The following is a 55,846-nucleotide window of genomic DNA, read 5'->3' as shown; positions in this document are numbered from 1 at the left end:
ACAGACCAGCGTCATCCGCTTCGCGCATCATCTCGGCTTTGATGGTTTTGCCGAGATGAAGCAGGTTTTCCAGCAGGCACTCAGAGCTGCAGCGCGCAAGGCATAGGCTTACGGGTACTGCGCGCCGTTCGTCGTCGTGTAGATCGAATAGAGCGATTGCGTTGCAGTGATGAAGAGGCGATTCTTCTTCGGGCCGCCGAACGTGACGTTGGAGACGGTCTGCGGCACCTTGATCTTGCCGAGCAGCGTCCCGTCAGGGGCAAAGCAGTGCACACCGTCGGCGGCACTGGTCCAGAGATTTCCCGAGACATCGAAACGGAAACCATCCGGTATGCCGCTGTCGATCGAGCAGAAGTAGCGGCTGTTTATCAGCTTGCGGCCATCCACGACATCGAAGACGCGGATATGGCGCGGGACGTCATGATTGGCGGAACCGGAATCGGCGATGAAGAGCTGGCGCTCGTCCGGCGAAAAGGCCAGCCCGTTCGGCTGGATGAAGTCGGTGACGACAGCTTCGATATCGCCGGTTGCGGCATCGATGCGATAGACGTTGCGGCTTTCCTGCTCTTCCGGAGATTTGTGGCCTTCGTAATCCGACATGATGCCGTAGCTCGGGTCGGTGAACCAGATCGAGCCGTCGGACTTCACAACGACATCGTTCGGGGAGTTCAGCCGTTTGCCATTGAAGCTGTCGGCCAGCACGGTAATGCGTCCATCAGGCTCGGTGCGGGTCACACGGCGACCGCCATGTTCGCAGGAGACCAAGCGGCCCTGCCGGTCGCGGGTATTGCCGTTGACATAGTTGGACGGTGAGCGGAAGACGGAGACCGAGCCATCCGGCACCCAGCGCATCAGGCGTTCGTTCGGAATGTCGCTCCAGATCAGGCAGTTCATATCGGAAAACCAGACAGGTCCTTCAGCCCAGCGGCAGCCCCTGTACAATTCTTCCAGCACCGCGCTGCCGGCGATCAGCGCTCTGAAGCGCTCGTCCCTGACATCATAAAGCTCGCTTCCGGCCATGCCCGATTCCTCCAGATCGATATTGTTTCTTCGTAGCGGGAAACGAAGCAATCTGCCAGAGCCCGGAGGCGGAAAGGCGCCGGGCTCTGGAGCGTTACAATGGTACGTTATAGCGCCGCGACCGGATGCGGCGAGCCGTCATAAGCGCCCCAGATCGACTGATCGAAGCAGATGACCGAGCCGGTCATCAGGCCGGATTCGGCTGACGAGAGATAGGCGCAGGCGCGGGCCACTTCTTCCGGGTCGACCAGCCGGCCGAAGGGTTGGCTTGCGGCAGCCTTGGCGAGCCAGTCGTCGTCGGCCTTGTGAAATTCCCTCTGGATGCGATCTTCGCCTTCAGAGGCCATCCAGCCGATATTCAGGCCATTGACGCGGATGCGGTTGCGCAGCAGCGCATAGGCGGTGTTCTTGGTCAGCGTTTCCAGCGCACCCTTGGAAGCGCAATAGGCGGCGATGAAGGGCTGGCCGGCCTTGGCTGACATGGAGCCGATATTGACGATCGTGCCCTCGATCTTCTCGCGGCGCATGACCTTGACCGCTTCCTGCATCAGGAAGAAGGGTGCGCGGACATTGACGGCGAACATACTGTCGAAGAGTTCGGGGCTGGTATCGAGGATCGTGCCGCGGTCGGTGATGGCGGCGGCATTGACCAGCGCATCGACGCGGCCGAAGGTCTGGTCGCAGACCTGGACGACATTCCTGGTATCCTCGACCTTGGCGAGATCGGCCTTGACGTAGACGACCTTCGCGCCGGTCTTTGACGCAATCTCCTCGGCCTTCGCTTTGCCCTTGGCCTCGTTGCGGCCGCAGATGACGATGCCCTTGGCGCCGCGTTCGGCAAAGAGGCGGGCAATCGTGGCGCCGAGGCCCTGCGTGCCGCCGGTGACGATGGCGATCTTGCCGTCGAGGCGGGCGTAATCCGTGCTCATATGTCTTTTCCTCCTGATAACATGCGAATGGCCCCTTACCGGCGGCAAGGGGCTCTTGGATGATGGTATTGTGATGGCCTGTCAGCTCAGCTTCCTAGCCGCCTGTTCGGCAAGGGCTTTGGTGAAGGCGTCGTCGCTCCAGTTTTCGGCGAGCGCCTCATGCATCAGCTGGGCCTGGGTCTTCGGCGCGAGGCCGCCGAGCGGCGGGTCGCGGTCGAGATTGGTCGGGAAGGAGTAGCCCTCCGCGCAGGAAGCGACGGCATTGGCGATCTCGCCGGCTGAAAGCATGCCCGTCAGTGCCTTGAGGGCGGGGAAGAGCTTTGCGCTCATGCGCTCGCGGTTGACCGTTTCCATCGCCCGGCCGAATGCCGAGGAGACCTGCAGCAGGTTTGCGACGCGCTTGATGTCTTTCGAGCGGTTTGTGCCGGCGGCATGGAAGAGGGCGGGGTTGAAGAAGACGACATCGCCCTTTTCCAGCGGCAGCTGGATATGGTTCTGCTCGAAATAATCCTTGAATTCGTGGCGCTTGAGCGCGAGGTAGCCCGGCTCGTAGGTCTGGCTGTGCGGCAGGAAAAGCGTCGGGCCGCTTTCGAGCGGCATGTCGCAATGGGCGACCGCACCCTGCAAGGTCAGCACCGGCGACAGGCGATGCACGTGGGCGGGGAACTGCTCGATTACCTTGGATGACTGGAAGCCGAGGTGATAGTCGCGGTGGGCCGATTGCGCGGCACCGCCCGGGTTCACCCGATTGACCTGCGCCGTCATCTGGTAATGCGGGCCGAGCCATGCCTCGCTTGCGAGCGCCACGATGGCATTGCCGTAGTAGCGGGCGAAATTCTCGGGGTCGGCAAGGCAGTGCTTTTCGAGCGAGTTCCAGATGCGGTCATTGGCACCCGGCTTGGCGAAATGATCGCCGCCGCCGGTCGAGCTGCGGTGCTGCTCTTCGATGATGTCGTCGAAGATCGTGCTTGCCCGGTCGATGATGCCGGTGTCTTCGTAGGCATGTTTGAAGACGACGACGCCGGGGCCGATGCCGAAGGCTTCGCAGATTTCCGCGAGAACGGAGCGACGGCCTTCCAGTGTCGACGCCGCCTCGATCACCTTGCGGCTGTCATAGATCAGAACGTTCTTCTCGACGGCTGAGGCTGTCGGATAGTCGGCAAGGGCGGTAGTCTTTTCGGCGAGTGTGCGGAAATCGCTGAGATCGCAGGCGCCTTCGGTGAGCCAGACGCGGTCGGCGCGCAATTTTTGCTGGTTGTCTGATTTCATCGGGTGCTCCTCCATGTCCGATGAAGGGACTATACGCCGCCTGCGATCCTGATATAGATCAGGAATCCATCAAAAATCCATCAAAACAGCAAGCATGGCTCATCCCTTTCTCGTCAAGGATATCGCTTTTCAGGCAGGTCTCAGCACTGCCACAGTCGATCGCGTGCTGAACGGCAGGCCCGGCGTGCGGCGGCAGACCGAGATGCGGGTCAAGGCGGCAATCGCCGAGCTCGAGAAACAGGCGGGTGCCGATGTGGCTGGCCGCAAGCTCACGATCGATATCGTCATGGAAACGCCTGACAGGTTCAGCACGGCGGTGCGGGCCGCGTTCGAAGCGGAGGTTGCGACCTTCCTGCCGACCGTCTTCCGCTGCCGCTTTCATTTTGCCGAGGTGATGCGGGCCGCGGAGCTGGTACAGCTTCTCGACCGGATCCGGTTGCGTGGCACACATGGCGTTGTGCTGAAGGCGCCTGATGTGCCTGATATCGTCGCTGCCGTCGCAAGGCTCGATACCGCCAATATCCCGGTCGTCACCCTCGTAACCGACCTGCCGAATTCCGCCCGGTCGGCCTATGCCGGCGCCGATAACCGGGCAGCAGGGGAGACGGCGGCCTATCTCATCGGTCGGTTGCTTGGTGCCGCCGGCGGTAAGGCGCTGGTGACGCTGTCAAGCGGCCGGTTTCGTGGCGAGGAGGAGCGGGAGATCGGCTTTCGCCGGGTGATCCGTGCGCATTATCCTCTAATTGGCATTATCGAAGTGAGCGAAGGGCATGGCACGGATGCCGCGACGGGCACGCTCGTTGCCAAGGCCCTTGCCGATGATCCCTCGATCAATGCGGTCTATTCGGTCGGCGGCGGCAATCGCGCGGTGCTTGCGGCTTTCAAGGCTGCCGGCAGGCCGGTCTCGGTCTTCGTGGCGCATGATCTCGATGCCGACAACCGCGCTTTGCTAGCCGAACGGCGGATCGATTTCGTGCTGCATCACGATCTCAGAACCGATGCGCGCGCCGCTTTCCGTGCAATCATGGCCCATACTATCTCCGTCAGCCGGACGGCGCCGGTGTCCTTTTCGGCCGTCGAAATCGTTACGCCCTATAATATGCCGACAAGCCAATAGTCTGTTCGGGTTGATTGTCTTTTCATCTGCGGCAGATTCACGTTACAGCTTGCGGATCGTGAGGAGAGCGCATGGATCACAGCGACGTCGGCACAATCGCAGCATGGGTGACAGAACAGGGCTTGAACGGTGCGACCGAAGCGGAGCTGCTTGCCGGCTTCTGCGAAGCTTGCCGCAATGCCGGCATGCGGCTCGATCGCGCCATGGCGCTGATGGACACGCTTCATCCCGTGCATGAAGGCCGCGCATTTCGCTGGGATAGCGTTGAGGATTTTGAGGGCGAGTTCGAATATGGCCCTTCGGGTGAGGGCCAGGGGCTGGATACCTGGCGTCGTTCGGCCTTCTACCATCTCTGGACCAGCGGCGATCGAGAGGTGCGGCGCCGGATCGGCTTCGGCGATCCGACCGATTTCATCATGCTGGACCAGATCTACAAGCTCGGTCACACCGATTACGTCGCCATGGCGCATCGCTTTGCCGAGGCCGGCACGATCGGCGAGATGGATTGCTTCTTCTCGCATTTCTCGACGAAACATCCGGGAGGCTTTTCCGACCAGGATCTTGCGATCCTGCGCAAACTGGTGCCGGTGCTGGGGCTGGCGATCAAATGCGTGGCTCTTGCTCGTATCGCCCGCACGATCGCCGAGGTCTATCTCGGTGAGGATGCGGCCCGCCAGGTGATGGACGGCAAGATCTCGCGCGGCAAGACCGAGCGTATTTCGGCAGCCCTCTGGTTCTCCGACCTTTTGAACTACACGAAGATCTCCGACAATTCTCCGCCGGAAGAGATCATTCCGCTGCTCAATGAATATAGCGAGGCGGTGATAACAGCGATCCATGAAGCCGGTGGGAATGTTCTGAAGCTGATCGGCGACGGGGTACTTGCGATCTTCAAGGGCGAGGAGCCGGCGGGAAGCTGTTCTGCCGCGTTGAAGGCAGAGCGCCTGCTCCGGCAGAAGCTTGCAGTACTCAACGCAGCACGCGAGGTGGACCGGCGGCCGACAACTGATGTCTATATCGGCCTGCATATCGGCGATGTCTTCTACGGCAATATCGGCAGCCAGGACCGTCTGGACTTCACGGTCATCGGGCCGGCGGTCAACGAGGTGAGCCGCATCGCCTCGATCTGCCGTTCGGTCGATCTCAATGTGCTGATGTCGTCGGATTTCGAAGCGGCGATCCCCGAGGCGGAGCGCAACGTCCTCGCCTGCATCGGCCGCTATGCGCTGCGCGGCGTCAAGCGCCCGCAATTGCTTTACACGCTGGAAAGCGCGCGGTTAAACGGGTGACCGGCAGGGCCGTTGCTGCAACTGCATATATGCGCTGATGATCTGGTCGAGCAAAGGCAATCGTCGCACGACGCAGAAGCGGCCTAACGCAGCAATCCCTGTCCGCCGTCGATCCAGACAGGCGTGCCAGTAATATGCCGGGCGCGCTCGGAGGCAAGGAAGAGGATCGTTTCGGCGACATCGTCACTAGACCCTGCCTTGCCGCCGGTGATCGGGATTTCGCCCTTCGGCCAGATGACTGGCACTTCGGTTTCCTCGCGATGGCGCGATGTTGTGTTGGCGGAAATGCTGGTGTCGATCGCGCCGGGGCAGACAGCATTGACGCGAATGCCATGTTTGCCGAGTTCGAGTGCGAGCTGCTGAACCATGGCGACCTGGCCGGCTTTGGTTGCGGTATAGGCGGTGGCGCCCGGGGTGGTGAAGGTGCGCGTGCCATTGATTGACGAGACCACGACGATCGAGCCGCCGTTCATCTTCAGATAGGGCACGGTGAGATGCAGGGTCATGTATGTGCCGCGCAGGTTGACGGCCATGGTCCGATCCCATTCGTCGGGCTTGAGGTCATCGATCGGCGCCCAGACGCCATTGATGCCTGCATTGGCCACCACGATGTCGATGCCGCCGAAATTCTCTGTCATCTTGTCGACGGCCGCGCGCATTTGGGCCTCGTCGCTCGTATCGGCGGTCAGTTCGATCGACTGACCGCCAGCGGCGATGATCTCCTGGCAGGTTTGTAGCACCTCGCTCTCGGTGCGGCTCAGCACCGCGACCCTGGCGCCTTCAGCGGCGAGCTTCAGCGCAGTCGCCTTGCCGATCCCGGAGCCTGCGCCGGTCACCAGTGCGATCTTTCCCTGCAACTCCATGAGCCGCTCCTCTTTGCGGTTGCCGGTAAAGGCAATGATCGGGGCGGCTCTTGGTTCCGGAGCGTGTGGCGTTGAGGATTATTTCAGGAGGCTGTGGCGAAGCGCCCACCGTTCCGGTCCGTGAACGGCGGCAAAGAGCAGACCGGCCAAGAAGGTGAAGTGATCGACGAAGAAGCCGAATTCAGCCTGGTTCTGCTGCCATTGCGACGGGCCATGGAAGGCAAAGGCCAGGAAGATCACGTAGATGCCGGCAAGCAGGCTCGCTTCTGTGAAAAAGGCGCCGGATATGAAGGCAAGCGCCAGTGCGATTTCGAAAAAGGCGGCGATCCAGGCAAGGAATGTGGCCGCCGGAAAGCCTGCCGCGGTGATGTAGGCGGCCGTCGCGCCGATATCGGCGAACTTGAAGCCGGCGGCCATGAAAAAGATGAAGCTGAAGATGATGCGGGCAATAATGATTGCGATTGCTCTGGCCATGTGAAATCTCCTCCTTGAGCTTTCACAATGACGAATGAAGTGCCCGATATCCTACACGGAGAGTGAAAAAGGGCCGCTTTCGCGGCCCTTTCGCTTACCATTCGGCAAAGCTGCCATCCTCATGGCGCCAGATGGGATTGCGCCAGCGGTGGCCTTCCTTGGCACGCTCGATGACATAGGCCTCGTCCACTTCGACGCCGAGGCCGGGCCCCTGCGGAATGGAGACGAATCCGTCGGCATACTGGAAGACTTCCTTGTTTGAGATGTAGTCGAGGATGTCGTTGCCCTTGTTGTAGTGGATGCCGAGGCTCTGCTCCTGAATGAAGGCATTGTAGGAGATGGCGTCGACCTGCAGGCAAGCGGCAAGCGCGATGGGGCCGAGCGGGCAATGAGGTGCCAGTGCCACGTCATAGGCTTCAGCCATGGCGGCGATCTTGCGGCATTCGGTAATGCCGCCTGCGTGGGACAGATCCGGCTGGATAATATCAACATAGCCGTCCGACAGGACCGACTTGAAGTCCCAGCGGGAATAGAGGCGTTCGCCGAGCGCGATTGGCGTCGAGCAATGGTTGGCGATTTCCTTCAGGGTTTCGCGGTGTTCGGAGAGAACCGGCTCCTCGATGAACATCAGCTTGTAGGGTTCGAGTTCCTTGGCAAGAACCTTTGCCATGGGTTTGTGGACACGGCCGTGGAAATCGACACCGATACCGACATGCGGGCCGATCGCCTCGCGGATCGTCGCGATGGTCTCGACCGCCTTGTCGATCTTCTCGTTGGTATCGACGATCTGCATTTCCTCGCAGCCGTTGAGCTTGATCGCCTTGAAGCCGCGGGAAACGACGTCCTTGGCGTTGCGGGCGACGTCGGAGGGGCGGTCGCCGCCGATCCAGGAATAGACCTTGATGCGGTCACGCACCTGGCCGCCGAGCAGCGAATGGATCGGCTGGCCGAGCGCCTTGCCCTTGATGTCCCAGAGTGCCTGGTCGATGCCGGATATCGCCGACATATGGATGGCGCCGCCGCGATAGAAGCCACCGCGATACATCACGGTCCAATGATCTTCGATGAGGAAGGGATCCTTGCCGATGAGGTAGTCTGCGAGTTCGTGGACGGCCGCCTCGACGGTCAGCGCGCGACCCTCGACAACGGGTTCGCCCCAGCCGACGACGCCTTCATCGGTTTCGATCTTCAGAAACAGCCAGCGCGGCGGGACGATATAGGTGGTCAGTTTGGTGATCTTCATGACAGTCGCACTTTCGTTTCGCTTCGTGTTCCCATCGACGGCCGTGGCCGCTGATATCTTATCATTTCGTCCGGCCGGCGGCGGTCAGGTCGCGTTTGGCGAGGTCGAGAATCCGGTTGACGCAATCGCGCGCGCCAGCGGCATCGCGCAGGCGCAGGGCTTCGACCACCTTGCCATGCAGGGCCAGGGCCTCGCGGTGATCGGGCATGGCGACGTTGGAGGCGTGCAGCGCGTATTTGAGCGCAGCGTGGATGGCGCTGGAGAGACGGCGAAAGACCTGGTTGTGGCTGGCCTTGAGCAGCACGGTATGGAAGAGCAGATCGGCCTCGGTGAAGGCCTCGGCATCATCGCTCGCCGCTTGCATGCGCTGCCAGGCCCCTTCGAGATCGGCGATTTCCTGCGTGCTGGCGCGACTTGCGGCATATTCGGCCGCTGCCGGCTCGATCGTGCGGCGGGCTTCGAGGATGCTGGCAAGCAGGTCGAAATCGCCGAGATGCGGCCCCATCCATTCCAGTAGGTCCTGATCGAGAATGTTCCAGTCGTCCTTGTCGCAGACAGTGGTGCCGATGCGCGGTTTGCCGCGTACGAGCCCCTTGGATTCCAGAACCTTCAGGGATTCGCGGATCACGGTGCGGCTGACGCCATAGAGCTCGCAGAGGTCATTTTCGCGTGGCAACAGCGTGCCTGCGGGGTAGCGGTTGGCGCAGATATCCTCGGCAATCGCCGCCGTAACGCTACGGCGGACGCGCGGCCGGCGCTCGGGCGCTGCGGTTTTCTCATCGCGTCTTGTTGCGGGCTGCATCGGAAAGTTCCTCTTGGTCAAGTCTCTTACCTTAATCATCATACACAGGCAATCTTCTTGTATGATGATTTGCCTTCAATCTGGTGTCGTCTTCCGCGGATAGAGGACTATATTGCCGGTCGGAAGGGCAGAACGCTCTTCGCGGCGGAGCGGCGCAACGCTTCAAAATTCAATCGAGCAGGAGGACGGCATGCAGATCAATCGTACAGCTTCGGCCCATTGGTCAGGTGGTCTCAAGGACGGAAAAGGTCAGATCACGACCCAGAGCGGCGCGCTGAGCAATTATCCCTACGGCTTTGCAAGCCGCTTCGAAGGCGTTGCCGGTACCAACCCGGAAGAGCTCATCGGCGCTGCCCATGCGGGCTGCTTCACCATGGCGCTGTCGCTGATCCTCGGCGAAGCCGGACTGAAGGCTGACCATATGGAAACCTCCGCCAAGGTGACGCTGGAAAGCGTGGAAGGCGGCTTTGCCATCACCGCCATCCACCTGTCGCTGTCGGGCAGCATTCCCGGCGCCGACCAGGCAAAATTCGAAGAGCTGGCCGGCATGGCAAAAGCCGGGTGCCCGGTTTCCAAGGCTCTTTCTGCCGTTCCGATCACGCTCGACGTCAAGCTCGTCTGATCCTTCAAGCCTATTTTCTTCCTGATGCCGCAGCCTCACCGGGCTGCGGCATTTTTGTTTGCATCGCAAAATCATTGACAAGTGAAGTATGATATTTTACGACTGACGAAATTCAAAATTCGTCAGTCGTAAAATATCAGGCCTGAAACCATGAATGACCTCGCGGAAACCACGCTGGACGTCACACGGCAGGAAAATATCACCCGCATCCTGGATGCGGCCGAGCGGCTTTTCCGCCACTACGGCTATTCCAAGACGACCGTCGCGGATGTGGCCCGCGACCTTGGCATGTCGCCTGCCAATATCTACCGTTTCTTCGCCTCCAAGGTTGAGATCCACCAGGCGATCTGCGGACGCATGCTGGCGATGAGCTATGAGCTTGCAGCCAATGTCTGCCGTCAGAAGATCAGCGCTTCCGACCGGTTGCGCCAGTACGTGCGCAGCCAGTACCAGCTGACGCTCGACACGATGCTCGATCAGCAGAAAGTGCATGAGATGGTGATCGTCGCGATCGAACGCGACTGGCATGTCATCGAGAAGCACATCGACTCCATTCACGCATTGATTGCCGACGTTATCCGCGAAGGCATCGCCTCCGGTGAATTCGCCGACCAAGACCCCGAGGTCGCCTCCCGCTGCTTCGGAGCGGCGACCATCAATCTCTGCCACCCGCAAATGGTTGCCCAATGTCTTGCCAAGACAAACCGTGCGGCCGTGGACGAACTGATCGAATTTGCGATCAGGGCACTTAGAAAATAAGCGCGGCCAAGGTCGCCCAAGAAAACCCTAGATAATCAGGAGTGCGAAAGATGTTTTCGCTCAAGACCTTCAGCAACCGCGTGCCGTCCGTCATGAGCCTCGCGCTCCTTGGGGCGGTCGGGCTCGGCGTCGCCGGCTGCACGGAAGAAAAGGCAGAGGTCAAGGAAGTCATCCGCCCGGTCAAGGTGGTCGAGATCGCCAAGGCCGGTGATACCCGTACGCTCGATTATTCCGGCTCGGTGAGGGCACGTACGGAAATGAACCTCGGGTTTCGTGTCAACGGCAAGATTACCGAACGTCTCGTCGATATCGGCGAACGGGTAAAGCCCGGCGATATCCTCGCCCGCATGGACTCGACCGATTACGAACTCGCCGTGAATACCGCCGAAGCCAATCTCACTGCTGCCGAAAAGGCGGTTGAAACCGCCGATCTCGTCAATCGTCGCGCCGAACAGCTCTTCGACAAGAATGTCGCGCCGAAATCGCAGGTCGAGCAGGCGTCTCTCAGCCATGATCAGGCAATTTCGACTCGCGATGCTGCTGTCTCTGCGCTCGATCAGGCGAAGAATCAGGTGAGCTATACCGAGCTCAAGGCCGACCATAATGGCATCGTGACCACCATCAATGCCGATGTGGGTCAGGTCGTCGGCTCGGGAACACCTGTCGTCACCGTCGCTGTCGACGGCGAGAAGGAAGTGCAGATCGCGGTGCCTGAAAACGATATCGCCCAGTTCAAGCCGGGCAAGACCGTGAAGGCGGGTTTCTGGGCCGACAGCAAGCTGGTGCTCGACGGCACCGTTCGCGAAGTCTCCGGCAGCGCCGACCAGCAGTCCCGCACCTTTGCAGTGCGTGTCAGCCTGCCGAATGATCCTCGTGTACTACTCGGCATGACGGCGTCCATCGAGGCCAATGTCAGCAATAGCGACAGCTATGTTTCCATTCCGCTGAGCGCATTGGCGCAGAAGGACGGCAAGCAGGTCGTCTGGACTGTCGACCGTGGTACGGAAACAGTTCACGTCAGGGACATCGAGGTCGCGGATTTCACCGGCGATGGCGTGCGCGTGGCCAAAGGGCTCGATAGCGGCGATCTCGTCGTCGCCGCCGGCACGCAATTCATGAGCGAAAACCTGCAGGTCAAGCTTCCCGACCAGCAATCGRCTTCGGCTGAAACGGACGCGGCCGTCCGCTGAACGGCCAGGGAGAGGGGACAGGATCATGGACAACGCCACTACGGAAAAGCGACCGTTCAACCTTTCGCGCTGGGCAATCGGTCATCCGAGCATTGCGCGCTTCCTTTTCGGGCTGATCCTCATCACGGGTGTGCTCGGCCTGACCCGCATGGGCCAGAAGGAAGACCCGGATTTTACCTTCCGCGTCATGGTGGTGCAGGCGCTCTGGCCTGGAGCATYGCTGCAGGACATGGAAGATCAGGTCACCAACAAGATCGAGCGCAAGCTGCAGGAAACCCCGCATCTCGACTGGGTGAAGTCCTATACGCGCGCGGGCAGCACGATCATCACCGTGCAGGTGAAGGGTGATACAAATTCGGCTGATGTTGCCGACGCCTTCTATCAGGTGCGCAAGAAGGTCGGCGACATCAACAGCGATTTGCCGCAAGGTCTGCTCGGCCCTTATTTCAACGATGAATTCGGCGACACGTTCATCACGCTGCATTCGATCAGCGGCGATGGCTATTCCTATCCCGAACTGAAGAAGTTCGCGATCCAGGCGCGCGACATGCTGCTGACGACGCCCGGTGTAGAGAAGGCCGTCATCATCGGCGACCAGCCAGAAAAAATCTATATTGACGTCTCCTCCAAGGCGCTTGCCGAACGCGGCCTGACGATCCCCGATCTGCAGAACGCCATCAAGGGCCAGAATGCCGTCGATCCGGCCGGCAATGTCGATACCGGCCTGCGCTCGGTGCGCATCTCGGTCGAAGGCAATGTCCACAAGGTCGAAGACATCAGGGAACTGCGCCTGCGCTCCGGCAATCAGGTGACACGGCTCGGCGATATCGCCACCGTCACGTCCGGGCTCGAAGACCCCTATCAGCGCAAATATCGCTTTAACGGCCACGATAGTGTGCAGGTCGGCGTCGTCATGGCCAAGGGTTTCAAGGTCACCGATGTCGGCAAGGATGTTGAAGCGACCTACAAGCGCTTCGAGGACTCGCTGCCCTACGGTGTCGCCGTCGATCAGATCTCCAACCAGCCTGATGTCGTGACGGATGCGGTCAGCGAGTTCATGCATGCGCTGGGCGAAGCCCTTGCCATCGTGCTCGTCGTCTCGTTTCTGTCGATCGGCTGGCGCTCGGGTCTCGTGATCGCCATCGCCATTCCGCTGGTTCTGGCTGCGACGTTTGCCATCATGTACGAGCTCGGCATCGACCTGCAGCGCATTTCGCTCGGCGCGCTCATCATCGCGCTCGGCCTGCTCGTCGACGATGCGATGATCGTCGTGGAAATGATGGAGCGAAAGCTCGAGGAAGGCCTCGTCAAGATCGATGCAGCGAGCTTCGCCTATTCCTCGACCGCCTTCCCGATGCTGACGGGTACGCTGATCACGACCGCCGGCTTCATTCCGGTCGGCTTCGCGGCATCGACGGCCGGCGAATATGTGCGTTCGCTCTTCTATGTCGTCGGCATCGCGCTGGTGACCTCATGGTTCGTGGCGGTCTATTTCACGCCGTGGCTCGGCTACATGATCCTGAAGCAGCGTCACCATGTGGGCGAGCATCACGACGTGTTCGACACGCGCTTCTATCGCGGCCTGCGCCACACGGTGGGCTGGGCGGTGCGCCATCGCGTCATCGTGCTTGCGCTGACGCTCGGCACGTTCGTCGCGAGCCTCTGGAGTTTCCAGTTCATTCCCCAGAACTTCTTCCCGCAGTCCTCGCGTCCGGAAATCCTCGTCGATCTCTGGCTGCCCGAGGGGACCAGCATCAAGGAAGTGGAAGTCCAGGCCAAGGCGCTGGAAGCCAAAATGATGGACGATCCGGACAAGAAGTTCATCGCCACCTATATCGGCGAAGGGGCGCCGCGCTTCTTCCTGCCGCTCGACCAGCAGCTGCGCAACCCGAACTACGCGCAGCTCCTGATCATGGCCAATGACGAGCCAGCGCGTGAGCGTCTTATTACCAAGGTCCGGACGATCCTGGCGGAAGACTTCCCGTCCGTCCGCGGCAAGGTCGACCGTCTCTTCCTCGGTCCGCCGACGGGCTGGCCGGTGCAGATGCGCGTCATGGGTCCGGATCGTGCGGAAGTGCGCAAGATTGCCGATCAGGTGAAGGACCGCTTCACCAGAGATCCGATGCTCGGTGCCATTCATGACGACTGGCTCGAGCCGGTGCCTGCCATGAAACTGGTCATCGATCAGGATCGTGCCCGTGCTCTCGGGGTCACTTCGCAGCGTGTCCGCCAGATGCTGCAGACCGCCATGTCCGGCGCGCCGCTCGACGATTTCCGCGATGGCGAGGAAACGGTTTCGATCGTCGCTCGCGAGCCGGATGCGAACCGATCACTGCTCTCTGCCGTCAATTCGGTCTATGTGCCGACGGATTTCGGCGGCTTCGTCCCGGTCTCGCAGATCGCCAAGGTCGTGCCGTCGATGGAGCAGGGTGTCGAATGGCGGCGCGACCGCCTGCCGACGATCTCGGTGCGGGCAACGCTGCCTGACGGCGTCCAGTCGAACGACGTTGTGACCAAGCTCTACAACGACATGAAGGACCTGCGCGACAGCCTGCCGGCCGGGTACAAGATCGAGATCCAGGGCGGAGCTGAGGATTCGGCTGAAAGCCAGGCCTCGATCGCCGCCAAGGCACCGATCATGCTCGTCGTCATCATGATCCTGCTGATGGCCCAGCTGCAGCATTTCGGCAAGGCGATGCTGGTCTTCGCCACCGGTCCGCTCGGCATCATCGGCGCGGCTTCGGCCCTGTTGATCAGCGGTGCGCCCTTTGGCTTCGTGGCGATCCTCGGCGTCATCGCGCTGCTCGGCATCATCATCCGCAACTCGATCATCCTCGTCGACCAGATCGACCAGGATATCAAGGCGGGCATGCACCGGCAGGAAGCGATCGTCGGTGCTGCGGTACGCCGCTTCCGGCCGATCATGCTGACGGCGCTGACGGCCGTGCTGGCGCTGATCCCGATCTCGCGTGGCGTCTTCTGGGGTCCGCTCGCCTACGCCATGATGGGCGGCATCCTCGTCGCCACGGTACTGACCATCCTCGTACTGCCGGCCGGCTATGCCCTGTTCTTCGGCCGCGAACCGAAGGCCAGGAATGACGAACATGCCAATGCCAACCAGGAAGAGGCGGATGGGACCATTCATCATCCGCCGGCATTGGCAGCCGAATGAGACAATGGCGCGGTCGAGGCCGCGCCATTTTTGTTTCAGCTCATCTTTTATTTCAGACCACTAGTTTCGTCAGGTTGCGGGTTGTCTCCAGCGGCCTCGACGTCTGCGACAGTAGCGCGAAGGCGCGCGAGAAGACGATGGCCTGAACGGGAGTAAAGATCGCCCTATATCCATTGGAGGGAGGATCCGACTGTGGCCGATTACCGTTTGGAAGCGAGCTGGAGTCCTGTCGAAGGAAGCTTTGGACGCTTTACCTTCACGCTCTTCAATCTTTCCGCCGAACCGCTCTCCGGTTTTACGCTCGCCTGTACTTCGCTCACCCGCGTGGCGGACGAGCACGTGGCCGAAGGTGCCACGCTCAAGCGGCGCGTTGCAAATTTTTACGAATATTCTCCGCCCGAGGGTCTCATCGTCAAGCCGGGCGGCAGCTGGCGGTTCACAATCGAAGGGCTGACGAATGGCCCGAAGCATGTCACGGCCGGCATCAAGTCCGCCTACCTCACACTTGGCGATGGCCGGCATGCACCCGTCAGTTTTGGCGATCTGATGCTTGATGGCATGGAACAGGGGGCGTTGCCGGAGCTTCTGCCGAAGGGTGAAGTGAGCGAGCCGTATTCGCTGCTGCCCTGGCCCTTGCACCAGGCGTTACGGCCGGGCGATATGCCGCCCATCGCACTCTATCCGGCAGCCGGCACCAGTGCCAAGAATACCAGGGCCGTGGCGAAAGTGCTCGCGCTTTACCAACGGCTCTTTCCTGACGACGACGTGCCTTTCGCGCTTCAGCCGGTTGAGGGAGGACGGCAGATCCGCTTCAAAGGGGAATCCTCGATCATGGATGCGGCCTACGAACTGCGTTTCACGGGGAAGGAGATTATTCTTGGCACCGACGATGCGAGCGGCCTGCTTTATGGGTTGATCAGTCTTGCGCAACTGCTGCACGGAGCACGTCACGAGCCGGAAACCTTCCAGTTTCCGGTCTTCGGCACCATCGCCGATCAGCCGCGCTACGAATGGCGCGGCTGTCATCTCGACGTCAGCAGGCATTTCTACCCGGTTGCAGATGTCAAACGGCTGATCGATATCCTCGCCTGGAACAAGCTCAATATTTTCCACTGGCATCTGACCGACGACGAAGCCTGGCGGCTGGAGATCAAGGCCTATCCTGAGCTTACAAAGATCGGTGCCAAGCACGGACCTGACGAAGTGCTTCTACCGCAATTCGGCGACGGCGCGGAGCCTCATTCGGGATTTTACAGCCAGGATGATGTCCGGGAAATCGTTGCTCATGCGGGCATGTTGCGTGTCGACGTCGTGCCGGAGATCGATATACCCGGTCACAGCACCGCAGCACTGCTCTCCCTGCCACAACTCGTCGAGCGACAGGAAGCGCCGGGCGGCTATCGCCCCGAGCCGAACAATGCCAACAATGCGCTCAATCCGGCGGTCGAATTCACCTACGAGTTCCTCGGCAAGGTGTTCGACGAGATGCTCCAGCTCTTTCCGTCCCAATATATCCATATCGGCGGGGATGAGGTGCCGCACGGTTCCTGGCTTGCCTCGCCGCTCTGCAAAATGCTGATGGAGCGTGAGAAGCTCGCAGATACGGCCGAACTGCAATCCTATTTCCTGCGGCGGATCAAGGCGATGCTTGCCGAGCGCGGCAAGAAACTTGTCGGCTGGAACGAGGTCTCACATGGCGGCGGTGTCGATCGCGACGGCACGCTGCTGATGGCCTGGGAGAAGCCGGAGGTCGGTATCGAGCTTGCGGGTGAGGGCTATGATATCGTCATGACGCCTGGGCAGGCCTACTATCTCGACATGGCGCAGGGCGAAGACTGGGGAGAGCCCGGCGCGGGCTGGGCCGGCTTCACGCCACCGGAAAAGACCTATGCCTACGAAGCCGAAGGCGAATTGCCGGAGGAGTTCAGGGAGCGGATGCACGGTATCCAGGCCTGCATCTGGGGCGAGAATTTCGCCTCGCGGAGCTATTTCAACCGGCTGGTCTTTCCGCGGCTGTCGGCCGTCGCGGAAGCAGCCTGGACGCCCTTTCTGCGAAAGGATTGGCTGCGCTTTGCCGCGATCGTTCGGATGTGGCCGACGCTTTAGAAATCTGTTCTGCCGCAATCCAAAGTCGCGGCACTATTAGATTGGAATTGCGTTATGCGGCTTCGGCCTTGAGGCCCAAAAGGGCAGCACCGATCAGGCCCGGTTCGATACGGCATTCGCTGCGCACGATCAGCGGGCGGTCGAATTTACGCAATATGCGTGCGCGCACCGCATGATCCAGTTCCGCCAGAAGCGCCTCGACATTCGAGAGGCCGCCGCCCACGGGCACGATGGTTGCGCCTGTGATGTTGATCGCGAGCGCCAGCGGTGAGGCGACGAGATCAACATAGATGTCGATCGTGCGATTGGCCTTTTCCTCGCCGTTGCGCCAGTCGGTGGTGATTTCCTCGCTGGAGAAATCGAGGTCGTGCAGCGTCTTATGCAGGCGTTCCAGACCCCGAGCACCGCCGACGGTATCGACACAGCCTTTCTGGCCGCAGCCGCAGGCATAGGCGGGGATGGCGACCGGCGGAGTGCCAGCATGTGATGCAATGATCGGGCCATGCCCCCATTCGCCGGCAAAGCCGCCTGAGGCATTGATGAGACGACCATCCGAGACGACGCCGCCCCCGACGCCCGTGCCGAGAATGGCGCCGAAGACGATGCGGTGACCGCGACCGGCGCCAAGTTCGGCTTCCGCCATGGCGAAACAATCGGCGTCATTGGCGATCAGCACGGGCAGGCCGAGCTCACGCTCGAGGTCGGCGGCAAGGTTGCGGTCGTGGATGCAGGGGATATTGGCGACGATGAGGCGTTGCGTGTCCGGGTCGACGACACCGGCAATCGAGAGAGCAATGCGCGAGGGGCGCTCGCCAGCCTCAGCGATAATGCTCCTTAGCGTCTCGACGAAGGCCGGGAAGTCATCCTTCGGGGTCGGGCGGCGGCCAAGCGGTATGATGTCGGATTCCGAACGCGCAATCCCGCCCTTGATGGCGGAGCCTCCGATATCGAATGAAATAATCATCTGATGCCTGCAAATTGTCTGTGCTTGGCGTCTGCTCGCACTCCTGGCGGCGAATTACAAGGATTATTCGATAAATGAACTAAGCCTGATCGCCATGAGGCGACAATTTCGTCCGCCAAGGTCATGCTATTGGCATATTGCATGGGCAAGCTTTCCATCATTCACCTTCCGATGCCGGATTCATGACAATCGAAAATACTGAAACTCAGAGAACCACCGTCCGCAGGCCACGTCCAAAAGGTCGGCGGCTCTCCTCCATTTTGCGACAGATGGCAGCGGACCGAAGCCGCGAACGCGTATCGATCGGCGACCTGTTCCAGACGATGGGCGACAGGGCGATCGGTGCGCTGATGCTGATCTTTGCGTTGCCGAACGCTTTTCCGACGCCGCCCGGCACCTCCTCGCTGCTCGGCGCGCCACTGATCTTCCTTGCCGCACAACTGACCTTCGGCCTGAAGCCGTGGCTGCCGAAGGCGATCGCGGCGCGCTCCATGCGGCGAGAGGATTTCGAGACGATCGTCGGGCGCATTCACCCCTGGCTCGCCTGGGCAGAGCGCATGCTGCAGCCACGATTGAGCATTTTCGTCGAGCCGCCGGCGGAATATCTGGCGGGCTTCTGCTGTCTGGTGCTGGCGATTGTTCTCGTGCTGCCGGTGCCGCTCGGCAATATCCTGCCGGCGATTGCGATTTCGCTCTTTGCCTTTGCGATTCTCGGTCGGGACGGGCTGTTTTCACTTCTCGGTTTTGCGATGACAGCCGTCTCGCTCGTCGTTGCCGGCGGGGTGATCTACGGTCTCGTCAAGGCGGCCATCTACATCGTCATGCGGTGGTTTGGATAAGGAAGCGACTGCTTGCTTTTTCAACGCCCTCGACATTTGCCCGATTTTTGTTTTGATCTGCGCCAGATAGACTCAAAAAAATTAATTGGCGGCGATAGATGGTAAAAAGATCGGAGACATCAGGGCGGCTGGACGATGCGGCGCGCGCCGGCTGGCTTTATTATGTCGCCGGCCGCACACAGGATGAAATTGCATCCGCCATGGGTATTTCGCGCCAGTCGGCGCAGCGGCTCGTTTCGCTTGCCGTGGCCGAACGGCTGATCAAAGTGCGGCTCGACCACCCGATCGCCGCCTGCCTCGAACTCGGAAATCAGTTGCGCAAGAAATTCGGTCTGAGGCATGTCGAGATCGTTCCCAGCGATCCGGGTTCATCGTCGACGACGGTCGGAATTGCCGAGGCGGCTGCTTCCGAAATCGAGCGCTGGCTGAAACGTCCAGATCCGATCGTACTTGCCGTCGGCACGGGGCGAACGCTGAAAGCGGCTGTGGACCAGTTGCCGGCGATCGAATGTCCCAATCATCGGATCGTGTCGCTGACAGGCAATATCGCCCCTGACGGTTCAGCCGCTTACTACAACGTCATCTTCAGCATGGCCGACGCCGTCAAGGCGCGGCACTTTCCGATGCCGCTGCCTGTTCTCGTCACCTCGGCGGAGGAGCGGGAGCTTCTGCACGGCCAGCAACTCGTGCGCTCGACGCTCGCAATCAGCGCGCAGGCGGATGTAACCTTCGTCGGTATCGGCGAACTCGGCATCGATGGCCCGCTCTGCGTCGATGGTTTCCTGGAAAAAGACGAGATGATGGAGCTGATGCGTGGGGGCGCGGCAGGCGAGATCTGCGGCTGGATTTTCGACGCCGACGGAAAGCTGCTCGACAACCCGATCAATGAACGCGTCGCATCCGCTCCGATCCCGCCACGCGATTCCTCGACTGTGATCGGGATCGCCAAGGGAAAACGCAAGTTCAAGGCGATCCGAGCTGCCATCACCGGCCATCAAGTGAACGGTTTGATTACCGACGAAGAGACTGCTGAGTTTTTGCTCACTAGCTGAGCAAAAATATTTCCTTTTTGGTTCAATAACATAACTCGATTGTTCGGCATCGCAGCAACGATTGCCAATTGACAAATTTTTCCCTTTGATGAGTAATTGCCCATGAGCAAAGCGAATGCTCACACTCATCTTCTGGGAGGAAGATATGACATTGAGAACTCTCCTGCTGGGCGCCTGCTCAGCAATGGCGTTTGCCGGCATGGCTTCGGCCGAGACGCTGACGATCGCGACCGTGAACAACGGCGACATGATCCGGATGCAGAAGCTGACGGATGATTTCAAGGCGAAGAATCCCGGCATCGACCTTGAATGGGTAACCCTCGAAGAAAACGTACTGCGCCAGAAGGTCACGACCGACATCGCGACCAAGGGCGGCCAGTACGACGTGCTCACGATCGGCACCTATGAAGTTCCGATCTGGGCGAAGAAAGGCTGGCTCCTGCCGCTCGACAACCTCGGCGCCAATTATGACGTGGACGATCTGCTGCCGGCCATCCGCAGCGGCATCAGCCAGGACGGCAAGCTCTATGCAGCTCCGTTCTACGGCGAAAGCTCCATGGTCATGTACCGCAAGGACCTGTTCGACGCCGCCGGCCTGAAGATGCCCGACGCGCCGACCTGGGACTTCATCGCAGATGCTGCGAAGAAGGTGACCAACAAGGACAAGGAAATCTACGGCATCTGCCTGCGCGGCAAGGCCGGCTGGGGCGAAAACATGGCCTTCCTGACGGCTATGTCGAACTCTTTCGGCGCTCGCTGGTTCGATGAACAGTGGAAGCCGCAGTTCGATCAGCCCGAGTGGAAGGACACGCTGACCTTCTACGTCAACCTTATGAAGGAAGCCGGCCCTCCCGGCGCTTCTTCCAACGGTTTCAACGAAAATCTGGCGCTCTTCCAGACCGGCAAGTGCGGCATGTGGATCGACGCAACGGTTGCTGCTTCGTTCGTAGCCGATCCGAAGCAGTCGCAGGTTGCCGACAAGGTCGGCTTTGCGCTGGCTCCGGACAAGGGCCTCGGCAAGCGCGGCAACTGGCTCTGGGCCTGGAACCTCGCCATCCCGGCAGGCTCGCAGAAGACTGAAGCAGCAGAGAAGTTCATCGCCTGGGCAACGAGCAAGGACTACACCAACCTCGTCGCCGAAAAGGAAGGCTGGCTGAACGCACCTCCCGGCACCCGCACCTCGCTCTATGCGAATGCCGACTACCAGAAGGCCGCTTCCTTCGCGAAGATGACGCTCGATAGCATCAACTCCGCTGACCCCACCAAGCCGACTGTCAAGCCGGTCCCCTATGTCGGCGTCCAGTTCGTGGCGATCCCGGAATTCCAAGGCATTGGCACGGCCGTCGGCCAGCAGTTCTCCGCAGCCCTTGCCGGCCAGATCTCGGTCGACCAGGCCCTGCAGAGCGCGCAGCAGCTGACCACCCGCGAAATGACCAAGGCGGGCTACATCAAGTAATACCTCCTGAGAACGTACGGAATGTTTGACATTCCGCACCTCTGGGTCGCCGATTGCCCGAACTGCATCGGCGGCCGCTTTTTTCAAAGCTGTTTCTCAGCCGTTTCCGCTTCAGATCAGACCGGTGGTTTGCCATGGCAACGTTTCACACTCGCTCCGCAGCACGTTTGATGATTGCACCGTCCGTGGTGCTGCTCTTCGCGTGGATGATCGTCCCGCTCGCGATGACGATTTACTTCTCCCTGCTGAACTACAATCTGCTCAACCCGGGCATGGAGAGTTTCGTCGGTCTCTTAAACTACCAATACTTCCTCACCGACCCGGCCTTTTTCGCCGCGCTCATCAATACGCTGGTGCTGGTTGCCGGCGTACTTGTCATCACCGTGGTCGGCGGTATTCTCTTTGCACTCCTGCTCGATCAGCCGATTTATGGCCAGGGCATCGTACGCATCCTGGTCATTGCGCCCTTCTTCGTCATGCCGACAGTGGCGGCCCTTGTCTGGAAGAACATGTTCATGAACCCGGTCAACGGTCTCTTCGCCTATATGGCAAAGGCTGTTGGCCTGGAGCCTATCGACTGGCTGGCGACCGTGCCGCTGTTTTCGGTCATCCTGATCGTCGCCTGGCAGTGGCTTCCCTTCGCCACGCTCATCATGCTTACCGCGCTGCAGTCGCTCGATGAAGAGCAGAAGGAAGCCGCCGAAATGGACGGCGCCGGGGCGATCTCGAAATTCATCTACATCATCCTGCCGCATATGGCCCGCGCCATCACGGTGGTGATCCTGATCCAGACGATCTTCCTGCTTTCGGTCTTCGCCGAAATCCTGGTCACCACCAATGGCGGCCCAGGCACGCAGAGCACCAACCTCACCTATCTCGTCTATGCGCAGGCGCTGCTGCAGTTCGATATCGGCGGGGCTTCTGCGGGCGGTATCGTCGCAGTCGTGCTTGCCAATATCGTTGCGATCTTCCTCGTGCGCCTCGTCGGCAAGAATCTGGAGGCTTGAGATGGCTAGAAAGGTTACCACCCAACGCAAGGTCATCATGACCGCGATCGCCTGGGCGCTCGGCATCCTGATCTTCTTCCCGATCCTCTGGACATTCCTGACGAGCTTCAAGTCGGAGGCGGATGCCATCGCCTCGCCGCCGCAGTTCCTGTTCTTCCACTGGACCACGGAGAACTATTCGGAAGTGCAGAGCCGTTCCAACTATCTCAGCCACTTCATGAATTCCGTCGTGATCTCCTTCGGCTCGACGCTGATCGGTCTCATTATCGCCATTCCGGCCGCCTGGGCCATGGCCTTTGCGCCGACCAAGCGGACGAAGGACGTGCTGATGTGGATGCTGTCGACGAAGATGATGCCGCCGGTCGGCGCGCTCATCCCGATCTACCTGATGTTCCGCAATTCCGGCCTGCTCGACACACGGACCGGCCTGGTGATCGTGCTGACGCTCATCAACCTGCCGATCATCGTCTGGATGCTCTATACCTATTTCAAGGAAATTCCCGGCGAAATCCTGGAAGCCGCCCGCATGGACGGCGCCTCGCTCGTCAAGGAAATCGTCTACGTGCTGACGCCGATGGCCGTGCCCGGCATTGCCTCGACTCTGCTCTTGAACATCATCCTTGCCTGGAACGAAGCCTTCTGGACGCTGAACCTGACGGCCTCCAAGGCCGCACCGCTGACGGCGTTCATCGCTTCCTATTCAAGCCCGGAAGGCCTGTTCTACGCCAAGCTCTCGGCGGCCTCGACCATGGCGATCGCGCCGATCCTCATCCTCGGCTGGTTCAGCCAGAAACAACTTGTCCGCGGCCTGACCTTCGGCGCGGTGAAATAAGATCATAGGGAGAGAAACATGGGCAGCATTACCCTTCAAAAGGTTTCGAAGGTCTTCGGCGAAGCCAAGGTCATCCCTTCGATCGATCTCGATATCCGCGATGGCGAGTTCGTCGTCTTCGTCGGCCCGTCCGGTTGCGGCAAGTCCACTCTGTTGCGCTTGATCGCCGGCCTCGAGGATGTCTCGGGCGGCAAGATCGTCATCGATGGCAAGGACGCGACCGAGAAGGCTCCGTCCGAACGGGGTCTGGCGATGGTCTTCCAGTCCTACGCGCTCTATCCGCATATGAGCGTGCGCAATAACATCGCCTTCCCGCTGAAGATGGCGGGCATGGACAAGGCAGAGATCGACCGCAAGGTGGACGATGCCGCCCGCGTGTTGAATCTCGGCGACTATCTGGATCGCAAGCCGCGCCAGCTTTCGGGCGGCCAGCGTCAGCGTGTCGCCATCGGCCGCGCTATCGTGCGCCAGCCTTCAGCCTTCCTCTTCGACGAGCCGCTGTCGAACCTCGATGCGGCGCTGCGCGTCAACATGCGCATTGAAATCAGCGAGCTGCACCAGCAACTCAAGACGACCATGGTCTACGTCACCCATGATCAGGTGGAAGCGATGACCATGGCCGACAAGATCGTTGTGCTGAACAGGGGTAATATCGAACAGGTCGGTTCGCCGCTGGAGTTATACCGCAGCCCGCGAAACCTCTTCGTTGCGGGCTTCATCGGCTCGCCCAAGATGAATTTCATCAAGGGGCAGAATGCTGCGCAGATGAATGCGCACACGATCGGCATCCGTCCCGAACATGTGCTGCTGTCGACCGAAAGCGGCGACTGGAAGGGCAGGGTGATGGTGGCCGAACATCTCGGCTCCGACACGTTCCTGCATGTCGATGTCGAAGCTATCGGGATGGTGACGGCGCGCAGCAACGGCGATTTTGCGTCCAAGGCCGGCGACACGGTCTACCTGACGCCGGACAAGACGCGTATCCATAAATTCAATGAGAGCGGCCTTGCTATCTGAAGCGACCGCCGGCTGGGGGCAGACATGCGGAGCGGACAATCTCGTCCGGCCCGTGCTAACGGGAGGGCCTAGGGCTCTTTCGAAAGACCTTCAAGAGGACTGAAACATGACGTGCAAACTATCGCTGGCAACGCTCGACGAGGCGGCAAAGACCGCGGCCATTCCGGCTTACGATAGGGCGTCGCTGAAAGCCGGCATCGTGCACTTCGGCGTCGGCAATTTCCATCGCGCCCATCAGGCGATCTATCTCGACGATCTCTTCAATGCCGGCAGCGACCATGATTGGGCAATCATCGGCGCCGGCGTTCTGCCCTCAGACGCGGCCATGCGCGACAAGCTGGCCGCGCAGGATTTCCTGACGACCGTCGTCGAGCAGGACAACAACAGGACGGCGGCGCGTGTGACCGCGCCGATGATCGATATCCTGCCCGTCGGCGAACCTGACGTTATCATCGCGAAGCTCGCCGATCCCGAGATCCGCATCGTCTCGATGACGATCACCGAGGGCGGCTATTTCATCGACGCGTCCGGCAAGTTCAACCCGGCGCATCCGGCGATTGCCGCCGACGGGCAGAACCCGTCTGCGCCGAAAACGGTCTTCGGTCTGATCGTTGCCGGTCTGAAGGCACGCAAGGACAAGGGCATCGCGCCCTTCACCGTCATGTCCTGCGACAACATTCCCCATAATGGCGTTGTGACCACGAATGCGGTTGTCGGCACGGCGAAGCTCTCCGATCCGGCTTTTGCGAACTGGATCAAGGCAAATGTCTCCTTCCCGAACGGCATGGTCGACCGCATCACGCCGGCCACCAGCCAGCGCGAGATCGATTTCTTGAAGGAGAATTTCGATATCGAGGACAACTGGCCGGTCTATTGTGAAGAATTCAAGCAGTGGGTGCTGGAAGACAAGTTCCCGATGGGGCGTCCGGCGCTCGAAAAGGTCGGCGTCACTTTCGTACCTGACGTCACGCCCTATGAGCACATGAAAATCCGCATCCTCAACGGCGGCCATGCGGCGATCGCCTATCCGGCGGCACTGATGGATATTCATTTCGTGCATGAATCGATGGAAAACGATCTGATACGCGCCTTCCTCGCCAAGCTCGAAAATGAGGAAATCATCCCTATCGTGCCGCCGGTGCCGGATACGTCGCTTGCCGACTATTTCAAGCTGATCGAGCGGCGCTTCCTCAATCCCAAGATTGCCGACACGATCCCGCGTCTGGCGCAGGACGGCTCCAACCGTCAGCCGAAATTCATCCTGCCGTCGACGCTCGATAATCTCAGCCAAGGCCGGGATGTCGTCGGCCTTGCGCTCGTCTCCGCGCTTTGGTGCCGCTACTTCTTCGGCAAGAGCGACAGCGGCAAGGAGATCGTCTTCAACGATGCCAGCGCCGATCGCCTGCATGAGGCGGCCGTCAAGGCAAAGGACGATCCGGCCGCCTTCCTCGTCTTCGACGATATTTTCGGCGAGGTGGCGAAATCCGATGTTTTCCGCAAACGTTTCGCCCATGCGCTGAAAACCCTGTGGGAAAAGGGCACGAAGGAAACGTTGCAGCTCTATCTCGACGGCAAGCTCGCGGTGTAAGAAATCCTGATGGCGGCGTTTCTGCCGCCATCCCGGCCTTGCGTACAAAGCAGGACGGTCTCTTCCGAACTGAACTCAGGTTGGGTCTTTCATGGCTGATGCTGAACCACGGCTGGTCATTTTCGATTGCGACGGCGTACTCGTCGACAGCGAGCCGATTTCGATCTCCGTTCTCGTCAAGGCGATGGCCGATCTCGGCGTGACGATTACCGAGGACGAGGCCTATGAGCGTTTCCTCGGCAAGAGCCTGGCAACTCTGATCGACATATTGGAGACGGAGTTCAACGTGCATGCCCACGAGGAATTCCTGGAAGGCATCCGCACCAGTCTCTACGCCCGATTCCGCACTGAGCTGAAAGCCATGCCAGGCATTGGCGAGACGATCGATGCACTTGGCATTCCCTGCTGTGTCGCCTCGTCCAGCCAGGTCGAACGGATCAGGCTGTCGCTCTCGGTCACCGGGCTCTTGCCAAAGTTGCCGAACATCTTCAGTGCCAGCATGGTCAAGCGCGGCAAGCCGGCGCCGGATCTCTTCCTTTATGCTGCCGACCAGATGCGTGTGGAGCCGCGTGACTGTGTCGTTATCGAGGACAGTCCGGCAGGTATTGCTGCAGCCAAAGCGGCGGGCATGACAGTCTTCGCCTTCACTGGCGGCTCGCATGCAAATTTCGCTGGATATCGCGAGGAACTCGATCGTCTTTCGCCGGAAGTCGTGTTTGACGCCATGCCGGAATTGATACAACTTGTCCGCAAACAAAAGCTGGACGGGACTCAGCATTGATGCGTGATCATGTGGTTGCGGTGGATATCGGCACGAGCAGCGCACGCGCCGGTGTCTTTGACACGCATGGCCGCCTGCTTGCCAAGGCTGAACATCCAATCCTCATGAACCGGCCGCGCGAGAACCATGCCGAGCATGATTCCGAGGATATATGGTCGGCCGTTTGTATTGCCGTGCGTGCAGCCTTGGGCCAGTCCGGCATTGAGGCTGCCGCAATCGGCGCGATCGGTTTCGACGCCACCTGTTCGCTTGTGGTGCGCGATACCGAAGGCAGGCAGATCAGTGTTTCCACCAGCGGTGAGAGGCGCTTCGATACGGTCGTCTGGCTCGATCACCGGGCGCTGAAGGAGGCAGATTTCTGTACGGCGACGAAGCATGAAGTGCTGGAACATTCCGGCGGCGTCATGTCGCCGGAAATGGAAATGCCGAAGCTGATGTGGCTGAAGAAGGAGCTGCCGGCGACCTGGGCGAACACCGGATACCTTTTCGACCTTGCCGATTTCCTGACGTGGAAGGCAACCGGCTCGCTTGCCAGATCCCGCTGCACGCTGACGGCCAAATGGAATTATCTAGCCCATAAGGAAAGGGGCTGGCAGGGAGACTTCCTGAAGCAGATCGGTCTTGAGGATTTGCTGCTTCGTGGCAGGCTGCCGGAGGACACGGTGGCGGTTGGAGAAAGCGTCGGCAAACTGACGCCGGATGCTGCCGAAGCGTTGGGCCTGACCTCCAATTGCCATGTTTCGGCCGGGATGATCGATGCCTATGCGGGCGCGCTCGGTACACTCAGCGGCTATGCCGGCGATCCGGAGAAGCTCGAGCAGCAGCTTGCGCTCATTGCCGGGACATCGAGCTGCGTCGTTGCCTTTTCGCCCGAGCGAAAGCCAAGCCAGGGAATGTGGGGCCCCTATTACGAGGCGGTTTTTCCGCAATCGTGGCTCGTCGAGGCCGGTCAATCCGCGGCCGGTGCACTCCTTGATCATATCGTGCGCATGCACGCGGCCGGCGGTGAGCCAACCGCGGCGCTGCATCAGAAGATCGTCGCCCGCATCGCGGAACTGCGAGCAGAAGCGGGTGACTCACTCGGCGCACGGATCTTCGTCCTTCCGGATTTTCACGGCAATCGGTCGCCATTGGCTGATCCGCATGCTGTCGGCGTCGTCAGCGGGCTGACGCTCGATACGTCCTTCGACGGTCTCTGCGCGCTCTATTGGCGGACCGCCATCGGCATTGCGCTCGGTATCCGTCACATTCTCGAAAAGATGAGAGATCACGGTTATATGCCGGATACGCTGCATGTGGCTGGTGGGCACGTGAAGAACCCCATTCTGATGGAGCTCTATTCGGATGTGACGGGTTGCAAGGTCATCGTGCCTGACATGAACGAGGCGGTACTGCTTGGCACCGCGATCGCTGCATCAGTTGCCTGCGGCTCGCACGAGGATTTGGCGGCGGCGGGGAGGGCGATGTATCCCGGCGGCTCCGAGCGTCTTCCCAACAGGAGCAAGCAGGCGCTTTACGACCGCGAATATCGCCGCTTTCTTGCGATGTACCGTCATCGGGCTGAGCTGGAAGCGATCGAATAATTCAGCGGTTGGCCGTCTCCCCAAGGATGGTCGCAAATTCCACCATGCGTCGTCGTCGTTGGCTTGCCTCTTCGCCGGCGTTCAAGATGACCGCCTCGGACAGGCAGTCGAGCAAGGCGATCAGCGGCGGCAGGTTATCCATATCAGGCGCGCGGGAAGGCGGTAACGGCAGGACGACATTCGACTGTTCCGGCAGCCAGTCCGCATGCTGAGCGGAAATCAGGATCACTTTATAACCGTAACGCCTGGCAGTGCGCGCAAGCAGCCGTGACCTGGCGAAGCGCCGACAATCGATGATGACGAGCACGGCATCCTCGACGAAGGCACGGGCGAAAAGCTCCGCGAAGCGATTACCTGCGCCGTCGATCGCACGCACACTGTCGCGAGCCTGGGTCAGTCGCTGGCAGAAGTGGCTGGAGAAGCCTGACAGTCTTGCATGGGTGGCGACGAAGACCTCTTTGGATGCGCCGATCATCGCGACGGCTTCGCCCCAATGCGGCTGGGCGGTCAGATGATAGATGTGATGCAGTGCCTGTATCTGCTCCGCCACGAGAACGGCGAGCGGCTTACCATCCGATGCGTCGGTTTGCAGTTCCGTCATCGAACTCTGGAACTGGACCGGAGAGGTCGTTGCCGTTTCGCGGATTTCCACCTTCACGCTGTCCAGTCCCTGGTAGCCGAGCGCTCGCAAAAAACGGCCGACCGTCATCGGCGAGAGATCAAGCCGGTCGGCAACCGATGCAGCGGTTTCAAACGGCAGGTCGTTCAAATGTTCAGTAAAATATTTCGCGATGCGTCGTTCGGCGGGCGTGCCGGACTTCGCGTATTGCCTAAGCTTGTCTACAAAATCTTCCACGTCGCAGCCTCCCCCATATCCTCAGAGGCTTCCCGTGGATTCGTGGAGCCGAATCCCTGTTTTTTAATATTGTCCGGAAGCTCTTCTTAGGCCCACACGTATATCGAACGTTACGAACTATATATTAGCATGTAATTTTCGACAAGTTTTCTATTCAGGCATGTAATTTTCAACCGACTTGCCGCAGGACCGCGGGCTTCCTACATCACGCTGCGTAACGGAGACGCCAGAGAATGATCCTTGACGCCGCTCGCCTTTCTCTCCTCAACCTTTTTGCGCTGGAGACCCGGTCGGCTTTCTGGAAGGTTCTGGGGCTGACCGTGCTGGTGCTGATCGGCTTGTGGTTCGCCTTGCGCGGCCTGTTCATCAGTCTCGTATTTCCCTGGGTAACCGGGTTCTTTCCCGAGATGCCCGACTGGGCCGGCTGGCTCAGCTTCGTTTTCCTTGTCGCCGCCGGGATCGGACTTGCGCTCGCGCTGGCGCTGCTGCTTTCGCCGGTGACTGCACTGATTGCCGGCCTCTTTCTCGACGATGTCGCCGAGGTGATCGAGAAGCGGGACTATCCGCAGGATGTGGCCGGCAAGGCCATGCCGCTCGGACCTGCGATGGCAAGCTCAATCAAGTTCCTGGGGGTGGTGATCGTCGGCAATATTATCGCCCTCTTGCTGCTCTTCATTCCCGGCGTCAATCTCGTGGCCTTCTTTCTTGTGAACGGCTACCTGCTCGGGCGGGAATTCTTTGAATTTGCGGCCATGCGCTTCCGTTCTCCTCCGGAGGCGCGACTGTTTCGCTCCAAACATGGTCCAACCGTCTTTCTCGGTGGCCTGGTGATTGCACTCTTTCTGGCGATCCCGATCGTCAACCTGCTCACGCCTCTCTTTGCCGCCGGCATGATGGTGCACCTGCACAAGTTGATCTCCGCGCGCGATCCCGATTTCCGAGCCTAGCTTTCACGCAAATCCGAACGAAAACCGCGCTACACCGTTGGTGAATTGCTTTAGCCGGGCAGCGCTGCCGCTTCATACAAGGCCGCATATTCGGCGCTTGGCGGGATCGGCTTGATGACGTCGATCAAGACGCCGTTGGGATCGGCGGTAATGAAGTGGCGCTGGCCGAAATCCTCGTCCCGGATCGTGCGCAGGATCGGCAACCCTGCCTCCGTGCAAATGGCGTAAATCGCGTCCACATCCTCGACCTCGAAATTCAGGAGAAGGCCGGAGATCTTGCTGCGGCCGGCGGCCGGGATGGTTTCGTGGCTACCGTCGAGCACGGCAAGCGTCACATGCTCATCCTCGATCGATTGCAGATGGACATACCAGTCGCTTTCGAAGAGAGGCTGGAAACGGAAATGACGGCAATAGAAGGCAGACGTCCCGGCAACATCATCCGTCATGATCACGGGATAATAGCTCGTCGATTTCATCACGTTCCTCATTCTGGATTTTACGTACATTGTGTATGTTTTGTTATTAACATACATGCTGATTGTATGTAAGCAGAGATCATGAGTCGCAGTAACCGTGAGAGAACCGAGCAAACGAGACAGGCGCTGATGGATGCCGCGCGCCGGCTTTTCGTCGAGAAGGGATATGCCGAGACGGCGACGCCAGAGATCGTGACAGAGGCTGGTGTAACGCGCGGTGCGCTCTATCATCACTTCGAAGACAAGAAAGCGCTTTTCCGGGCGGTGATCGAAAGGGAGGCGACCGATGTCGCCAACGAGATCGAGCGGCGCGCAACGCGGCAAACCGCATCGCGTGAAGCACTGCTTGAAGGTGCTGCGGCCTATTTCGATGCAATGGAAGTGGAAGGGCGAACACGGCTGCTTCTGCTCGAGGCGCCGGCCGTGATCGGCCTGCCCGCGACAGCACAGATCGACGCGGAGAATGCGGAGGCGACATTGCAGGCTGGGCTCGAAGCCTTGTTGCCACAGGCCAATGCCAGCGCTTTGCTCGGGCCATTGACGGCCATGCTCTCGGCTGCTTTCGATCGCGCTGCGATCGCCATCGAAGCAGGCGGCAGTCGTGAAGACTATGAGCGGGGAATAGCTGTCCTACTCGACGGCCTCGCCGATCAGCTGCGGCGGTAGCTCGACCAGCGGCGCCGGGATATCGCTGCTCTTTTCCGGCGATTTGCAGATATCGGCAATGACGCAGCGCTCGCATTCGGGCCGACGGGCCTTGCAGGTATAGCGGCCGTGCAGGATCAGCCAGTGATGAGCGTGGTAGAGATATTGTTTCGGCACTACCTTCATCAGCCGGTCTTCAACCTCGTCAGGCGTCTTTCCGGGTGCGAGCCTGATGCGGTTGGCGATACGGAAAATATGGGTGTCAACCGCCATCGTTGCCTGACCGAAGGCCATTGACAGGACGACATTGGCGGTCTTGCGGCCGACGCCCGGCAGGCGCACCAGTTCCTCGCGCGTCTCCGGCACCTTGCCGCCGAACTCGTCGACCAGCATTTGCGAGAGCGCAATGACGTTCTTCGCCTTGTTGCGATAGAGGCCGATCGTCTTGATGTAGTCGCGGACCTTTTCTTCGCCGAGATCGAGCATCTTCTGTGGCGTATCGGCGATCCCGAACAACGCGCGGGTCGCCTTGTTGACACCGGCATCCGTCGCCTGGGCGGAGAGGGCGACCGCCACGACGAGCGTGAAAGGATTGGTATGTTCCAGCTCGCCGCGTGGTTCCGGCCGCTGGACGGAAAAGCGGCGAAAGATCTCTTCGCGCTCGGCCAGCGAGTAGGCTGTCTTGACCGGCACCGCCGGCTTGCGGCGGGTGATCACATTCGAGTTTAGCGATGGTTTGGTATTGGATTTGAGTTTCGGATTGGCCATGGAAAATCTATACTCAGTCGCCATGATGGAAAGCAACGCCGACAGCCGAAACGAGCAGCCTGTTTTTGCGGCCGAACTCTTTCCCTACCGTTCGCTTGGGCGGAAGGGTTTCAAGCTTTTGCTCGCCATATCCGGCGCGATCTGCTTCATGTACGGCATGTTCTTCATCGTCACCGGCGCTTGGCCGATCGGCTTTTTCTTCGGCCTGGACTTCGTACTTCTCTACGGGGCTTTCTGGCTGAACTATCGCTCCGGCAGGGTGCGGGAAGAGGTAACTGTTTCGCGTACGGATGTCTCCGTGCGCAAGTTTTCTCCCTCCGGCCGCATGATCGAGCATCATTTCAATCCGTTCTGGACGCGTTTCCTCGTGCGCCGGCATCAGGAGATCGGCATTCTCTCCATGCATATTTTCGGCGAGGGCAAGCGCACGGATGTCGGCTCCTTTCTCAATCCTGACGATCGCGAAAGTTTCGCCAAGGCCTTCAAGGGCGCGCTGGCAACGGTAAAACAGCGTCTCTGAGAGATCACGCAAGAAACGGGTGGTTTGGTTCGCCGGCCTTGATTATCTCCTTTGTAAAGGAGAAAAACGATGAACATGATCGCGAAGCTCGAAACAGACATCACCCCTGATGGACCCGATTACGACACCGTCCGTCGGGTCATTGAACTGATCAGCGAGGAATATCGCGACCAGCCGTCGCTGGAAGCGATTGCCGCGCGGCTGAACCAATCGCCGACGCAACTCCAGAAGACCTTTACCCGCTGGGCCGGCCTTTCGCCCAAGGCCTTTCTGCAGGCCGTTACGCTGGACCATGCCAAGCGGCTCTTGCGCCAGGAAGAAATGCCGCTGCTTGAAACGTCGATCGAGGTCGGTCTGTCCGGCCCGAGCCGCCTGCACGACCTGTTCGTGACGCATGAGGCAATGTCGCCGGGCGAATGGAAGGCGAAGGGTGGCGGACTGACGATCCGCTACGGGTTCCACACATGTCCCTTCGGCACGGCGCTCGTCATGGTCACGGACCGCGGCCTTGCGGGTCTCGCCTTCAGCGATTCCGGTGATGAAAAGGCTTGCCTGGAGGATATGACCTGCCGTTGGCCAAACGCGGAATATGTGGAAGACCGCCAGGCGACGGCGCCTTATGCCGAACGCATCTTCCAGCCGGGCCGCTGGACATCTGACCAGCCGTTGCGGGTCGTGCTGATCGGAACCGATTTCCAGGTCAACGTCTGGCAGAGCCTTCTGAAAATTCCCTTCGGTAAAGCCGTGACGTATAGCGACATTGCCAAGGACATCGGCCGGCCGACTGCCATGCGCGCCGTCGGTGCGGCAGTCGGGGCCAATCCGATTTCCTTCGTCGTGCCCTGCCATCGCGCACTCGGGAAAAATGGCGCGTTGACCGGTTACCATTGGGGTCTGACCCGCAAGCGGGCCATGCTCGGCTGGGAATCGGCACACGCCTGAACGAGATATACCGAAGCCGCTCAGGCGGCTTCGGCGAGCTCCAGCAATGCCTTTGCGGCACTTTCATCCGTTATGAGCGTATTGCAGCCGATGCGCTTGATCGTTGCACGGATCGCGACGGCACGATGGGCGCCGCCGGAGGACAGCACGATGTGTTTTGCTTCCTTCAGTGTATCAAGATCAACCGACATCACCCGCTGATTGATCGAGTGATCGACGGAATTGCCGTCCTTGTCCAGAAAGTTGAACATGGTGTCGCAGACGCAGCCGGCATCGATCAGCTGCTGCAGCTCGGCCTTTGAAATCCACCCCTCGGAGAGCGAGGTCGAATGCGGACCGATATCGCCGCAGCTGACGATTGCGAGATCAAGGTTTTCCGCCAGCCGGTAGATCGTATCGAGCCCGCATTTTTCGATGAGATTGCGTTTGGTTTCGATAGAATCGACGAGCAACGGGGCGAGAAACATATAGCACTCCGCGCCGAGTTGATTGGCGAGGCGCCAAGTGTAGTCGATTGGATTCGTCTGGTGAACGGCGACGATACCGCCGAGCAGGGAAACGATCTTGCAGTTGTCGCGGCGCGGCGGGCGGAAGCTTGCAAGAGAAGCCGTCATCGTGCGGCCCCAACCGACGCCTATCGTATAATCGTCCGGAATGGCCTCCGACAGGAACTGGCCCAGCGCCAGCCCGACATTCTTTGCCAGTGAATTCACATCACATTTGGCGGGCTCCGGCACGACGATCGCCTCGTCCAGGCCATAGGCCCGTTCCAGCTTGACCGAAAGCTCCACACAGTCGCCGATCGAGTCGTTGATCCAGATCTGTACTTCGCTGCGCTTCATCGCCTCATCGAGCAGCCGGATGACGGTGGTGCGGCTGATCCCGAGCTGTTCAGCAACATCCTTCTGGGTCAGGCCCTCGTTGTAATAGAGCCATGCCGCCCGCAGCCGGAGTGAGGAGGCTTCGGAATAAGCAGTGTGCGTGCCGCGTTTCAGCTTGACCACATCTCCTCCCGCGCCGATTTCGCCCTAGATCTTTGCCATCGATGGCATAAGATTGGGGCATCGGCTTTGTTCCCGCGATAATGCCGGGTGTGACACTTATGTCAATTGAAATGCACAAATGTCCTTGACTTTTCGTTGCGGGAGCGGCGATAGTCATGGTCGACAATGTCGTTCTTGTCCGTCCGAGGAGGGCAATGTGCGGGCATGCGGAAAGTCACGATCGGCCCATCAGCCGCACGCGACAGCGCTTGCAAGGCGCTTGTCGTTTTCCGGCGGTTGGACTAACGCGCCTGGGAACACCGCCAATGTCTCTCACGTTTATGACTCATCCGTGACGGTGGCGCGTCTTTTCGCCTGCAGCATGCAAACCATCGGTCCTCAGATCACCTCTTTGCCGGGCGGAACTCGCGCCGGTCCGCAGTCCAAGTTCAAAAAGGATTTTGACCATGACATCCAAGCTTGACCAACTCCGCGAGATCACAACCGTCGTTGCCGATACCGGTGACATTCAGGCTGTTGCTCGCCTAAAGCCAGTTGATTGCACGACCAACCCATCCATCGTTCTCAAGGCACTCGGTACCGAGATGTTTGCCGATGACATGAAGGAAGCGATCGCCTGGGGCAAGAAGCTCGGCGGTGACGCCGATGCAGCGGCCGCAGCCGTTGCTGATCGCCTCGCTATCTCCGTCGGTTCTGCCCTCGTGAAGCTCGTTCCCGGCCGCGTTTCGACCGAAGTCGATGCCGATCTCTCCTTCGATACCGAAGCTTCGCTCAAGAAGGCGCGCAGCATCATCGCCGCCTACAAGGAGCGCGGCATCGAGAAGGACCGCATCCTCATCAAGCTCGCTTCCACCTGGGAAGGCATTCGCGCCGCCGAAATCCTTCAGAAGGAAGGCATCGACTGCAATCTGACCCTGCTTTTCTCCAAGGCCCAGGCCATTGCCTGCGCTGACGCCGGCGTGTTCCTGATCTCGCCCTTCGTCGGCCGCATTCTCGACTGGTACAAGAAGTCGACCGGCAAGGATTTCACTGCCGAGGAAGATCCGGGCGTTCTGTCCGTTCGCGACATTTACAATTACTACAAGGCCAATGGCATCAAGACCGTCGTCATGGGCGCCTCGTTCCGCAACACCGGCGAAATCGAGGCGCTGGCCGGTTGCGACCGTCTGACCATCGCTCCGAACCTGCTCGATGAACTGTCCAACGACCAGGGTAAGCTCGAGCGCAAGCTGTCGCCGGAAACGATCAAGCCGGCCCCGAAGGTCACGGTCGACGAAAAGACCTTCCGCTGGATGATGAACGAAGATGCGATGGCGACGGAAAAGCTCGCAGAAGGCATCCGCGCATTCGCAAAGGATCTCGGCACACTGCGCAGCCAGGTCCGCAAGGAACTGCAGCTCGCTGCTGCATAAGGCTGCCAGGCCGCACTTTGATGAAAGGCGCGGGTGCCGATGGCATCCGCGCCTTTTTCATGTTGATATCAAGGGCATAGAGGCTCGGAGGATTGAAGTGGCTGACGAGGATGACGGAAATTCGCTGGTGTCGCTTGCCTACAAGCACGCAAGCTTCATCCTTTCGGTGCTCGGTGGTCTGATCGTCTTTCTGCTGCTGACCTCGCGGGAGGTCAGCGCCAGCAATATCCTGTTTGGCTGGAATGCCTCGGCGATCATCTTCATCGGGCTGAGCTGGCGCAAGATGCTTCGGGCGACCGTTGAAAGCATCAGGAAACGATCCGAAGATCTCGACTTTTCCGATACTTTCCTGCTTTTCCTATCGATTGCAGCGGCTCTCGCCAGCATTGCCGGAATCGGAATCGAGCTTCATTCGATCAAGGATGCACCGGCGGATGTCGCGCTGTGGCGAGCCGCTGCTGCGATCCTGACTATCCTGATCTCCTGGTTTTTCCTGCACACGCTTTTCACGATCCATTACGCCCACTATTTCTATGGCGGTTCGGATAAGTGCGAAGGGCTTAAATTCCCTGATGGAATCGAGGAGCCCGCCTATTGGGACTTCCTCTATTTCTCTTTCACGATCGGTGTCGCCGCACAGACGGCCGATGTGGCCGTAACCTCGACGACGATGCGCAAGTTCACCCTGCTGCATGCGCTGCTGTCGTTCCTGTTCAACACCACTATTCTCGCACTTGCGATCAATGTCGGCGCAAGCCTGCTTTAGAGTCTCTCCGCGGATCGGAAAAATCTCTCGAATTCTGCAAGGTCACCCGAAGCGACATCCGAAATCGCCCAGAACGTCAGCCCGCCATCCGACCATTGTACCATGTTGTAGCCGTCGCGCTCTGTCGTCGTCTGGGTGCCCGAAGCTGTGGGCCAGATGAACAGGTTGATGACGTGGCCGTGGCGCCTGTAAACAAGCGCGGCAACGGCACGGCCGCCGATATAGTCCACGCGGCCCCCGACCAGCGGAAATCCATCCTTGGTGAGATCGCTGACTGGCGGCGAGAAATCGATCTTGCCATTGAACCAGGGCTTCACCGTATGCTGGTCCGAGGTCAGGACGTCGGTCAGATGGTCGGCCATCATCGACCTGACATGGCTTGCCATGATCTCATCCTGCAGGATGAGGGTCTGCGACGGAGTGTTGATGAACAGGAAAGCGCTTGCCGCCAGGACCGCCAGCGAGGGAACGAAACTCCACTGCCGCACGAGGTCAAAGGCGCGGCGCCAGAAGGGCGGCCGGTGTGCTCGAGGCCAGCTGGAGGCGGCCGCTGTCTGTTCGAAGGACAGCATGGACAGGACTTGTGAACGCAGGGCTTCGGGTGGCCTCCATCGGACGCCGTCCTGGTCGATGATCTTTCTCACCGCCGTAACCCTTCCCATCTCCGTCCGGCAGCTCTCGCAGGTCGCCAGATGACCCTCGAATTGCGCTGCATGGACGCCATCAAGTTCGCCATCGGCGAAGCCGTGGAGCATGATGCGCCATTCGGCGCAGGCATTTTGATGGGCTTCGCTCATCCTGCCGCCTCGCTCTTGTTGCATGCATCCCAGATGTCGGCGAACTCGCGCCGCGCCCTGGCAAGGCGCGACATGACGGTGCCGATCGGCGCATCGATGATTTCTGCGATCTGTCGGTAGGAGAGGTCTTCGAGTTCACGCAGCACGATGATTTCCCGCATCGTTTCGGGAAGCTTGCTGATGACGTCGCGTACACGCTGCTGCTCCGTCTGCCGGATCATCGCTGTTTCCGGAGAATCCTCTTCCGATGCGACTTGATAGCCTTCGTCTTCATCGGGATCGGCACCGCCGGTCTCGTCCAGATGCCGTTCGAAACGGGCCTTGCGGCGATCCTGCTCGCGCCAGACGTGGCAGCAATTCCTGACGATCGCAAATAGCCAGGAGCGCGGATCGCCGCCGCGATATGTTTCGAAATTGCGGTAGGCGCGCAGAAAGGCTTCCTGGACGATATCCTGCGCGGCCTCGGCGTCACGGCTAAGGAAGCGGGCAAAATTATAGGCCGCGTCGAGATGCGGGATAATCACGTCCTGAAAGCGATGCATGAATTCATGCTGGGTCGCCGCGTCGATCTTTGCGGCAATCCGTTCGCTGCCGGATTTCTCTGCGGCCATGAGATGGAACAGTCGCGTCATGCCAGCGAACAGCACCTGTAACGGTGATGGTCGAACATGAGCGCGCGGCGCCTGGCCGCCGAGCCGGAAAGTCCAGTCGATCGATCCGACGGGATAGGTGATCTGAGCGTTTGTCATCATCCTCCCTGCCTCAACAGCAGCCGATTGGGACGTGAGAGCCGCAGGTATTGGATGCGGTCTCCTGCAGTCTAGACCGATCGGCGCGCAGTTTTATTCCAGAAAATCTCGATTTATTTGCGCTGGGATCGACGTCAGCTCTGGGTAGTAAAAATAATGTCGTTTTTCCAATGGGTTGAAAGAAATTTCCGGGAAATCGGGAATAAGCATCCGGTGCCTTCGATCTAGTTCGTCAGCGGGGACGTCAGAGCAATCGCAGTCTTCGCCAGTCGAAATGCCATCAACAAGAGGAGGCATAATCATGTTGTCAATGTCACGTCGCGCCGTCCTGGGATCGGCTGCCGCTGCGGCCGCATTCGGTCTGTCTTCGAAGATCGAATTCGTCATGCCGGCATTTGCCGAGACGCCGTTGGAGCCGACAGTCGGCTACTACAAATACAAGGTCGGCGATATCGAGGTCACGGCGATCTATGACGGTATCTGGAAAAAGCCGCACGACCCAGCCTTCATCAAGAACGCCTCGATCGAAGACACCAAGGAGGCGCTTTCCAAGGCCGGGCTCACGACCGAATTCATGCCGATCCCGCTGACGGTGGTCGTGCTGAAGGTCGGTGGTCGCACGATCATGATGGATGCCGGTTCCGGCGTCGGTCAATGGCAGGAAAATGCCACGCATCTGCCGGCCAACATGGCGGCGGCCGGTATCGACTACAAGAAGATCGATACGATCATGATCTCGCATTTCCACCCTGATCATGTCTGGGGCCTGATGGAAAAGGGAACGAACAACCCGGTTTTCCCGAATGCCGAGCTCATCGTCAACGCGATGGAATACAACTGGTGGACGGAGCCCGGCCGCGTCGAGAAGCTTGCCGAAGGCAGAAAGCCGGCCGGCAAGCGCATCGCCGCCGTCTTCCCGAAATGGAAGAACTGGAAGCTGGTGGATGACGGGGCCGAAGTCGCGCCCGGCGTCCGGCTGCTGTCGGCGCCCGGCCATACGCCTGGTCATTCGACCTATCTGGTGAGCTCCGGAAACAAGCAGCTGCTCGTCTCCGCAGACATCATGTACGTGCCCGCGCTGCTCGCGCCGCATCCCGACTGGCAGGGCAGCTACGACCAGGACGGACCGACGGCGATAGACACGCGCCGCCGTCTCATCGATCGCGTCATCGCAGACAATATCGCGATCTGCGGTTCGCACTTTACGTTCCCCGGCTCAGGCACCTTCGTCAAGGACGGAAGCGCCTATAGCTTTACCCCGACAATCCAGGCCTGAAAGGCTCCAAGGAGACGATCATGATCAAGACCAGCAAATACGTGGTTCTAACCTTCATCGGCTTTTGCGCCGCTTCCGCCGGCTTTACGGCGATCAGTGCGCTACCGGCTTTTGCCGTCGACAACATGGAATCGACGGACGCACCGGACCTTACTTCGGTGCGTGCCAAGATCGACGCCAAGGACTATGCCGGCGCGCTCCAGGAACTGCGCGACCTCGCTGAAGATAACCAGCAGGCAGACGTGTATAATCTGATGGGCTTCACGCTGCGCAAGACCGGCGACTTCAAGACGTCGCTGACCTATTACACCAAGGCGCTGGAACTGCAGCCGGATCACAAAGCGGCACGCGAATATCTCGGCGAACTCTATATCGAGACCGGCGACATGGCGAAGGCCGAGGAGCAGGTGTCCGTGCTCAAGCAGCTCTGCCCTACGGGCTGCGAAGAGCTTGAGGACCTGCAAGATGCCATCGCAGCGAAAGGAGGCAACTAACCGGCATGTAGACTGCAAGGCAGGCGGGTCTACCGCCTGCTTTCTTCGAAGAGGAGGTTACAATGGAAAACGCTTTAGCGGAAAACGCTTCGGGCCGGGTTCGGCTGGCCGATCTCATTCTTCTATTTGGCAGGTTCCTGCTGGCCCTGATCTTCCTGCATGAAGGCGCGACGTTTGCGGCCGATATGGCTGCTACGCTCGCTGCCTTTCAGAAGCTCGGATTGCCGGCGATCGTGACGTTTGGTGTCGTTGCCCTGCAGCTAGGCGCCGGTCTCTCTGTTGCTGCCGGTCTGTTGAGCCGGCTCGGCTCGGTGGCGCTAGGGCTGTTCTGCCTTGCTACGGCCTTTCTGTTTCACACCAACTTTGCGAGCCAGAACGAGTTGCTGCATTTCGAGAAGGATCTTGCAATAGCCGGCGGCATGTTCGTCCTGGCGGTGAGGGGCGCTGGATCGATATCAATCGACAAGCTCGTGAAGCGACAGGTGAAGGAGGTGTATCCCTGGCTCAAGGCGGTGCTCTAACCAACGGAAGTCGCAATCACCGCCGTCATACCCGCCGTCAGAAGATCGCCTGTCCTGCCATCAGGGCCAGGATAAGGAAGATCAGGAAGACAACGAGGAATATGCCGAAGAGGACGCGGGCGATCGTTGCGGTCGCCGCGGAGATGCCGGAGAAGCCGAAAAAGCCGGCGACGATCGAAATTACCAGAAATATCAGAGCCCATTTTAACATGGATATCCTCCTTCCGTGATTGCCGGGAGAAGACGCGCCAAAGCCAATTTTGTTCCAAATTGCTAAAATGGAACGCCTTCCTTGAAGGCGCATTACTTTGCCCCGCAAAGGCTTTTCAAAGAGGTCCCGATCTGTTTGAAGGGATCGTCATCGATTTGCCCCATCGACGAAAGCCATTGTCCATGAATGCCTTTCTGGACCCCCAGGTCATATCCGCCTATCTCGAAGTGATCATGATCAACATCATCCTGTCGGGGGATAATGTGATCGTCATCGGCATGGCTGCCGCCGGCCTCTCCGCCGATTTGCGCGGGAAAGCGATCGTCGCCGGCATTGCCGCAGCCGCCGTCGTCCGCATCGCTTTTGCCGTTATCGCCGCCCAGTTGCTCTTCATCAAGGGCATCACGCTCGTCGGCGGCCTGCTGCTTCTGTGGATCTGCTGGACGATGTTCGGCGAGTTGCGGGAGAGGGGCGAAGAGGGGGCTCAGGAGGAAGCCGGCCACCACGCTCACAGGCCGAAACTTTTCCGGAAGGCGATCGGCCAGATCATCTTTGCGGACCTTTCCATGTCGCTCGACAATGTCCTGGCCGTCGCCGGTGCCGCGAAGTCGAACATGCACGCCTTGATCTTCGGCCTTATCCTCTCCGTCATCCTGATGGGTGTCGCATCCAGCCTCGTGGCAAAACTGCTTAACCGCTTCCGCTGGATCGGCTGGATCGGCCTCGCCATCATCGTCTATGTGGCGCTCGACATGATATGGGAAGGCGGCATAGAGCTGTTCGCGCTTTATGGTCAGGCCTAATAGCCGGGTCTAGATTTTCAGGCTTGAGAGCAGCGATATAAGCTGGGACTGGCGCTGCGTGCCCGTCTTGGCGAGAACCTTCTTCACATAGCCGCGCGTCGTCTCATAGGTCAGGCCGGATATTTCGGCGATCTGGCGTGGCGATGAACCATCCATCAGCAGGCGCGCTACCGTCGTTTCCTGAGGCGTGAGCGAAAAGAGCCGGCGCAGCAGGTCGCGGCTTGGGGCCACTCGCTCCGAGAGGTCCGTGATGATGGCGACTGCGGCGGAATGCGAGAAGAGTTCGGCAGGTACACCGTTCAGCCGCTGGGCACGGATTATCAGCGGCGCCTTTCCGGGACGGGAAAACAGGACCGGCGTGGAAGCGGCCGGATTGGTGAGCGGCTCCTTCGAAAGCGTTGCCTGCAGGTGGCGGCGCAGGAGCCCCGTCTCTTCCTGGCGGAGAGTGACGAGTTCGCGATCGGCAATCCGGATGTTGTCGTCGAGCAGCATCTCCGCCCGCTGGTTCAGCCTGGTGATGCGGCCAAAACGGTCGAAAAAGACCACGGCGGTGCCGGCGAGCTCGAATGCCTCGCTCATGCTGTCGATCTTGGCAACATGCAGCGCGCGGATGATTTCGGCGGCGGCAGTCAGCCTCGACTGCATCTTCACAAGCACGCGCTCATCATCGCGATCGAAGGGCTGGTCTTGAATCCGGCGCTGCAGGTTGAGGCTCAGCATCGTATCACCGGAGGTGAAGCCCACCATGGCGGAATAGCGGAAGCGGAAGCGGGCCAGGAACTCGGTGTAGAAGCTCTCGTGCTTGAATTCTTCCTCGCCGGCGATGTCGTGTTCGATCACGACGCTCTTGGCCATCGCAACCGCCAGGCCGCGTTCGCGGAAGTCACGCTGATACCATTCCTCGTCGAAATAAACCTTGAAGGCCTCCAGCAAGTTCGGGGTGGTCAGGAAGCCGGCGGGGAATTTCCCGCGCACCGGCATGATATGCGTGCCGATGGAACCGGTGGCGCGGCTGATCTGCTCCAGCGTGCGCTCCCAGCTTGCCGGCATAAGAGCGGATTCCAGCAACCCGTCTAAAGCCGTTTCAAGCTCGGAGATATCAATGCGCGTCGCCATGAGTAGGTAATGCCTGACCGATCTCTTTCATCCGACAAGGAAGCACACTTATCGCGAGCCGACAAATAGTGTGAAACGGCAATTCCACGTTTAGAAATAGTATTTGCAGTTGTATTACGACAAAGTGACAAAAGTCACTGATGGCGACAGTGACTTTTGAATCAGATCAAGATTTTGCCGTTCAACTATCCGTGATTGATCATAACGTGACGGACGGCGGTATAGTCTTCCAGAGCGTAGACGGACATGTCCTTGCCGTAGCCTGATTGCTTGAGGCCACCGTGCGGCATCTCGTTGACCAGCATGAAATGCGTGTTGATCCAGGTACAGCCATATTGCAGGCGAGCAGCAGTCTTCATGCCGCGGCCGACATCCCTGGTCCAGACGGATGAGGCGAGGCCGTAATCGCTGTCGTTTGCCCAGTTCACCGCATCCTCTACCTCGGTGAAGCGGGTGACAGAGACGACGGGTCCGAAAACTTCACGGCGGACGATCTCGTCTTCCTGCGTTGCACCCGCGACGACCGTCGGCGCGAAGAAGAAGCCTTTATCGCCAGAGATCCTGCCGCCGGTGGTGATTTCCATATGCCTATGTTCGGAGGCGCGGGTGACGAAGCTTTCAACACGGTCGCGCTGGCGCTTGGAAATCAACGGGCCAATTTCGTTCTCGGTGTCGTCAGCCTGGTTGAAGCGGATGCTGGAGACGGCCGATGTCAGGTCGGCGACGAAATTGTCGTAGACCTTCGCATCGGCATAGATCCGGCAAGCGGCTGTACAGTCCTGGCCGGCATTATAGTAACCGAAGGTGCGGATGCCGGCGACGACGGCATCGATATCGGCATCGTCGAAGACAATGACCGGCGCCTTGCCGCCAAGTTCCAGATGGGTGCGCTTGACGGTCTTGGCAGCGGCCTGCAGCACTTTCTTACCGGTCGCAATGTCGCCGGTGATCGATACCATGTTGATTTTCGGATGGTTGATCAGGGCGTTGCCGACACTCTCGCCACGGCCGAGAACGATGTTGACCACGCCTTCGGGGAGGATATCGGCAAGGAGCTTTGCCATCTTCAGCGCCGTCAGCGGCGTCTGTTCAGACGGCTTGAAGACCACGGTATTGCCACCGGCGATGGCGGGTGCGAGCTTCCAGGCCATCATCATCAGCGGGTAGTTCCAGGGCGCAATCGAACCGACGATGCCGATCGGGTCACGGCGGATCATCGAAGTGTGGCCGGGAAGATATTCGCCGGAGACCGGTCCGTGCAGATTGCGCACGGCACCGGCGAAGAAGCGGTAGCAATCGATGATGGCCGGGATTTCATCATTCAGCACGGCGTTGATCGGTTTGCCGCAGTTCAGCGCCTCAAGCGTGGCGAAGCCCTGCGCATCCTTTTCAAGGGCGTCGGCAATTTTCAGGAGGTAGGCAGAGCGTTCGGATGGTGTCGTCTGCGACCAGGCGACAAAGGCTTTCTCGGCCGCATCCACGGCGGCGTCGATCTGGCCGATCGAGGCTTCAGCAAGGTTCAGCACCGTTTCGCCCGTCTTCGGGTTCAGAATGTGCTCTTCCGTCTCTGTGCCGCTTTCGAAGCGGGAACCGATCAGCATTTGCGTGTCCATGGGCGTTCTCCCTTGTGGTTGATCGAGTGGGGCGGAGGGGGTTCCGCATCCCGCTCCGGTTATTTGCCGGCGCCGGCGATCTGGTCGCCGTCGCGAGTGAGGTAATAGGCTGCCAGGATCGGCAGGAAGGTGACGAGTACGACGACCATGGCGACCACATTGGTGACCGGGCGCTGACGGGGGCGGATCAACTCTTCGAGCATCCAGATCGGCAGCGTGGATTGCTGGCCGCCGGTGAAGGTGGTGACGATCACCTCATCGAAGGACAGGGCAAAGGCGAGCATGCCGCCCGCGAGAAGCGCGGTGCCGATATTTGGCAGGATGACATGGCGGAAGGTCTGGAAGCCGTCGGCACCCAGATCCATCGAGGCTTCGATCAGCGAGGCCGATGTGCGGCGGAAGCGGGCAACGGCGTTGTTGTAGACAACGACGACGCAGAAGGTGGCGTGACCGAGCACGATCGTCCAGACCGAGAAGGGGATGTCGAAGAGGCTGAAGGCGGAGCGAAGCGCAATGCCGGTGATGATCCCGGGAAGCGCGATCGGCAGAATGACGAGCAGCGAGATCGCTTCACGGCCAAAGAATTTCGTCTGGCTGACGGCGGCCGCACAGAGCGTGCCGAGGATCAGCGCAATCACGGTCGCGATGCAGGCAACCTGCAGGGAGAGGCCAAGAGCCGACCAGACATCCGGGCGGTTCCAGGCGATGCCGAACCATTGCAGCGTCAGGCCTGGCGGCGGCCACTGGTAGCTCTTCTCTTCCGTCGTGAAGGCATAGACGAAGATCAGCAGGATCGGCAGATGCAGGAAGAGCAGGCCGCCGGCGGCTGCGATCTTCAGGACGAGGGGTGATTTCTGTCCGCGGTCAGAGCGCATCGAAGGCTCCCATGCGTTTGGCGAGCCACAGATACATCGCCATGATGGCAATCGGCACGACGGAGAAGGCAGCGGCGAGCGGTACGTTGCCAGCCGTTCCCTGCTGCGTATAGACCGCCTGGCCGATGAACAGACGGGACGAGCCGATGATCTGCGGGATGATGTAATCGCCCAAAGTCAGCGAGAAGGTAAAAATCGAGCCTGCGACGATGCCGGGCAGCGCCAGCGGGAAAAGCACGGTTCGGAACGTTTGGCGTGGCGTAGCGCCAAGATCGGCTGAGGCCTCGATCAGGTTGCCGGGCACGCGCTCGAGGGCTGCTTGCGTTGGCAGGATCATATAGGGCAGCCAGATGTAGACGAAGACGATGAAGGTGCCGAGATAGCTGACGGAGAGCGAATTGCCGCCTACGATGGGCAAAGCGAGTACGCCGTCGAGAAGCCAGGACAGATGGAACCTCTCGAAAAACCAGGTGAGGATACCTTCCTTCGCTAGGATCAATTTCCAGGCGTAGATCTTGACGAGATAGCTCGACCAGAGCGGCATCATGACGCCAAGATAGAAGAGGGCCTTCCATTTTCCTTGCGCATAGCGGGCCGCATAATAGGCGATTGGAAAGGCAACGAGGGCCGCGGCGACCGTCACCAGCGCCGCCATCAGGATTGTTCTGATGATGATGTCGAAATTGCTGGGGTTTAGAAGCTGGGCATAGGTGTCGAGGGTGAACTCGTAATTCACCATCCCCGAGAAATCGTCGATCGAGAAGAAGCTCTGCAGCAGCAGCGCGATCAGCGAGCCGATATAAATGATGCCGAGCCAGAGAAGCGGCGGGGTCAGCATCAGGAAGAGCAGCAGTTTCGGGTGGCGCCACAAGCTGTCCGAAAGGCGGCCGAAGAAACCGCCACGTTGCGGCAGGATCGAAGCTTCGGGCTTGGTGATTGCCAGCGCCGTCATGCCGCATCATCCATATAGTGCACGTCGCCCTGCTGCCAGGAAAGGCGGATGGCGGTGCCGATATCGGGGACGTCGCTGCCGGCCGGCAGCATGACGTGAAGACGCGATCCCCTGGTCTCGACGGCAAGCCGGGTCGCCGCACCCAGGAAGCTGGCATTTTCGACCCTGGCTTCAATGCCGTCAGCTGCGATGTGGATTGCTTCCGGCCGCAGGCTCGCCCAGCGTTTCTCGCCGCCAAGGGCTGTCATGACATCGGGTGCGATGACATTCGACGAGCCGACGAAATCGGCAACGAAGCGTGTTTTCGGACGCCGATAAATGTCCTGGGGTGTGCCGTGCTGGACGATGCCGCCGTTGTTGAAGACCGCGACGCGGTCGGCCATGGAGAGCGCTTCGCCCTGGTCGTGGGTGACGAAGATGAAAGTGATGCCAAGCGCGCGCTGCAGGCTCTTCAACTCCTCCTGCATCTGCTCGCGTAGTTTCAGGTCCAGGGCGCCAAGCGGTTCGTCGAGCAGGAGTACCCGTGGCTTGTTGACGAGTGCACGGGCGAGCGCCACACGCTGGCGCTGGCCGCCGGAGAGTTGGCCGGGACGGCGGCTGCCGTAGCCGGGCAGCTTCACCAGTTCCAGCGCCTTTTCGGCTTCCTTTATCCGCTCCGTCTTGCCGACGCCCTTGACCATCAGCCCGTAGGCGACGTTGTCGAGTATATCGAGATGCGGGAAGAGCGCGTAGTCCTGAAAGACGGTGTTGACGTTGCGGCGATAGGGCGGAACGCCTTCTGCGGTTTCGCCGAAGATTTCGATATGTCCCGATGTCGGCTGTTCGAAGCCTGCGATCAGCCGCAGGCAGGTTGTCTTGCCGGAACCGGACGGGCCGAGCATGGCGAAGAACTCGCCGGGCACGATTTCAAGATCAACGCCGTCGACGGCGCGCACCGCGCCGAAATGGCGAGACACCTTCTGGAAACGGACGGCTGACGTCATGGAAGCTCCGGACCTGTATCATTCGAGGGAGGCATTGCCCTTCGTTCTAAACGCGCTGCCCCAAACCCCTCCCCACAAGGGGGAGGGGCTTAACCTGCGGCGCCCACTCTCAAACCTTTCGGCGTTTCAGCAGGAATGCGGCGGTGCCACTCCGGCCCCTCGACTTTGCGAGGAGTTGGGAAAGGCACTTACGTTAATCGGCCTGGCGTCAACGCCCGCCGATCACGCCGATATAATCCGATACCCAGCGATGATAGGGCACGCATTCGCTCTCGGTCGTGCATTTGGCGACCGGGGTCTTCCAGAACTTGATCTTTTCGAAGTGATCGTAACCGTTGCCGTTGCAGCCGGTGTCGGTCAGCAGCTCGTTGCCCTTGCAGGCTGCCGGAACCGAGGGAACGGCGCCGAACCAGGCGGCGGCATCGCCCTGTACTTTCGCCTTCAGGGAGTGTTCCATCCACATATAGGCGCAGTTCGGATGCTCGCTGTCGGCGTGCAGCATGGTCGTGTCAGCCCAGCCAGTTACCCCTTCTTCGGGGAAGGTCGAAGCGATCTTCTGCTTGTCTGCCTGCATCAGATTTACCTGGAACGGCCAGGAGCCGGAGGCAACGACACCTTCGTTCTTGAAGTCGTCGACCTGGATCATCGCATCATGCCAGTAGCGCGAAACAAGCTTGCGCTGGCCACGCAGCAGGTCGAGGGCGGCCTTGTACTGATCCTCGTTGAGCTCGTAAGGATCCTTGATGCCGAGATCGGGCTTGTGCGCCATCAGATACATGGCCGCATCGGCGATATAGATCGGGCCGTCATAGGCCTGGACGCGGCCCTTGTTGGACTTACCATCAGGCAGGTTCTGCTCTTCGAAGACGACGTTCCAGCTCGTCGGCGCCTTATCCTTGAAAGTGTCCGTGTTGTACATCAGTACGTTCGGGCCCCAGAGATAAGGCACGCCGTAGTGGACGCCGTTCACCGTATGCCAGGGCGCATTCTGCAAGCGCTCGTCGATGGTCTTGAAGCTCGGAATCAGGTCGGTGTTGATCGGCTGGACGCGCTTGCCGGCCACAAGGCGCAGCGATGCGTCGCCCGAGGCTGTGACGAGGTCGAAGCCGCCTTCGTTCATCAGCGCCACCATTTCATCCGAGGTGGCGGCGGTCTTTACGGAAACCTTGCAGCCCGTTTCCTTCTCGAAGTCGGTGACCCAATCGTAATTCTTGTCGGTTTCACCGCGCTCGATATAGCCGGCCCAGGCGACGATGCTGACGGCGCCTTCTCCCTTGCCCAATTCCTTTAGCGGTTCGGCAGCGATAACCTGCGTCGCGAAACTCAGGCTCGCGAGGGCAGCAGTGCACGATTTCAGAAGATGCTTCATCGTCTGTCTCCCGGTTCGGTGCCGCTTTTGCGGCGTTTTGTTCCCGGAAGAAAAGGTGACGCGGAAAGGCCGGTTTCGCAAATTCATTTATCAGAAAGCCGATATCGGAAATTCCGATACCTAGCGGGATCTTCCCGATCGCATGTTCTCGGCGATAGCCACAAAATCGCGCGCCGCCTGCGGCAGGCTGGAGCCCTTGCGCCAGACCATGCCGACCTGCACGACGGGCAGAGAACCGGAAACGTCGCGGCTCTCGATACGGTCGCCTTCCAGCGACCAGGGGCGATAGACAAGATCGGGCAGTAGCGCCACGCCCGCGCCCGTGGCAACCAGGCTGCGTACCGCTTCCACCGAGCGAGTGCGGAAGGCGACGTGTGGACGGGCGCCGAGTGCGGTCAATAGTTTGCCGGTATTTTCCTCGATTTCATCCACCGTCAGCATGATCAGCGGTTCGCGGGCGATATCCGCAACCGAGATAATATCGGCCGAGACCAGCGGATGCCCCATTGGCAGCCAGAGGCGATAGGGGGAGGTTTCCAGAATTTCCGCTTGGAGAGCCATGCGATCACGCAGATTTGAAATCACCATGACAGCGACATCCAGCTCGCCGCCGACCAGCAGATGTTCGAGATAACTGCCATTGTCCTCGATGGCGCTGACTTCGACGCCGGGGCAGGCGCGGCGATAGCGGGCCAGCAGGTCCGAAAGCACATAGCCGGCAACAAGCGAAGTAACGCCGATATTGAGCGTGCCGGAAGGTATGTTCTGCTGGGCGGAAAAGCTGGTGCGGGCATCGGAGACCGTTGCCAGGATTTTCGTGGCGTGCCGCAGGAACTGGTGACCATTGTGGGTGATCGAGAGCCCCCGCGGGTGGCGTTCGAACAACACGACCCCGAGGTCGCTTTCGAGTTCTTTCAGCGCCTCCGTTATTGATGATTGGGAGATCGACAGGTTCTGCGCGGCGCGTGTGACCGAGCCCTGTTCTGCAACGGCGACGAAATATTGAATCTGGCGAAGCGTGAAAGCCATGGCATTTTAGAGCATGTGCGTGAGCGCTCTGGCAAGCGCAGGAGCAGCTGGACCTTTTTTGGTATTTTGCCACTTCGAGACAAAGTCAGAAGGCCCACTTAAACATTCGGAAACGTCATTTCCCTAGCTTAACAGTCACTTGTATTGCGTTGGAGTTTTCAGATGGCGGAGCAGTTGGCGTGAAGGCCTTACTGCGCATATTCCGGCCTTCCCGGAAATTGGCTTTGATCATCGGTGGTAGCGCCCTGTTAGCGGGCGTTTCCGGCGGTGCTGCGGTCTATGTTGGCAAAGACAGGCTGCTGGGTGACGAGGAAGCCGCTGATGGCGTGGCCTGCACCGACGTCAATCTCGTGACGATCAAGAAGCAGGATCATGTCTGGGTCCGCAAATACATCAAGACCGAACCTGTCGACGGCATGACACGCGTCAAGACGGCGTTGCGCGTCGCGCAGGCCGTCTATGAAGCGCAAAAGCCCGATCTGGTGCAGGTCGTCGTCCTCGACGAGAACGGTCCGACCCTGCGCTCGGACATTCGCGGCCGGGCGATCGGCGCCGACGTGGTCTATATTGCGCATCCCGACAAGATGGTCGAAGGTCTCGACGACAAGCCCTATACGGCCCGTTATTACGACGGCAAGGCGAGTGAGCAGGGCCTCTTCTACGGCGAACGCATCGAGTTGCCGGACGATCGGATCGCAACGCTGAATGCGAGCCTCAAGGACCCGGCCGATTGCATCGATCCCGTGGCCGTCGCCTCCACCAAGAAAGAGAGCAAGCCGGAAAAGGGCGCTGCTCCCAAGGAGGCTGAGGAACCGTCTGCTCAAGAGCAGGCTGCCAAGGATGCAGCCACTCCGGCAGGAGACGCTCCCGCAGAGGAGCCGCCTGTCAAGAGCGGCCACTAGTTCCGAAAACGATCAGGCGGCAGGCTTGATATTTTCCCTTATCAGTGAGGCATCGCGCGCCGGCGGCTGGCCGAAGAAGCGTGCGTATTCCCTGCTGAATTGCGAGGCGCTTTCATAGCCCACGGTGTAGGCGACCGAGGATGCATTTCCGGATTGGCCGATCAGAAGCTGGCGAGCCTGCAGTAATCGGATGCGTTTCTGGAACTGGATCGGGCTCATCGCCGTCACTGCCTTGAAATGGCGATGAAAGGCGGACACGCTCATCGAGGCGAGGCCGGCAAGCTTTTCGACCTCGACCGCCTCTGCGTAGTGATCGCGTACCCAGCGGATGGCGAGTCTTATCCGCGAGAGTGCGCTGTCGGGTGCCGCAATATCACGTAATATCCAGCCTTGTGGCCCTTGCAGCACGCGATAGAGGATTTCGCGTTCATAAGCAGGCGCAAGAGCCGGGATATCCTGCGGCCGCTCCATGAGCTGCAGCATTCTCAACCAGGCGCTGAGAAGTTCCGGCGTCATGTGGCAGACGGAATAACCGCCGCCTTGCCCCTCCTGATAGGTCTGTGGCGGAAGGTCGATGAGAAGGGCTGCGACCCTTGCCGGATCAAGCGACAGACTAACACCGATATAGGGCCTGTCGAGACCGGCTTGCTGCACTTTGCCAGTTGCGGGCATATCCACCGAGATGACGAAATAGGTGGTGGGGTCGTAGTAATAGTCCTGGCCGGCGATGGTGAGCGTCTTGCTGCCATCCACGATCAGGTTGACCATTGGCTCATAGATCGCCCCGAGCCTGTGCTCAGGGATCTCTCCCTTGACCATCAATATGCCGGGTATGCCGGTTTCCGTCGGGCGGTTTTCGGCGCGGGCCGTCAGGCGGCGCATCTCTTCGAACATTGTCTGCATGGGGGAATCCTGACCCAGCTCGTCATTGCGCGCAAGACAAAAGCAGGAATAGGCAAGAACGAGGCAGTTTCCGGCGGAGTAGCGGCCTCCCGTTTCCCCTAGCTTCCGGCCATCGAAAGCAAGGAGACACAGATGAAAATCGCAATCATTACCGGTGGCAGCCGGGGCATCGGTCAATCGGCAGCTCAGGAATGCGCGCGGCGCGGAATGGGGGTCATCCTGACCTACAACAGCCACAAGCCCGGCGCCGATGAAGCTGTGGCCGAGATCAAGGCGGCGGGCGGCCAGGCAGTCGCGCTGGCTTTGGATGTCGGCGATGCCGCAAGCTTTCCTTCCTTCGTTGAGGAGGTCAAGCGACTGCTTTCCACCTATTGGGGCCGCAGTGATTTCGATTGCCTCGTCAACAATGCCGGGTTCGGCATGTTCAATCTGATAGAGACGGTGACGACCGACCAGTTCGACGCGCTGATGAACGTGCACCTGAAGGGCCCGTTTTTCCTGACGCAGGCGCTGTTGCCGCTGATGGTGGATGGTGGCGTGATCCTCAATGTGACGAGCGCCTCGGTGCGTGTCGCAACGGCCGGTGTGGCGCCGTATGCCGCTCTCAAATCTGGGCTTGAGACCTTGACGCGGTATCAAGCGAAGGAGTTCGGCAACCGCAGGATCCGCGCCAATGCGGTCTCGCCTGGCGCTATTCGCACCAATCTGGCTGATGCCGCGCTGGACAAAAACCCGGAATTTGCGGCGCTGCTTGCCTCGCAGACGGCACTCGGCCGGATCGGAGAATCCGACGATGTCGGCCGGGTGATTGCCATGCTGGCGTCCGAGGACGGTGCCTGGATCAACGCGCAAACGATCGAGGTCGCCGGCGGCTACATGATCTGAGGCGGAATGTTTCAGGAAAAGCAAAACGGAGCGTCCTTTCGGGCGCTCCGTTTTGACGTTCAGGCAACTCGTTTCTCAGTCAGCCTTGGCGCGGCGGGCCGGGAACAGGATGACGTCGCGGATCGACGGCGCGTTGGTGAGGAGCATGATCAAGCGGTCGACGCCGATGCCGAGACCGCCGGCGGGCGGCATGCCCTGGTCGATCGCATCGAGGAATTCCTCGTCGAGCTGCTTTTCCTTCTCGCCGCGGGCATGCGCCTGCTCGAGCTGCTCCACCATGCGGCGGCGCTGTTCTTCCGGATCGTTGAGTTCGGAGAAAGCGTTGCCCAGTTCCCAGGCATTGCAATAGGTCTCAAAACGTTCAACGAGGCGGGGCTCGCCCGGCACTTCCTTGGCGAAGGGCGAAATGTCCTTCGGGAAATGCGTGACGTGCGAGGGCTGGATCAGCGTCTGCTCAACCTTTTCTTCGAAGATGAAGGCAAGGCATTCGCCCCAGGTCCAATCCTTCTCGACCGCGAAGCCGGCAGCCTTGGCGGCGGCACGCGCTTCCTCGTCGGTCTTCATCGCCAGGAAGTCGATGCCGGTGACGTCCTTGACGGCGTCCGGCATCGGCACGCGCTTGAACGGACCCTTGAAGGACAGCGTCTTGTCGCCGAAGGGGAATTCCGTCGTGCCGTGAATGGAGAGCGCTAAGCTCTCGAACAGCCGCTCGACGAGGTCCATGATGTCCTCGTAATCGGCATAGGCCCAGTAGCACTCCATCATGGTGAATTCCGGATTGTGCCGGGTGGAGACGCCTTCGTTGCGGAAGTTGCGGTTGATCTCGAAGACCTTGTCTGTGAGGCCCGAGACCAGGGTGCGCTTCAGGAACAGTTCCGGCGCGATGCGCAGGTACATGTCGAGCTTCAGCGTGTTGTGATGCGTCTTGAACGGCTCGGCGGTGGCACCACCGTAGACCGAATGCAGCATCGGTGTCTCGACTTCCATGAAGCCGTCGTCTTCCATGAAACGGCGGATGCCGGAGAGGATCTTCGAGCGCTGCTGGAAGCGCAGCTTGGATTCCTCATTCGTCATGATGTCGAGATGGCGCTTGCGGTAGCGCAGTTCTATGTCGGAGAGGCCGTGCCACTTTTCGGGCATCGGCAGCAGCGACTTGGTCAGCATCTCGATCTTCTGGGCGTTGATGGTCAGTTCGCCGCGCTTGGTGCGACGCACGATGCCGGTGACGCCGATAATGTCGCCGATATCGATCATCGGCAGCAGCGCGCGGGCTTCTTCGGGGGTCGTGTCCTTGTGACTGAAAATCTGGATCTTGCCGCCGGCATCGTGGATGTCCATGAACATGCCGGAGTTGCGCGACGAGTAGACGCGGCCGGCGACCGTCACGACATCCTGTGTCTCGACGTCGGATTCCAGGTTCTCGTATTTCGCGGCCAGCTCGGCATTGGTCAGCGTGCGGTGGAAATGCGCCGGATAGACGTCGCCGATCTGCTCGCGCAGCAGCTTCAGCTTCTGGGCGCGCACTTCCGTTGCATCGGAGGAAAGGGTGTTTTCGGTCTTGTTGTCAGTCATTGTCTGGATCCTCTGACTGTTCTTACTTCGAGCCAACGAGGGCGGCGACTGCCTGCGAGGCAAGTTTCAAGCGCTGGCGTACGACCGAGCGGCCGAGGATCGCCATGGAATCGAAGAGCGGCAGCGAGCGCGACGAGCCGGAAACGGCGACGAAGAGCGGTGCGACGACGACCTTCAGCTTCTTGCCCATGCGGTCGGCAATGGCGCGCAGCTCGGCTTCGATCGTCTCGACGTTCCATTCGAGGATCTTTTCGAGATCTGGCTGAACGGTGTTGAGGATTTCCAGGATCTCTTCTGGCGGCGACTTGATCTTGGCAAAGTCTGCGGGCTGCAGGCCGAGATCGGACTTCAGCAGGAAGCCTGCGAGATCGGGCAGTTCGCCGAGCTTGGAAATGCGCGTCTGCGACAGGCGAAGGCCGGCCATCAGGCGATCGTTTTCCATTGCCCAGTTGAGCACGCGGTCGCGGAAGTCTTCTTCCGAGAGCTTTTCGCGGATCCAGCGGCCGTTCAACCAGTCCAGTTTCTGGATGTCGAAGATCGCGCCGGCCTTGGACAGGTTCTCCGGGTCGAACTTTTCCGACAGCTCGTCCATGGTCAGCAATTCTTCGCCTTCGGAGATCTGGATGAAGAACAGGCCGAGGAAGTTCATCAGCGCTTCGGGGATATAGCCGAGCGCAGAATAATAGGAGAGCGAGGTCGGGTTCTTGCGCTTGGATAGCTTCGACTTGTCGGCGTTGCGCATCAGCGACAGATGCATGAACACCGGCTGGTCCCAGCCGAAATAGCGATAGAGCAAGATGTGCTTCGGCACGGAGGCCAGCCACTCTTCGCCGCGCGCGACATGGGTGATCTTCATCAGATGGTCGTCGATGACGTTTGCCATGTGATAGGTCGGCATGCCGTCGGCCTTGATGAGGACCTGCATGTCGACGGAATCCCACGGGATCGACACGTCGCCATAGACGCCGTCGGTGAAGTCGCATGAGCCTTCGGTCGGGATCTTCATGCGGATGACGGTGGTTTCGCCGGCGGCCATGCGCGAAGTGACTTCCTCGGCCTTCAGCGTCAGGCAGAGACCATCGTACTTCGGCGGCTTTCCGGCGGCACGCTGGCTTTCGCGCATCTGCTCCAGTCGCTCGGGCGTGCAGAAACAGCGGAAGGCATGGCCCTTGTCCAGCAGTTCCTGGGCGTAGGGCTGATACATGTCCTTGCGGTCGGACTGGCGATAAGGGCCGTATGGGCCGCCGATATCGGGACCTTCCTTCCATTCCAGCCCGCACCACTTCAGCGCATCCAGCACTTTCGTCTCGAATTCAGGTGTCGAGCGCGTCGCATCGGTATCCTCGATGCGCAGGATGAACTCGCCGCCATGCTTCTTGGCAAAGAGGTAGTTGAAGAGAGCGATGTAAGCGGTGCCGACATGCGGCTCGCCGGTCGGCGAGGGAGCGATGCGGACGCGGACGCCGGAAGCTGTCATTTTTTATGTGCCCGTCAATGAATGCCGAGCGGCTTTTCAAGGAAAGCGACGTCGGCCTGGAGAACGCAGATATCTTTCGGAAGCCGGCTGGAGAAGGGCATCTGCCCGCATATTCCGCCGATTATCCGTATGGCTGCGCTTAGGCCATATTCAAAGGGGAACGTCAAGAAAAACCGCTTTTGGCGGGCTTCTGCCGACCCGCCCGCGCGAGGCCGTTGGGCAATATATTAAGCTCTCCCGTGCATTACTTCAGGCATTGAACAATCCATTGTTTTTATGAGTGATATTATGCGTGTTTTCTTGATGCGTCTCCTCGCGGATCGCTGTGGTAATTTCGGTGTCCTGACGGCGCTGGCGATCGTGCCGCTGCTTGGTGCTGCCGGCATTGCAGTCGATTATGGCAGTGCTCTCGAAATTCACTCGGATCTGATGGGCGCTGCGGATGCGGCAGCGCTCGGCGCGATAGCGGCAAAATCGCCGGCCCTGCTTGCGGCCCAGCAGATGAAGCAGGACGGCGAAGTCACTGTCGGCGATGCTGACGGCAAGACGCTCTTCCTATCGCAGCGCGACGTGCATCTTGGCGCGGCTTCGCTCGACGTTGACGTCAAGGTTATCAAGTCGGGTGGCGATATCAGCTCCAAGGTAACCTTCACGGCACAGGTCCCGACGACCTTCATGCGGGTTCTCGGTCAGGACACGATGACGGTTACCGGTGTGGCAACAGCGATCTATGGCACAGAGAGCCGCGTTTATACCGACTTCTACATGCTGCTCGACAATACGCCGTCGATGGGGATTGGTGCCACGCAAGGGGATATCGACAAGCTTGTCGCCGTCTCGGCCAATGCCCAGGATGCGGCCGGCCGCAATTGCGCTTTTGCCTGTCACATGTCCTGGACTGGCAGCGATGGTGTCGTGCATGATGACAAGGGAAGCAATTTCTATATTGCCCGCCAGAATGACGTGACGCTGCGCATCGACGTCGTGGCGCAGGCTGCCAAGGCGCTCA

55 protein-coding genes (2 of these 55 only partly in view) are annotated in these 55,846 nt (G+C 59.8%); 30 read left to right on the top strand and 25 right to left on the bottom strand.

Annotated elements, in window-relative coordinates:
- Window positions 1-106, top strand: the end of a protein-coding gene (locus tag AC1DF8_RS20105) for a MurR/RpiR family transcriptional regulator (protein WP_162729933.1). 176 nt of this gene lie to the left of the window's left edge; only the last 106 of its 282 coding nucleotides appear in the window; the start codon falls outside the window, past its left edge; the stop codon is at window positions 104-106.
- 2 nt (window positions 107-108) lie between these two features.
- Here AC1DF8_RS20105 and AC1DF8_RS20100 read toward each other — a convergent pair whose 3' ends face one another.
- The 3 genes from AC1DF8_RS20100 to AC1DF8_RS20090 all read right to left on the bottom strand — a co-directional run bounded on the left by AC1DF8_RS20100 (window position 109) and on the right by AC1DF8_RS20090 (window position 3,218).
- Window positions 109-1,020 (bottom strand): SMP-30/gluconolactonase/LRE family protein, encoded by a 912-nt coding sequence (locus AC1DF8_RS20100; protein ID WP_478154594.1) that lies wholly within the window; start codon window positions 1,018-1,020, stop codon window positions 109-111.
- 107 nt (window positions 1,021-1,127) lie between these two features.
- On the bottom strand, window positions 1,128-1,949 hold the full coding sequence (locus AC1DF8_RS20095) for an SDR family oxidoreductase (protein WP_478154592.1): 822 nt from the start codon (window positions 1,947-1,949) through the stop codon (window positions 1,128-1,130).
- 81 nt (window positions 1,950-2,030) lie between these two features.
- Window positions 2,031-3,218, bottom strand: a complete 1,188-nt coding sequence (locus AC1DF8_RS20090; RefSeq protein WP_478154591.1) for a phytanoyl-CoA dioxygenase family protein — start codon at window positions 3,216-3,218, stop codon at window positions 2,031-2,033.
- Between the two features lie 94 nt (window positions 3,219-3,312).
- On the opposite strand from AC1DF8_RS20090, the gene AC1DF8_RS20085 reads away from it, so the two are divergent.
- Together AC1DF8_RS20085 and AC1DF8_RS20080 are read left to right on the top strand one after the other, a co-directional pair.
- Window positions 3,313-4,335, top strand: coding sequence for a LacI family DNA-binding transcriptional regulator (locus tag AC1DF8_RS20085; protein ID WP_113205739.1), 1,023 nt, complete (start codon window positions 3,313-3,315; stop codon window positions 4,333-4,335).
- Between the two features lie 71 nt (window positions 4,336-4,406).
- Entirely contained in the window at window positions 4,407-5,624 is a 1,218-nt protein-coding gene (locus AC1DF8_RS20080; protein WP_478154589.1) for an adenylate/guanylate cyclase domain-containing protein, read from the top strand.
- Window positions 5,625-5,707: 83 nt separating this feature from the next.
- Here AC1DF8_RS20080 and AC1DF8_RS20075 read toward each other — a convergent pair whose 3' ends face one another.
- The 4 genes from AC1DF8_RS20075 to AC1DF8_RS20060 form a co-directional block, all read right to left on the bottom strand.
- A complete protein-coding gene (locus AC1DF8_RS20075) occupies window positions 5,708-6,487 on the bottom strand; it encodes an SDR family oxidoreductase (RefSeq protein ID WP_478154587.1) in 780 nt (259 codons plus the stop codon).
- Between the two features lie 78 nt (window positions 6,488-6,565).
- Window positions 6,566-6,961, bottom strand: a complete 396-nt coding sequence (locus AC1DF8_RS20070; protein ID WP_478154585.1) for a DoxX family protein — start codon at window positions 6,959-6,961, stop codon at window positions 6,566-6,568.
- A 94-nt stretch (window positions 6,962-7,055) separates the two neighbouring features.
- The gene (gene dgoD, locus AC1DF8_RS20065) at window positions 7,056-8,204 is read right to left on the bottom strand and encodes a galactonate dehydratase (RefSeq protein WP_112544405.1); all 1,149 of its coding nucleotides are present in this window, start codon (window positions 8,202-8,204) and stop codon (window positions 7,056-7,058) included.
- Between the two features lie 61 nt (window positions 8,205-8,265).
- Window positions 8,266-9,006: a FadR/GntR family transcriptional regulator gene (locus tag AC1DF8_RS20060; RefSeq protein WP_478154583.1), complete on the bottom strand. Its 741-nt coding sequence runs from the start codon at window positions 9,004-9,006 to the stop codon at window positions 8,266-8,268.
- A 190-nt stretch (window positions 9,007-9,196) separates the two neighbouring features.
- On the opposite strand from AC1DF8_RS20060, the gene AC1DF8_RS20055 reads away from it, so the two are divergent.
- The 5 genes from AC1DF8_RS20055 (at window position 9,197) to AC1DF8_RS20035 (ending at window position 16,855) form a co-directional block, all read left to right on the top strand.
- The gene (locus tag AC1DF8_RS20055; RefSeq protein WP_112544401.1) at window positions 9,197-9,628 is read left to right on the top strand and encodes an OsmC family protein; all 432 of its coding nucleotides are present in this window, start codon (window positions 9,197-9,199) and stop codon (window positions 9,626-9,628) included.
- 150 nt (window positions 9,629-9,778) lie between these two features.
- Entirely contained in the window at window positions 9,779-10,387 is a 609-nt protein-coding gene (locus tag AC1DF8_RS20050; RefSeq protein ID WP_112544399.1) for a TetR/AcrR family transcriptional regulator, read from the top strand.
- Window positions 10,388-10,437: 50 nt separating this feature from the next.
- On the top strand, window positions 10,438-11,577 hold the full coding sequence (locus AC1DF8_RS20045; protein WP_478154581.1) for an efflux RND transporter periplasmic adaptor subunit: 1,140 nt from the start codon (window positions 10,438-10,440) through the stop codon (window positions 11,575-11,577).
- 25 nt (window positions 11,578-11,602) lie between these two features.
- Window positions 11,603-14,749 (top strand): efflux RND transporter permease subunit, encoded by a 3,147-nt coding sequence (locus tag AC1DF8_RS20040; protein WP_478154579.1) that lies wholly within the window; start codon window positions 11,603-11,605, stop codon window positions 14,747-14,749.
- A gap of 192 nt (window positions 14,750-14,941) precedes the next feature.
- A complete protein-coding gene (locus AC1DF8_RS20035) occupies window positions 14,942-16,855 on the top strand; it encodes a beta-N-acetylhexosaminidase (protein ID WP_478154577.1) in 1,914 nt (637 codons plus the stop codon).
- A gap of 52 nt (window positions 16,856-16,907) precedes the next feature.
- Here the strand turns inward: AC1DF8_RS20035 and AC1DF8_RS20030 are convergent, their stop codons facing one another.
- Entirely contained in the window at window positions 16,908-17,819 is a 912-nt protein-coding gene (locus AC1DF8_RS20030; protein ID WP_478154575.1) for an ROK family protein, read from the bottom strand.
- A gap of 260 nt (window positions 17,820-18,079) precedes the next feature.
- Between AC1DF8_RS20030 and AC1DF8_RS20025 the strand changes: the two genes are divergently transcribed.
- The 9 genes from AC1DF8_RS20025 (at window position 18,080) to AC1DF8_RS19985 (ending at window position 27,974) form a co-directional block, all read left to right on the top strand.
- Window positions 18,080-18,658 carry an exopolysaccharide biosynthesis protein gene (locus tag AC1DF8_RS20025; RefSeq protein WP_183850835.1) on the top strand — a complete coding sequence of 193 codons (579 nt, stop codon included), beginning with the start codon at window positions 18,080-18,082 and terminating at the stop codon, window positions 18,656-18,658.
- Between the two features lie 98 nt (window positions 18,659-18,756).
- Window positions 18,757-19,710, top strand: coding sequence for a sugar-binding transcriptional regulator (locus tag AC1DF8_RS20020; RefSeq protein ID WP_112968698.1), 954 nt, complete (start codon window positions 18,757-18,759; stop codon window positions 19,708-19,710).
- Window positions 19,711-19,855: 145 nt separating this feature from the next.
- On the top strand, window positions 19,856-21,166 hold the full coding sequence (locus tag AC1DF8_RS20015) for an ABC transporter substrate-binding protein (RefSeq protein WP_112544488.1): 1,311 nt from the start codon (window positions 19,856-19,858) through the stop codon (window positions 21,164-21,166).
- A gap of 134 nt (window positions 21,167-21,300) precedes the next feature.
- The gene (locus tag AC1DF8_RS20010; protein ID WP_478154572.1) at window positions 21,301-22,173 is read left to right on the top strand and encodes a carbohydrate ABC transporter permease; all 873 of its coding nucleotides are present in this window, start codon (window positions 21,301-21,303) and stop codon (window positions 22,171-22,173) included.
- Window position 22,174: 1 nt separating this feature from the next.
- Window positions 22,175-23,005, top strand: coding sequence for a carbohydrate ABC transporter permease (locus tag AC1DF8_RS20005; RefSeq protein WP_112544387.1), 831 nt, complete (start codon window positions 22,175-22,177; stop codon window positions 23,003-23,005).
- A gap of 18 nt (window positions 23,006-23,023) precedes the next feature.
- A complete protein-coding gene (locus tag AC1DF8_RS20000) occupies window positions 23,024-24,022 on the top strand; it encodes an ABC transporter ATP-binding protein (RefSeq protein ID WP_478154570.1) in 999 nt (332 codons plus the stop codon).
- Window positions 24,023-24,128: 106 nt separating this feature from the next.
- The gene (locus AC1DF8_RS19995; RefSeq protein WP_113015433.1) at window positions 24,129-25,610 is read left to right on the top strand and encodes a mannitol dehydrogenase family protein; all 1,482 of its coding nucleotides are present in this window, start codon (window positions 24,129-24,131) and stop codon (window positions 25,608-25,610) included.
- Between the two features lie 91 nt (window positions 25,611-25,701).
- Window positions 25,702-26,391, top strand: a complete 690-nt coding sequence (locus AC1DF8_RS19990; RefSeq protein ID WP_112968701.1) for an HAD family hydrolase — start codon at window positions 25,702-25,704, stop codon at window positions 26,389-26,391.
- Window positions 26,391-27,974, top strand: coding sequence for an FGGY-family carbohydrate kinase (locus tag AC1DF8_RS19985; RefSeq protein WP_478154568.1), 1,584 nt, complete (start codon window positions 26,391-26,393; stop codon window positions 27,972-27,974). The genes AC1DF8_RS19990 and AC1DF8_RS19985 overlap by 1 nt, the downstream gene beginning before the upstream one ends.
- Window position 27,975: 1 nt before the next feature.
- Here the strand turns inward: AC1DF8_RS19985 and AC1DF8_RS19980 are convergent, their stop codons facing one another.
- Entirely contained in the window at window positions 27,976-28,830 is an 855-nt protein-coding gene (locus AC1DF8_RS19980) for a MurR/RpiR family transcriptional regulator (protein ID WP_478154566.1), read from the bottom strand.
- A 233-nt stretch (window positions 28,831-29,063) separates the two neighbouring features.
- Here AC1DF8_RS19980 and AC1DF8_RS19975 point away from each other — a divergent pair, with 233 nt between their 5' ends.
- Window positions 29,064-29,777 (top strand): sulfate transporter family protein, encoded by a 714-nt coding sequence (locus tag AC1DF8_RS19975; RefSeq protein WP_478154564.1) that lies wholly within the window; start codon window positions 29,064-29,066, stop codon window positions 29,775-29,777.
- Between the two features lie 50 nt (window positions 29,778-29,827).
- On the opposite strand, the gene AC1DF8_RS19970 is transcribed toward AC1DF8_RS19975, so the two are convergent.
- Entirely contained in the window at window positions 29,828-30,253 is a 426-nt protein-coding gene (locus AC1DF8_RS19970; RefSeq protein ID WP_478154562.1) for a VOC family protein, read from the bottom strand.
- Window positions 30,254-30,334: 81 nt separating this feature from the next.
- Here AC1DF8_RS19970 and AC1DF8_RS19965 point away from each other — a divergent pair, with 81 nt between their 5' ends.
- Entirely contained in the window at window positions 30,335-30,919 is a 585-nt protein-coding gene (locus tag AC1DF8_RS19965) for a TetR family transcriptional regulator (protein ID WP_478154560.1), read from the top strand.
- Here AC1DF8_RS19965 and nth read toward each other — a convergent pair.
- Complete coding sequence (nth, locus tag AC1DF8_RS19960; protein ID WP_478154558.1) at window positions 30,884-31,666, bottom strand: endonuclease III; 783 nt, start codon at window positions 31,664-31,666, stop codon at window positions 30,884-30,886. The genes AC1DF8_RS19965 and nth overlap by 36 nt on opposite strands.
- Window positions 31,667-31,688: 22 nt before the next feature.
- Between nth and AC1DF8_RS19955 the strand changes: the two genes are divergently transcribed.
- Both AC1DF8_RS19955 and AC1DF8_RS19950 read left to right on the top strand, forming a co-directional pair.
- Window positions 31,689-32,186 (top strand): DUF2244 domain-containing protein, encoded by a 498-nt coding sequence (locus tag AC1DF8_RS19955; RefSeq protein WP_112544368.1) that lies wholly within the window; start codon window positions 31,689-31,691, stop codon window positions 32,184-32,186.
- 69 nt (window positions 32,187-32,255) lie between these two features.
- Entirely contained in the window at window positions 32,256-33,128 is an 873-nt protein-coding gene (locus tag AC1DF8_RS19950) for a methylated-DNA--[protein]-cysteine S-methyltransferase (RefSeq protein WP_112968707.1), read from the top strand.
- A gap of 20 nt (window positions 33,129-33,148) precedes the next feature.
- Here the strand turns inward: AC1DF8_RS19950 and AC1DF8_RS19945 are convergent, their stop codons facing one another.
- Window positions 33,149-34,132 carry a sugar-binding transcriptional regulator gene (locus AC1DF8_RS19945; protein WP_112968708.1) on the bottom strand — a complete coding sequence of 328 codons (984 nt, stop codon included), beginning with the start codon at window positions 34,130-34,132 and terminating at the stop codon, window positions 33,149-33,151.
- A 446-nt stretch (window positions 34,133-34,578) separates the two neighbouring features.
- Here AC1DF8_RS19945 and tal point away from each other — a divergent pair, with 446 nt between their 5' ends.
- The gene (gene tal / locus AC1DF8_RS19940) at window positions 34,579-35,544 is read left to right on the top strand and encodes a transaldolase (protein ID WP_112544363.1); all 966 of its coding nucleotides are present in this window, start codon (window positions 34,579-34,581) and stop codon (window positions 35,542-35,544) included.
- A 97-nt stretch (window positions 35,545-35,641) separates the two neighbouring features.
- Window positions 35,642-36,310: a DUF1345 domain-containing protein gene (locus AC1DF8_RS19935; RefSeq protein ID WP_112968710.1), complete on the top strand. Its 669-nt coding sequence runs from the start codon at window positions 35,642-35,644 to the stop codon at window positions 36,308-36,310.
- Here AC1DF8_RS19935 and AC1DF8_RS19930 read toward each other — a convergent pair.
- Entirely contained in the window at window positions 36,307-37,107 is an 801-nt protein-coding gene (locus AC1DF8_RS19930) for an anti-sigma factor family protein (protein WP_478154556.1), read from the bottom strand. The genes AC1DF8_RS19935 and AC1DF8_RS19930 overlap by 4 nt on opposite strands.
- Window positions 37,104-37,859, bottom strand: coding sequence for a sigma-70 family RNA polymerase sigma factor (locus tag AC1DF8_RS19925; RefSeq protein ID WP_478154554.1), 756 nt, complete (start codon window positions 37,857-37,859; stop codon window positions 37,104-37,106). Before AC1DF8_RS19925 ends, AC1DF8_RS19930 begins: the two co-directional genes overlap by 4 nt.
- A 298-nt stretch (window positions 37,860-38,157) precedes the next feature.
- On the opposite strand from AC1DF8_RS19925, the gene AC1DF8_RS19920 reads away from it, so the two are divergent.
- From AC1DF8_RS19920 to AC1DF8_RS19910, 3 genes are all read left to right on the top strand, one after another.
- Window positions 38,158-39,132, top strand: a complete 975-nt coding sequence (locus AC1DF8_RS19920) for an MBL fold metallo-hydrolase (protein ID WP_478154552.1) — start codon at window positions 38,158-38,160, stop codon at window positions 39,130-39,132.
- A gap of 20 nt (window positions 39,133-39,152) precedes the next feature.
- Complete coding sequence (locus AC1DF8_RS19915) at window positions 39,153-39,626, top strand: tetratricopeptide repeat protein (RefSeq protein ID WP_478154550.1); 474 nt, start codon at window positions 39,153-39,155, stop codon at window positions 39,624-39,626.
- A 62-nt stretch (window positions 39,627-39,688) separates the two neighbouring features.
- A complete protein-coding gene (locus AC1DF8_RS19910; RefSeq protein ID WP_478154548.1) occupies window positions 39,689-40,147 on the top strand; it encodes a DoxX family protein in 459 nt (152 codons plus the stop codon).
- Window positions 40,148-40,184: 37 nt separating this feature from the next.
- Here the strand turns inward: AC1DF8_RS19910 and AC1DF8_RS19905 are convergent, their stop codons facing one another.
- Window positions 40,185-40,358 (bottom strand): DUF1328 domain-containing protein, encoded by a 174-nt coding sequence (locus AC1DF8_RS19905; RefSeq protein WP_007817547.1) that lies wholly within the window; start codon window positions 40,356-40,358, stop codon window positions 40,185-40,187.
- A gap of 182 nt (window positions 40,359-40,540) precedes the next feature.
- Between AC1DF8_RS19905 and AC1DF8_RS19900 the strand changes: the two genes are divergently transcribed.
- On the top strand, window positions 40,541-41,161 hold the full coding sequence (locus AC1DF8_RS19900) for a YjbE family putative metal transport protein (protein WP_183890237.1): 621 nt from the start codon (window positions 40,541-40,543) through the stop codon (window positions 41,159-41,161).
- A 9-nt stretch (window positions 41,162-41,170) separates the two neighbouring features.
- Here the strand turns inward: AC1DF8_RS19900 and AC1DF8_RS19895 are convergent, their stop codons facing one another.
- The 7 genes from AC1DF8_RS19895 to AC1DF8_RS19865 all read right to left on the bottom strand — a co-directional run bounded on the left by AC1DF8_RS19895 (window position 41,171) and on the right by AC1DF8_RS19865 (window position 49,098).
- The gene (locus tag AC1DF8_RS19895; protein ID WP_478154546.1) at window positions 41,171-42,277 is read right to left on the bottom strand and encodes a helix-turn-helix transcriptional regulator; all 1,107 of its coding nucleotides are present in this window, start codon (window positions 42,275-42,277) and stop codon (window positions 41,171-41,173) included.
- A gap of 185 nt (window positions 42,278-42,462) precedes the next feature.
- Complete coding sequence (locus AC1DF8_RS19890; protein ID WP_478154544.1) at window positions 42,463-43,890, bottom strand: gamma-aminobutyraldehyde dehydrogenase; 1,428 nt, start codon at window positions 43,888-43,890, stop codon at window positions 42,463-42,465.
- Window positions 43,891-43,949: 59 nt separating this feature from the next.
- Entirely contained in the window at window positions 43,950-44,765 is an 816-nt protein-coding gene (locus tag AC1DF8_RS19885) for an ABC transporter permease (RefSeq protein ID WP_112968718.1), read from the bottom strand.
- Window positions 44,755-45,717 carry an ABC transporter permease gene (locus tag AC1DF8_RS19880; RefSeq protein ID WP_478154542.1) on the bottom strand — a complete coding sequence of 321 codons (963 nt, stop codon included), beginning with the start codon at window positions 45,715-45,717 and terminating at the stop codon, window positions 44,755-44,757. Before AC1DF8_RS19880 ends, AC1DF8_RS19885 begins: the two co-directional genes overlap by 11 nt.
- A complete protein-coding gene (locus AC1DF8_RS19875; protein ID WP_113015450.1) occupies window positions 45,714-46,700 on the bottom strand; it encodes an ABC transporter ATP-binding protein in 987 nt (328 codons plus the stop codon). Before AC1DF8_RS19875 ends, AC1DF8_RS19880 begins: the two co-directional genes overlap by 4 nt.
- Window positions 46,701-46,908: 208 nt before the next feature.
- Window positions 46,909-48,069, bottom strand: a complete 1,161-nt coding sequence (locus AC1DF8_RS19870; protein WP_112968721.1) for an ABC transporter substrate-binding protein — start codon at window positions 48,067-48,069, stop codon at window positions 46,909-46,911.
- A gap of 120 nt (window positions 48,070-48,189) precedes the next feature.
- Window positions 48,190-49,098 (bottom strand): LysR family transcriptional regulator, encoded by a 909-nt coding sequence (locus AC1DF8_RS19865; RefSeq protein ID WP_112968722.1) that lies wholly within the window; start codon window positions 49,096-49,098, stop codon window positions 48,190-48,192.
- Between the two features lie 179 nt (window positions 49,099-49,277).
- Between AC1DF8_RS19865 and AC1DF8_RS19860 the strand changes: the two genes are divergently transcribed.
- Window positions 49,278-50,000 carry a hypothetical protein gene (locus tag AC1DF8_RS19860; protein ID WP_112968723.1) on the top strand — a complete coding sequence of 241 codons (723 nt, stop codon included), beginning with the start codon at window positions 49,278-49,280 and terminating at the stop codon, window positions 49,998-50,000.
- A 12-nt stretch (window positions 50,001-50,012) separates the two neighbouring features.
- Here AC1DF8_RS19860 and AC1DF8_RS19855 read toward each other — a convergent pair whose 3' ends face one another.
- Window positions 50,013-50,903: an AraC family transcriptional regulator gene (locus AC1DF8_RS19855; protein WP_478154539.1), complete on the bottom strand. Its 891-nt coding sequence runs from the start codon at window positions 50,901-50,903 to the stop codon at window positions 50,013-50,015.
- A gap of 132 nt (window positions 50,904-51,035) precedes the next feature.
- On the opposite strand from AC1DF8_RS19855, the gene AC1DF8_RS19850 reads away from it, so the two are divergent.
- Window positions 51,036-51,788 carry an SDR family NAD(P)-dependent oxidoreductase gene (locus AC1DF8_RS19850; RefSeq protein ID WP_113145464.1) on the top strand — a complete coding sequence of 251 codons (753 nt, stop codon included), beginning with the start codon at window positions 51,036-51,038 and terminating at the stop codon, window positions 51,786-51,788.
- Between the two features lie 75 nt (window positions 51,789-51,863).
- Here the strand turns inward: AC1DF8_RS19850 and lysS are convergent, their stop codons facing one another.
- Both lysS and gltX read right to left on the bottom strand, forming a co-directional pair.
- Window positions 51,864-53,360, bottom strand: coding sequence for a lysine--tRNA ligase (gene lysS, locus AC1DF8_RS19845; RefSeq protein WP_478154537.1), 1,497 nt, complete (start codon window positions 53,358-53,360; stop codon window positions 51,864-51,866).
- 22 nt (window positions 53,361-53,382) lie between these two features.
- Window positions 53,383-54,837 (bottom strand): glutamate--tRNA ligase, encoded by a 1,455-nt coding sequence (gene gltX, locus AC1DF8_RS19840; protein WP_478154536.1) that lies wholly within the window; start codon window positions 54,835-54,837, stop codon window positions 53,383-53,385.
- A gap of 288 nt (window positions 54,838-55,125) precedes the next feature.
- On the opposite strand from gltX, the gene AC1DF8_RS19835 reads away from it, so the two are divergent.
- Window positions 55,126-55,846, top strand: the 5' portion of a protein-coding gene (locus AC1DF8_RS19835; RefSeq protein ID WP_478154534.1) for a pilus assembly protein TadG-related protein. 653 nt of this gene lie beyond the right edge of the window; only the first 721 of its 1,374 coding nucleotides appear in the window; its start codon is at window positions 55,126-55,128; its stop codon lies beyond the right edge, outside the window.

This window comes from Rhizobium sp. 05N49, from assembly GCF_056396805.1.
The sequence above is the reverse complement of the archived record's forward strand: the minus strand, read 5'-3'. Positions and strand labels throughout refer to the sequence as shown.

Excerpts from the sequence above, each read along its gene's own strand:
- AC1DF8_RS19850 (WP_113145464.1), top strand. The coding sequence starts at position 51,036 with ATGAAAATCGCAATCATTACCGGTGGCAGCCGGGGCATCGGTCAATCG.
- AC1DF8_RS20060 (WP_478154583.1), bottom strand. The coding sequence starts at position 9,006 with ATGCAGCCCGCAACAAGACGCGATGAGAAAACCGCAGCGCCCGAGCGC.
- AC1DF8_RS19900 (WP_183890237.1), top strand. The coding sequence starts at position 40,541 with ATGAATGCCTTTCTGGACCCCCAGGTCATATCCGCCTATCTCGAAGTG.
- lysS (WP_478154537.1), bottom strand. The coding sequence starts at position 53,360 with ATGACTGACAACAAGACCGAAAACACCCTTTCCTCCGATGCAACGGAA.
- AC1DF8_RS20070 (WP_478154585.1), bottom strand. The coding sequence starts at position 6,961 with ATGGCCAGAGCAATCGCAATCATTATTGCCCGCATCATCTTCAGCTTC.
- AC1DF8_RS19875 (WP_113015450.1), bottom strand. The coding sequence starts at position 46,700 with ATGACGTCAGCCGTCCGTTTCCAGAAGGTGTCTCGCCATTTCGGCGCG.
- tal (WP_112544363.1), top strand. The coding sequence starts at position 34,579 with ATGACATCCAAGCTTGACCAACTCCGCGAGATCACAACCGTCGTTGCC.
- AC1DF8_RS19970 (WP_478154562.1), bottom strand. The coding sequence starts at position 30,253 with ATGAAATCGACGAGCTATTATCCCGTGATCATGACGGATGATGTTGCC.
- AC1DF8_RS20090 (WP_478154591.1), bottom strand. The coding sequence starts at position 3,218 with ATGAAATCAGACAACCAGCAAAAATTGCGCGCCGACCGCGTCTGGCTC.
- AC1DF8_RS20055 (WP_112544401.1), top strand. The coding sequence starts at position 9,197 with ATGCAGATCAATCGTACAGCTTCGGCCCATTGGTCAGGTGGTCTCAAG.
- AC1DF8_RS20005 (WP_112544387.1), top strand. The coding sequence starts at position 22,175 with ATGGCTAGAAAGGTTACCACCCAACGCAAGGTCATCATGACCGCGATC.
- AC1DF8_RS19915 (WP_478154550.1), top strand. The coding sequence starts at position 39,153 with ATGATCAAGACCAGCAAATACGTGGTTCTAACCTTCATCGGCTTTTGC.
- AC1DF8_RS19995 (WP_113015433.1), top strand. The coding sequence starts at position 24,129 with ATGACGTGCAAACTATCGCTGGCAACGCTCGACGAGGCGGCAAAGACC.
- AC1DF8_RS20050 (WP_112544399.1), top strand. The coding sequence starts at position 9,779 with ATGAATGACCTCGCGGAAACCACGCTGGACGTCACACGGCAGGAAAAT.
- AC1DF8_RS19930 (WP_478154556.1), bottom strand. The coding sequence starts at position 37,107 with ATGAGCGAAGCCCATCAAAATGCCTGCGCCGAATGGCGCATCATGCTC.
- AC1DF8_RS19885 (WP_112968718.1), bottom strand. The coding sequence starts at position 44,765 with ATGCGCTCTGACCGCGGACAGAAATCACCCCTCGTCCTGAAGATCGCA.
- AC1DF8_RS19890 (WP_478154544.1), bottom strand. The coding sequence starts at position 43,890 with ATGGACACGCAAATGCTGATCGGTTCCCGCTTCGAAAGCGGCACAGAG.
- AC1DF8_RS19975 (WP_478154564.1), top strand. The coding sequence starts at position 29,064 with ATGATCCTTGACGCCGCTCGCCTTTCTCTCCTCAACCTTTTTGCGCTG.
- AC1DF8_RS19950 (WP_112968707.1), top strand. The coding sequence starts at position 32,256 with ATGAACATGATCGCGAAGCTCGAAACAGACATCACCCCTGATGGACCC.
- AC1DF8_RS20085 (WP_113205739.1), top strand. The coding sequence starts at position 3,313 with ATGGCTCATCCCTTTCTCGTCAAGGATATCGCTTTTCAGGCAGGTCTC.
- AC1DF8_RS19880 (WP_478154542.1), bottom strand. The coding sequence starts at position 45,717 with ATGACGGCGCTGGCAATCACCAAGCCCGAAGCTTCGATCCTGCCGCAA.
- AC1DF8_RS19895 (WP_478154546.1), bottom strand. The coding sequence starts at position 42,277 with ATGGCGACGCGCATTGATATCTCCGAGCTTGAAACGGCTTTAGACGGG.
- AC1DF8_RS20080 (WP_478154589.1), top strand. The coding sequence starts at position 4,407 with ATGGATCACAGCGACGTCGGCACAATCGCAGCATGGGTGACAGAACAG.
- AC1DF8_RS20015 (WP_112544488.1), top strand. The coding sequence starts at position 19,856 with ATGACATTGAGAACTCTCCTGCTGGGCGCCTGCTCAGCAATGGCGTTT.
- AC1DF8_RS19965 (WP_478154560.1), top strand. The coding sequence starts at position 30,335 with ATGAGTCGCAGTAACCGTGAGAGAACCGAGCAAACGAGACAGGCGCTG.
- AC1DF8_RS19985 (WP_478154568.1), top strand. The coding sequence starts at position 26,391 with ATGCGTGATCATGTGGTTGCGGTGGATATCGGCACGAGCAGCGCACGC.
- AC1DF8_RS19990 (WP_112968701.1), top strand. The coding sequence starts at position 25,702 with ATGGCTGATGCTGAACCACGGCTGGTCATTTTCGATTGCGACGGCGTA.
- AC1DF8_RS19920 (WP_478154552.1), top strand. The coding sequence starts at position 38,158 with ATGTTGTCAATGTCACGTCGCGCCGTCCTGGGATCGGCTGCCGCTGCG.
- gltX (WP_478154536.1), bottom strand. The coding sequence starts at position 54,837 with ATGACAGCTTCCGGCGTCCGCGTCCGCATCGCTCCCTCGCCGACCGGC.
- AC1DF8_RS20010 (WP_478154572.1), top strand. The coding sequence starts at position 21,301 with ATGGCAACGTTTCACACTCGCTCCGCAGCACGTTTGATGATTGCACCG.
- AC1DF8_RS20075 (WP_478154587.1), bottom strand. The coding sequence starts at position 6,487 with ATGGAGTTGCAGGGAAAGATCGCACTGGTGACCGGCGCAGGCTCCGGG.
- AC1DF8_RS20020 (WP_112968698.1), top strand. The coding sequence starts at position 18,757 with ATGGTAAAAAGATCGGAGACATCAGGGCGGCTGGACGATGCGGCGCGC.
- AC1DF8_RS19955 (WP_112544368.1), top strand. The coding sequence starts at position 31,689 with ATGATGGAAAGCAACGCCGACAGCCGAAACGAGCAGCCTGTTTTTGCG.
- AC1DF8_RS20030 (WP_478154575.1), bottom strand. The coding sequence starts at position 17,819 with ATGATTATTTCATTCGATATCGGAGGCTCCGCCATCAAGGGCGGGATT.
- AC1DF8_RS19905 (WP_007817547.1), bottom strand. The coding sequence starts at position 40,358 with ATGTTAAAATGGGCTCTGATATTTCTGGTAATTTCGATCGTCGCCGGC.
- dgoD (WP_112544405.1), bottom strand. The coding sequence starts at position 8,204 with ATGAAGATCACCAAACTGACCACCTATATCGTCCCGCCGCGCTGGCTG.
- AC1DF8_RS20000 (WP_478154570.1), top strand. The coding sequence starts at position 23,024 with ATGGGCAGCATTACCCTTCAAAAGGTTTCGAAGGTCTTCGGCGAAGCC.
- AC1DF8_RS19855 (WP_478154539.1), bottom strand. The coding sequence starts at position 50,903 with ATGCAGACAATGTTCGAAGAGATGCGCCGCCTGACGGCCCGCGCCGAA.
- AC1DF8_RS19910 (WP_478154548.1), top strand. The coding sequence starts at position 39,689 with ATGGAAAACGCTTTAGCGGAAAACGCTTCGGGCCGGGTTCGGCTGGCC.
- AC1DF8_RS19870 (WP_112968721.1), bottom strand. The coding sequence starts at position 48,069 with ATGAAGCATCTTCTGAAATCGTGCACTGCTGCCCTCGCGAGCCTGAGT.
- AC1DF8_RS20100 (WP_478154594.1), bottom strand. The coding sequence starts at position 1,020 with ATGGCCGGAAGCGAGCTTTATGATGTCAGGGACGAGCGCTTCAGAGCG.
- AC1DF8_RS19925 (WP_478154554.1), bottom strand. The coding sequence starts at position 37,859 with ATGATGACAAACGCTCAGATCACCTATCCCGTCGGATCGATCGACTGG.
- nth (WP_478154558.1), bottom strand. The coding sequence starts at position 31,666 with ATGGCCAATCCGAAACTCAAATCCAATACCAAACCATCGCTAAACTCG.
- AC1DF8_RS20095 (WP_478154592.1), bottom strand. The coding sequence starts at position 1,949 with ATGAGCACGGATTACGCCCGCCTCGACGGCAAGATCGCCATCGTCACC.
- AC1DF8_RS19865 (WP_112968722.1), bottom strand. The coding sequence starts at position 49,098 with ATGGCTTTCACGCTTCGCCAGATTCAATATTTCGTCGCCGTTGCAGAA.